At 68.1% G+C, this 55,744-nt stretch carries 53 protein-coding genes and 4 tRNA genes (1 of these 57 cut by a window edge); 12 read left to right on the plus strand and 45 right to left on the minus strand.

The genetic code is table 11. The features are described from left to right. Window positions 1-86 precede the first annotated feature (86 nt). The 16 genes from rplA to gdhA form a co-directional block, all read right to left on the minus strand. On the minus strand, window positions 87-782 hold the full coding sequence (gene rplA / locus NQ038_RS11050; RefSeq protein WP_257048301.1) for a 50S ribosomal protein L1: 696 nt from the start codon (window positions 780-782) through the stop codon (window positions 87-89). 64 nt (window positions 783-846) lie between these two features. Beyond that, window positions 847-1,284 carry a 50S ribosomal protein L11 gene (gene rplK / locus NQ038_RS11055; RefSeq protein ID WP_257048299.1) on the minus strand — a complete coding sequence of 146 codons (438 nt, stop codon included), beginning with the start codon at window positions 1,282-1,284 and terminating at the stop codon, window positions 847-849. Window positions 1,285-1,446: 162 nt separating this feature from the next. Beyond that, window positions 1,447-2,337, minus strand: coding sequence for a transcription termination/antitermination protein NusG (gene nusG, locus NQ038_RS11060; protein ID WP_257058311.1), 891 nt, complete (start codon window positions 2,335-2,337; stop codon window positions 1,447-1,449). 38 nt (window positions 2,338-2,375) lie between these two features. Then, window positions 2,376-2,609 (minus strand): preprotein translocase subunit SecE, encoded by a 234-nt coding sequence (gene secE / locus NQ038_RS11065; protein WP_257048297.1) that lies wholly within the window; start codon window positions 2,607-2,609, stop codon window positions 2,376-2,378. A 75-nt stretch (window positions 2,610-2,684) separates the two neighbouring features. Continuing rightward, window positions 2,685-2,757 (minus strand) — tRNA-Trp (locus tag NQ038_RS11070). Between the two features lie 181 nt (window positions 2,758-2,938). Continuing rightward, window positions 2,939-4,096, minus strand: a complete 1,158-nt coding sequence (locus tag NQ038_RS11075) for a UDP-N-acetylmuramate dehydrogenase (RefSeq protein ID WP_257062581.1) — start codon at window positions 4,094-4,096, stop codon at window positions 2,939-2,941. Then, on the minus strand, window positions 4,093-4,587 hold the full coding sequence (locus NQ038_RS11080) for a MaoC/PaaZ C-terminal domain-containing protein (RefSeq protein WP_257048294.1): 495 nt from the start codon (window positions 4,585-4,587) through the stop codon (window positions 4,093-4,095). The genes NQ038_RS11075 and NQ038_RS11080 overlap by 4 nt, the downstream gene beginning before the upstream one ends. Beyond that, complete coding sequence (locus tag NQ038_RS11085) at window positions 4,580-5,029, minus strand: MaoC family dehydratase N-terminal domain-containing protein (RefSeq protein WP_257048292.1); 450 nt, start codon at window positions 5,027-5,029, stop codon at window positions 4,580-4,582. The genes NQ038_RS11080 and NQ038_RS11085 overlap by 8 nt, the downstream gene beginning before the upstream one ends. Window positions 5,030-5,095: 66 nt before the next feature. Then, on the minus strand, window positions 5,096-5,920 hold the full coding sequence (locus tag NQ038_RS11090; protein WP_257048291.1) for a TetR family transcriptional regulator: 825 nt from the start codon (window positions 5,918-5,920) through the stop codon (window positions 5,096-5,098). Window positions 5,921-5,930: 10 nt separating this feature from the next. Next, the gene (locus NQ038_RS11095) at window positions 5,931-7,424 is read right to left on the minus strand and encodes a mycothione reductase (protein ID WP_257062582.1); all 1,494 of its coding nucleotides are present in this window, start codon (window positions 7,422-7,424) and stop codon (window positions 5,931-5,933) included. Between the two features lie 49 nt (window positions 7,425-7,473). Further along, window positions 7,474-8,727 carry a beta-ketoacyl synthase gene (locus NQ038_RS11100; protein WP_257048288.1) on the minus strand — a complete coding sequence of 418 codons (1,254 nt, stop codon included), beginning with the start codon at window positions 8,725-8,727 and terminating at the stop codon, window positions 7,474-7,476. Window positions 8,728-8,732: 5 nt separating this feature from the next. Then, window positions 8,733-10,427, minus strand: coding sequence for a class I adenylate-forming enzyme family protein (locus tag NQ038_RS11105; protein ID WP_257062583.1), 1,695 nt, complete (start codon window positions 10,425-10,427; stop codon window positions 8,733-8,735). A gap of 72 nt (window positions 10,428-10,499) precedes the next feature. Beyond that, window positions 10,500-10,573, minus strand: a tRNA-Met gene (locus NQ038_RS11110). 39 nt (window positions 10,574-10,612) lie between these two features. Next, window positions 10,613-10,685, minus strand: a tRNA-Thr gene (locus NQ038_RS11115). 104 nt (window positions 10,686-10,789) lie between these two features. Further along, on the minus strand, window positions 10,790-11,584 hold the full coding sequence (locus tag NQ038_RS11120; RefSeq protein ID WP_257048285.1) for a glycerophosphodiester phosphodiesterase family protein: 795 nt from the start codon (window positions 11,582-11,584) through the stop codon (window positions 10,790-10,792). Between the two features lie 154 nt (window positions 11,585-11,738). After that, the gene (gene gdhA, locus NQ038_RS11125) at window positions 11,739-13,079 is read right to left on the minus strand and encodes an NADP-specific glutamate dehydrogenase (RefSeq protein WP_257048284.1); all 1,341 of its coding nucleotides are present in this window, start codon (window positions 13,077-13,079) and stop codon (window positions 11,739-11,741) included. 272 nt (window positions 13,080-13,351) lie between these two features. Here gdhA and NQ038_RS11130 point away from each other — a divergent pair, with 272 nt between their 5' ends. After that, window positions 13,352-13,774, plus strand: a complete 423-nt coding sequence (locus NQ038_RS11130; RefSeq protein ID WP_257062584.1) for a hypothetical protein — start codon at window positions 13,352-13,354, stop codon at window positions 13,772-13,774. An 88-nt stretch (window positions 13,775-13,862) separates the two neighbouring features. Here NQ038_RS11130 and NQ038_RS11135 read toward each other — a convergent pair. Next, a tRNA-Tyr gene (locus NQ038_RS11135) sits at window positions 13,863-13,944 on the minus strand. Window positions 13,945-14,140: 196 nt separating this feature from the next. Here NQ038_RS11135 and NQ038_RS11140 point away from each other — a divergent pair. Further along, window positions 14,141-14,632, plus strand: coding sequence for a YajQ family cyclic di-GMP-binding protein (locus NQ038_RS11140; RefSeq protein ID WP_257062585.1), 492 nt, complete (start codon window positions 14,141-14,143; stop codon window positions 14,630-14,632). A gap of 145 nt (window positions 14,633-14,777) precedes the next feature. Here NQ038_RS11140 and NQ038_RS11145 read toward each other — a convergent pair whose 3' ends face one another. After that, window positions 14,778-16,208, minus strand: coding sequence for an FAD-dependent oxidoreductase (locus NQ038_RS11145; RefSeq protein WP_257048278.1), 1,431 nt, complete (start codon window positions 16,206-16,208; stop codon window positions 14,778-14,780). A gap of 194 nt (window positions 16,209-16,402) precedes the next feature. Here NQ038_RS11145 and rarD point away from each other — a divergent pair, with 194 nt between their 5' ends. Beyond that, on the plus strand, window positions 16,403-17,374 hold the full coding sequence (gene rarD / locus NQ038_RS11150) for an EamA family transporter RarD (protein WP_257062586.1): 972 nt from the start codon (window positions 16,403-16,405) through the stop codon (window positions 17,372-17,374). Window positions 17,375-17,427: 53 nt separating this feature from the next. Here the strand turns inward: rarD and NQ038_RS11155 are convergent, their stop codons facing one another. From NQ038_RS11155 to NQ038_RS11165, 3 genes are read right to left on the minus strand one after another with little or no spacing between them, the layout of a single operon-like run. Then, window positions 17,428-18,525, minus strand: a complete 1,098-nt coding sequence (locus tag NQ038_RS11155) for a polyprenyl synthetase family protein (protein ID WP_257058286.1) — start codon at window positions 18,523-18,525, stop codon at window positions 17,428-17,430. A 23-nt stretch (window positions 18,526-18,548) separates the two neighbouring features. Next, complete coding sequence (locus NQ038_RS11160; RefSeq protein WP_257062587.1) at window positions 18,549-19,874, minus strand: geranylgeranyl reductase family protein; 1,326 nt, start codon at window positions 19,872-19,874, stop codon at window positions 18,549-18,551. A gap of 1 nt (window position 19,875) precedes the next feature. Beyond that, window positions 19,876-20,652, minus strand: coding sequence for a demethylmenaquinone methyltransferase (locus NQ038_RS11165; protein WP_257058281.1), 777 nt, complete (start codon window positions 20,650-20,652; stop codon window positions 19,876-19,878). Window positions 20,653-20,814: 162 nt separating this feature from the next. Between NQ038_RS11165 and NQ038_RS11170 the strand changes: the two genes are divergently transcribed. Further along, window positions 20,815-22,257, plus strand: coding sequence for an isochorismate synthase MenF (locus NQ038_RS11170; RefSeq protein WP_257062588.1), 1,443 nt, complete (start codon window positions 20,815-20,817; stop codon window positions 22,255-22,257). An 11-nt stretch (window positions 22,258-22,268) separates the two neighbouring features. On the opposite strand, the gene NQ038_RS11175 is transcribed toward NQ038_RS11170, so the two are convergent. Further along, the gene (locus NQ038_RS11175; protein WP_257062589.1) at window positions 22,269-24,041 is read right to left on the minus strand and encodes a thiamine pyrophosphate-binding protein; all 1,773 of its coding nucleotides are present in this window, start codon (window positions 24,039-24,041) and stop codon (window positions 22,269-22,271) included. A gap of 34 nt (window positions 24,042-24,075) precedes the next feature. On the opposite strand from NQ038_RS11175, the gene NQ038_RS11180 reads away from it, so the two are divergent. Then, a complete protein-coding gene (locus NQ038_RS11180; protein WP_257062590.1) occupies window positions 24,076-25,089 on the plus strand; it encodes a CPBP family intramembrane glutamic endopeptidase in 1,014 nt (337 codons plus the stop codon). A 134-nt stretch (window positions 25,090-25,223) separates the two neighbouring features. Here the strand turns inward: NQ038_RS11180 and NQ038_RS11185 are convergent, their stop codons facing one another. After that, complete coding sequence (locus NQ038_RS11185; protein WP_257062591.1) at window positions 25,224-26,465, minus strand: o-succinylbenzoate synthase; 1,242 nt, start codon at window positions 26,463-26,465, stop codon at window positions 25,224-25,226. A 62-nt stretch (window positions 26,466-26,527) separates the two neighbouring features. On the opposite strand from NQ038_RS11185, the gene NQ038_RS11190 reads away from it, so the two are divergent. From NQ038_RS11190 to NQ038_RS11200, 3 genes are all read left to right on the plus strand, one after another. Continuing rightward, window positions 26,528-27,481, plus strand: a complete 954-nt coding sequence (locus NQ038_RS11190; protein WP_257048264.1) for a 1,4-dihydroxy-2-naphthoyl-CoA synthase — start codon at window positions 26,528-26,530, stop codon at window positions 27,479-27,481. A gap of 37 nt (window positions 27,482-27,518) precedes the next feature. Continuing rightward, complete coding sequence (locus tag NQ038_RS11195) at window positions 27,519-28,769, plus strand: AMP-binding protein (protein WP_257048263.1); 1,251 nt, start codon at window positions 27,519-27,521, stop codon at window positions 28,767-28,769. Between the two features lie 194 nt (window positions 28,770-28,963). Continuing rightward, window positions 28,964-29,899 (plus strand): 1,4-dihydroxy-2-naphthoate polyprenyltransferase, encoded by a 936-nt coding sequence (locus NQ038_RS11200; RefSeq protein ID WP_257048261.1) that lies wholly within the window; start codon window positions 28,964-28,966, stop codon window positions 29,897-29,899. Window positions 29,900-29,922: 23 nt separating this feature from the next. Here the strand turns inward: NQ038_RS11200 and NQ038_RS11205 are convergent, their stop codons facing one another. Then, complete coding sequence (locus tag NQ038_RS11205; protein WP_257048259.1) at window positions 29,923-30,222, minus strand: DUF4229 domain-containing protein; 300 nt, start codon at window positions 30,220-30,222, stop codon at window positions 29,923-29,925. A gap of 32 nt (window positions 30,223-30,254) precedes the next feature. Here NQ038_RS11205 and NQ038_RS11210 point away from each other — a divergent pair, with 32 nt between their 5' ends. Next, a complete protein-coding gene (locus NQ038_RS11210; RefSeq protein ID WP_257048258.1) occupies window positions 30,255-30,629 on the plus strand; it encodes a PLD nuclease N-terminal domain-containing protein in 375 nt (124 codons plus the stop codon). A 111-nt stretch (window positions 30,630-30,740) separates the two neighbouring features. Here the strand turns inward: NQ038_RS11210 and NQ038_RS11215 are convergent, their stop codons facing one another. The 14 genes from NQ038_RS11215 to NQ038_RS11280 form a co-directional block, all read right to left on the minus strand. Then, entirely contained in the window at window positions 30,741-31,571 is an 831-nt protein-coding gene (locus tag NQ038_RS11215) for an enoyl-CoA hydratase-related protein (RefSeq protein WP_257048257.1), read from the minus strand. Window positions 31,572-31,698: 127 nt separating this feature from the next. Next, window positions 31,699-32,988 carry a c-type cytochrome biogenesis protein CcsB gene (gene ccsB / locus NQ038_RS11220; RefSeq protein WP_257048255.1) on the minus strand — a complete coding sequence of 430 codons (1,290 nt, stop codon included), beginning with the start codon at window positions 32,986-32,988 and terminating at the stop codon, window positions 31,699-31,701. A 25-nt stretch (window positions 32,989-33,013) separates the two neighbouring features. Continuing rightward, the gene (locus tag NQ038_RS11225) at window positions 33,014-34,738 is read right to left on the minus strand and encodes a cytochrome c biogenesis protein ResB (protein ID WP_257062592.1); all 1,725 of its coding nucleotides are present in this window, start codon (window positions 34,736-34,738) and stop codon (window positions 33,014-33,016) included. Beyond that, window positions 34,738-35,466 (minus strand): cytochrome c biogenesis CcdA family protein, encoded by a 729-nt coding sequence (locus NQ038_RS11230; protein WP_257048309.1) that lies wholly within the window; start codon window positions 35,464-35,466, stop codon window positions 34,738-34,740. The genes NQ038_RS11225 and NQ038_RS11230 overlap by 1 nt, the downstream gene beginning before the upstream one ends. Before the next feature lie 30 nt (window positions 35,467-35,496). Further along, the gene (locus NQ038_RS11235) at window positions 35,497-36,096 is read right to left on the minus strand and encodes a TlpA disulfide reductase family protein (RefSeq protein ID WP_257048252.1); all 600 of its coding nucleotides are present in this window, start codon (window positions 36,094-36,096) and stop codon (window positions 35,497-35,499) included. After that, a complete protein-coding gene (locus NQ038_RS11240; protein ID WP_257048251.1) occupies window positions 36,093-36,755 on the minus strand; it encodes a histidine phosphatase family protein in 663 nt (220 codons plus the stop codon). The genes NQ038_RS11235 and NQ038_RS11240 overlap by 4 nt, the downstream gene beginning before the upstream one ends. Then, a complete protein-coding gene (hemL, locus tag NQ038_RS11245) occupies window positions 36,752-38,122 on the minus strand; it encodes a glutamate-1-semialdehyde 2,1-aminomutase (RefSeq protein ID WP_257062593.1) in 1,371 nt (456 codons plus the stop codon). Before hemL ends, NQ038_RS11240 begins: the two co-directional genes overlap by 4 nt. Beyond that, on the minus strand, window positions 38,119-38,634 hold the full coding sequence (locus NQ038_RS11250; protein WP_257048248.1) for a MarR family winged helix-turn-helix transcriptional regulator: 516 nt from the start codon (window positions 38,632-38,634) through the stop codon (window positions 38,119-38,121). The genes hemL and NQ038_RS11250 overlap by 4 nt, the downstream gene beginning before the upstream one ends. Then, on the minus strand, window positions 38,627-39,628 hold the full coding sequence (hemB, locus tag NQ038_RS11255) for a porphobilinogen synthase (RefSeq protein ID WP_257062594.1): 1,002 nt from the start codon (window positions 39,626-39,628) through the stop codon (window positions 38,627-38,629). Before hemB ends, NQ038_RS11250 begins: the two co-directional genes overlap by 8 nt. Further along, a complete protein-coding gene (locus NQ038_RS11260) occupies window positions 39,625-41,358 on the minus strand; it encodes a bifunctional uroporphyrinogen-III C-methyltransferase/uroporphyrinogen-III synthase (protein WP_257062595.1) in 1,734 nt (577 codons plus the stop codon). The genes hemB and NQ038_RS11260 overlap by 4 nt, the downstream gene beginning before the upstream one ends. Continuing rightward, window positions 41,355-43,811, minus strand: coding sequence for a hydroxymethylbilane synthase (hemC, locus tag NQ038_RS11265; protein ID WP_257062596.1), 2,457 nt, complete (start codon window positions 43,809-43,811; stop codon window positions 41,355-41,357). The genes NQ038_RS11260 and hemC overlap by 4 nt, the downstream gene beginning before the upstream one ends. 91 nt (window positions 43,812-43,902) lie before the next feature. Beyond that, window positions 43,903-44,154 carry a glutaredoxin family protein gene (locus tag NQ038_RS11270; RefSeq protein WP_257062597.1) on the minus strand — a complete coding sequence of 84 codons (252 nt, stop codon included), beginning with the start codon at window positions 44,152-44,154 and terminating at the stop codon, window positions 43,903-43,905. Between the two features lie 198 nt (window positions 44,155-44,352). Continuing rightward, a complete protein-coding gene (locus NQ038_RS11275; RefSeq protein ID WP_003792170.1) occupies window positions 44,353-44,451 on the minus strand; it encodes a 30S ribosomal protein bS22 in 99 nt (32 codons plus the stop codon). A gap of 232 nt (window positions 44,452-44,683) precedes the next feature. Continuing rightward, on the minus strand, window positions 44,684-45,901 hold the full coding sequence (locus NQ038_RS11280; RefSeq protein ID WP_257048240.1) for an acetoin utilization protein AcuC: 1,218 nt from the start codon (window positions 45,899-45,901) through the stop codon (window positions 44,684-44,686). A gap of 139 nt (window positions 45,902-46,040) precedes the next feature. On the opposite strand from NQ038_RS11280, the gene NQ038_RS11285 reads away from it, so the two are divergent. The 3 genes from NQ038_RS11285 (at window position 46,041) to map (ending at window position 49,164) form a co-directional block, all read left to right on the plus strand. Beyond that, complete coding sequence (locus tag NQ038_RS11285; RefSeq protein WP_257062598.1) at window positions 46,041-47,549, plus strand: potassium transporter TrkG; 1,509 nt, start codon at window positions 46,041-46,043, stop codon at window positions 47,547-47,549. Between the two features lie 94 nt (window positions 47,550-47,643). Beyond that, the gene (locus tag NQ038_RS11290; RefSeq protein WP_257048307.1) at window positions 47,644-48,282 is read left to right on the plus strand and encodes a TrkA family potassium uptake protein; all 639 of its coding nucleotides are present in this window, start codon (window positions 47,644-47,646) and stop codon (window positions 48,280-48,282) included. Window positions 48,283-48,396: 114 nt separating this feature from the next. Then, entirely contained in the window at window positions 48,397-49,164 is a 768-nt protein-coding gene (gene map / locus NQ038_RS11295) for a type I methionyl aminopeptidase (protein WP_257062599.1), read from the plus strand. 123 nt (window positions 49,165-49,287) lie between these two features. Here map and NQ038_RS11300 read toward each other — a convergent pair whose 3' ends face one another. From NQ038_RS11300 to NQ038_RS11330, 7 genes are all read right to left on the minus strand, one after another. Beyond that, a complete protein-coding gene (locus NQ038_RS11300) occupies window positions 49,288-50,823 on the minus strand; it encodes a DUF2079 domain-containing protein (RefSeq protein ID WP_257062600.1) in 1,536 nt (511 codons plus the stop codon). Continuing rightward, complete coding sequence (gene proC, locus NQ038_RS11305) at window positions 50,816-51,691, minus strand: pyrroline-5-carboxylate reductase (protein WP_257062601.1); 876 nt, start codon at window positions 51,689-51,691, stop codon at window positions 50,816-50,818. Before proC ends, NQ038_RS11300 begins: the two co-directional genes overlap by 8 nt. Before the next feature lie 127 nt (window positions 51,692-51,818). After that, on the minus strand, window positions 51,819-52,814 hold the full coding sequence (locus tag NQ038_RS11310; protein WP_257048234.1) for a sugar phosphate isomerase/epimerase: 996 nt from the start codon (window positions 52,812-52,814) through the stop codon (window positions 51,819-51,821). A gap of 105 nt (window positions 52,815-52,919) precedes the next feature. Beyond that, window positions 52,920-53,918, minus strand: coding sequence for a Ppx/GppA phosphatase family protein (locus NQ038_RS11315; RefSeq protein ID WP_257058254.1), 999 nt, complete (start codon window positions 53,916-53,918; stop codon window positions 52,920-52,922). A gap of 126 nt (window positions 53,919-54,044) precedes the next feature. After that, entirely contained in the window at window positions 54,045-54,518 is a 474-nt protein-coding gene (locus NQ038_RS11320; RefSeq protein ID WP_257048232.1) for a Dps family protein, read from the minus strand. A 353-nt stretch (window positions 54,519-54,871) separates the two neighbouring features. Further along, window positions 54,872-55,546 carry a hypothetical protein gene (locus NQ038_RS11325; protein ID WP_257062602.1) on the minus strand — a complete coding sequence of 225 codons (675 nt, stop codon included), beginning with the start codon at window positions 55,544-55,546 and terminating at the stop codon, window positions 54,872-54,874. Beyond that, a protein-coding gene (locus tag NQ038_RS11330) for an OmpA family protein (protein ID WP_257062603.1) crosses the window boundary here: on the minus strand, window positions 55,543-55,744 show its 3' portion. It continues 977 nt past the right edge of the window; only the last 202 of its 1,179 coding nucleotides appear in the window; its start codon lies beyond the right edge, outside the window; the stop codon is at window positions 55,543-55,545. Before NQ038_RS11330 ends, NQ038_RS11325 begins: the two co-directional genes overlap by 4 nt.

The following is a 55,744-nucleotide window of genomic DNA, read 5'->3' on the forward strand; positions in this document are numbered from 1 at the left end:
GGTGAGTAGTTCACTCACCCGCCGCGGCCCCGGCCCCCGGGGACTCCGATCCGCAGATCGGAGTTCACCCGGTCAGATCACGCGGATCACGCACGCAGCGATGCGATGTCCATCGGCACACCCGGGCCCATCGTCGTGGCGATGGTGGCCTTGGTGATGTAGCGGCCCTTCGAGGACGCCGGCTTCAGACGCAGCACCTCTTCCATCGCGGCCTTGAAGTTCTCCTCCAGCTGTTCGGCGGAGAAGGACGCCTTGCCCACGATGAAGTGCAGGTTCGAGTGCTTGTCGACGCGGAACTCGATCTTGCCGCCCTTGATGTCGGACACGGCCTTGGCCACGTCCATCGTCACGGTGCCGGTCTTGGGGTTCGGCATCAGGCCACGGGGACCCAGCACCTTGCCCAGACGGCCGACCTTGCCCATCAGGTCGGGAGTGGCGACGGCTGCATCGAATCCGGTCCAGCCACCGGCCACCTTTTCCAGCAGGTCATCGGAGCCGACGAAGTCGGCACCTGCTGCGCGGGCTGCCTCTGCACGGTCGCCGGCGGCGAACACCAGGACCGTGGCGGTCTTACCGGTGCCGTGCGGGAGGTTGACGGTGCCACGCACCATCTGATCCGCCTTGCGGGGATCGACACTCAGGCGCAGCGCAACTTCGACGGTGGCGTCGAACTTGGTCACGGTGGTGTCCTTGGCCAGGGCGATAGCCTGAGCCGGTTCGTAGAAAGTGTCTGCCGCGATCTTCTCGGCAGCGGCCTCATAGGCCTTTGAGCGCTTTGCCATCTGCTTATCTCCTTGCAGTTGTGGTGTGGGCCGCGCCGGCCCTACCACGGAAGTTGAGCCTGGATCAGGCGTCGATGTCGGTCGTGATGCCCATCTGGCGAGCGGTGCCGGCGACGATCTTCTTCGCAGCCTCGATGTCGTTCGCGTTCAGGTCGGGCATCTTGGTCTCGGCGATCTCGCGCACCTGGTCTTCGGTCAGGTGACCGACCTTGACGGTGTGCGGGGTGGCCGAACCGGACTTGACACCGGCGGCCTTCTTGATCAGCTCGGAGGCCGGCGGCGTCTTCGTGACGAAGGTGAACGAACGATCTTCGTACACCGTGATCTCGACGGGGACGATGTTCCCGCGCATGGATTCCGTGGCCGCATTGTAGGCCTTGCAGAATTCCATGATGTTGACACCGTGCTGACCCAGCGCCGGGCCGACCGGGGGCGCCGGGTTGGCGGCACCAGCCTGGATCTGGAGCTTGATCAGGCCGGTTACCTTTTTCTTCGGAGGCATGTTTCGGTCCTTAATCTCTAAAACGAGTCCCACTGCAGTGTGCCGGTGGGAGTTTCAACCCTGGGATTCCGATGGCCCAAGGCAGCAAACCACACCATTATTCCACGCGGGGCCGTGGGTTTTAAACCCCGGCCCCGCGTTTGTGTGGCAAGTCTCAAATGGTCAGATCTTGTCGACCTGGTTGAAGCCCAATTCGACGGGCACATCGCGTTCGAAGATCGACAGCAGCACGACCAGCTTCTGCTGCTCGGGGCGGATCTCCTGGATCGTGGCCGGATGCCCCTCGAAGGAGCCGTCCTTGACCATCACGGATTCGCCCACCTCGAAGTCGACCTCGATACCGGCGGGAGCCGCGGCCTTGGCCTGTTCACCCGCGGCCTTGGCGGCTTCGGCGACCTCTTCTTCGAACATCGGGGCCAGCATGGAGAAGACCTCGTCGAGGGTCAGCGGCGTGGGATCGTAGGCGTTGCCGACGAAGCCGGTGACACCCGGGGTGTTGCGCACAACGCCCCACGATTCATCGGTCAGTTCCATGCGCACCAGCACGTAACCGGGGATGCGAACGCGGCGGATCTTCTTGCGCTGGCCGTTCTTGATCTCGGTGACTTCCTCCATGGGGACCTGCACCTCGAAGATGTAGTCCTCCATGTTGAGGCTGACGGCGCGCGATTCAAGATTGACCTTCACGCGGTTCTCATAACCGGCGTAGGAATGGATGACGTACCAGTCGCCGTCCTTCATCCGCAGATCGGACTTGTAGGCCTCCATCGGATCCTCGGCGGGAGCCTCTTCGGCTGCGTCAGCCGCGACGTCATCGGCTGCTGCGGCGTCTGCGGGAGCCTCGGCGGCGTCAGCCGGCGCGGTTTCCCCGGCCTGTGCATCCTCGGCGGTGGGCTCCTCGGCCTCCGGCGCCTGCTCGGCAGGCTGCGCATCCTGAGCGGGAGTGGGGTCCGCGGGGACCTCCGGAGCGACGGCTTCAGCGACCGGGGTCGCTTCGACCGCGTCGTCCTGCGGCTGCGCGAGGTTGTCGAATTCCGAGCTGTCCTGGGACACCAAATCTCCTTGTTATGAGTTGAGTGGCCGCGCTCGGCTTAGAACAGCGGCCAGATCGGCTCGCCGCCGAACACTGTGCCCGCCAGCTTACCGAAGACGAAATCCAGCACGGTGACCAACAACATCATGAAGACGACGAATGCCAGTACCACGAGGAAGTAGTTGAGCAGCTGCTTGCGGGTCGGGGTAATGACCTTCTTCAGTTCGGCGAAAACCTCTTTGAAGAACTGGATGATCCGGCCGAAGAATCCGCGGCGCTTATCATCGGGCATACTGACTTCCGATGCATGTGCGGAATCGGCCACGGGACCTCACTAGATCGTTCGAACTGCATTGAGTCGGTTGAGCAGGGGCGACAGGACTCGAACCTGCAACCTACGGTTTTGGAGACCGTTGCGCTACCAATTGCGCCACGCCCCTTCACGCCATTCGACGTGTCGGTGACTGCTCACCGTCGGCCCCGACAATCCCCTTTCGGGCATCCCCGCAGCGGGCCAACGGTTTTCAAGCATACAGGCTTTTCGGCACGACGTCGAACCAGGGCCGAGGTGGCCCTGACCACAGCGCTGTGCGCACCGGCGGATCCCGGCCGGCTGCCCGGCTACTCCTCCGAGTCCAGGGAGCAGCCGACCAGATTCGGTTCGGGCACCAGCACGATCCCGAAGCGCTCGTGCACGCCGGCTTGGATCCGGCGCGCCAGCTCCAACAGGTCGGCGGTGCGCGCCGCGCCCCGGTTGGTCAGGGCCAGCGTGTGCTTGGTCGACAGGCTCGCGGCGGGGGGCCTGCCATCGGCGCGGGGCAGTCCATACCCCTTGGCGAAGCCCGCATGGTCGATCAGCCAGGCCGCCGAGGTCTTCTGCACCTGCGGATCCACCACCCCGGTCAGAGGGTCGTGGACGGGATAGGACGGGGCACCGTCGGGCAGGACGAAGTCGCGCGCGACGATCGGATTGGTGAAGAACGAGCCGGCCGACCAGGTGTCGTGATCGGCCGGATCCAGCACCATTCCCTTGGAGGCGCGCAGGTGCAGCACGGCGGTGCGCACCGCGGCCGGGTCCGCCGTCTGCCCGATCGCCACTTCGAGTTCGGCCGCCAGCTGCCCGTAGCGCACCGGCGCCGATTCCCGACCCCGCTCCAGAGCGAAGCACACCTCCAGCACGATGTAGCGGGGCTCGCCGAATTCCGCGGCGGCCCGTTTGAGCAGTGAGTTGCGGTAGGAGAACTGCAGGCGCTCCGCCGGCAGCCGCTGTGCCTGGCCGGCCACCCGGTCGAAGACGCGCACCGATTCGATCAGTTCGGCGACCTCGCACCCATAGGCTCCGATGTTCTGCACGGGTGCCGCGCCCACGGTACCGGGGATGCCGGACAGGGCCTCGAGACCGCTGAGACCGTGGTCCAGGGTCCAGGCGACGAACTCGTCCCAGACCTCGCCGGCCTGGGCGGTCACCAGTGTCCGGGTCCCGTGTGCGGACTCCTGGATGCCGCGGGTCGCGACCAGGCAGGCGGGGCCGGCGAAGCCGGAGTCTCCTGCCAGGATGTTCGATCCGCCGCCGATGAACAGCACGGCCGGATCACCGTGGGCAGAGGGGTCCAGCGGATGGGCCCGCCCGAAGTCCGCCAGGTCCTCCGCCGTGTGGGCCACCGTCAAGTCCGGCAGCGGTCCGCCCAGGTGGAAGGTGGTGAGTTCTGCCAGAGTCCCCGGGACCGCAGCCGTTCCCGCCGTCGAAGAGGTGCCCGGCGCCGGACGATCCCCGGTCATCGCAGGGCGACCTTGACCTGGGTCCGGCCCAGTACGGACACGGGCTTGGCCTCGCCATCCGCGGGCAGAGTGGCCGTCACGTCGATCCGTGCGGTTCCGGCCTCCGGGTCCAGGGCGCCGACCTTGGCGACGATGTTGACGAAGGCGGTGGGTTCCTCGGGCACCCCGGAGGCCGCGTCGGGCACGACGACCGGCGAGGTGAAGCGGGTACGGTAGTCCAGCACCGCGCCGGGATCGCCCAGCCATTGCACGATCGGGGAGACGACGGTGGCCATCGTCAGCATGCCGTGGGCGATCACATTGGGCAGGCCGACCTCGCGGGCGAAGCGTTCGTTCCAGTGGATGTAGTTGAAGTCCCCGGAGGCGCCGGCGTAGCGGACCAGGTCCGCCCGGGAGAAGCCGATGGTGCGTTCGAGCACGACTTCGCCCACGCTCAGGTCCGCGGCGGCGGGGCCGGCGGGCGCGTTGTTCGCAATGGTGGTTTCAGGCATTGTCGTCTCCCCTCACGACGATCATCGAGGTCACGGTGACCACGGGTTCGCCCTGGCTGCTCAGTTCGGTGCGGGTGGTGATCATCGCATTGCCACCGGCGACCCGGATGCCGTCGACGTGGCAGACCGCGTCGAGTTCGTCACCTGCGACGATCGGGCGTACGTAGGTGAACTGTTCCTGTCCGTGGACCACCCGGTCGAAGTCGATGCCGGATTCCGGGGAGGAGATGTAGAGTCCCTCCGCCCGTTGGGACGGGACCACCGCGAAGGTGGGCGGGGCGACGAGGTCCGGATACCCCAGTGCGCGGGCCGCCCCACGGTCCGTGTGGGCGGGATGCGTGGCCTTGGTGGCGGCGGCGAAGGCCGCGATCGCCTCAGCCGAAACACGGTAGGGCGCAGGTGCTGCGAAGCTGGCGCCCTCCAGGTCGGTATTGACTCCCATGAGTCCCTCCTGATCGGTTGGTCTACTACCGCAGAAGTCTACCGGGGAGCCCTGACGTCCTCTGAACTACCGCGGCCCGCGCATCACCTCGAGGGCGTAGTCGGCGACCTGCCCAGCGGCCTCGTCGGCGCTGAGACCCTGCCCCGGCTTGACCCACTGGGCCAGGGAGGTGCACATATTCGACACCACCCGACCCGCGAACTTCACGTGTGGTGTGCGGAACTCCCCGCGGGCGGCGGCCAGTCCGGCCTCCACGTCCAGCATGCTCTGCGCCCGCCTGCGCCGCTTGAGGCTCTGCGAGGCGGCTGGTTCCTCCAGGCTGCGCCGCTCACTGGCGCCGATGAACGCGATGTCGCGCTCCTCGATGTGGAACAGCGCCATGGTCTTGACCAGCGCATGGAACCTGATGACGGGGTCCTCCCCCGCGCACCGGGCAGATGTCACCTCCATTTGCCGCAGCAGCTTGACCATGGTGTACGAGCTGATCGCGGCCAGAATCGCCTGCTTCGAATCGAAGTAGTGGTAGACCCCGGCCACGCTGACCTCACCGGTCTGAGCGATCTGGCGCATGGACGTGCCGTGATAGCCCCACTGCACAATGCACTTCACCGCCGCCTGCATGACCAGCGAGCGGGTGCCCCCGTCGGCCTCCTCACCGGTTTCCGCGGCCTCGGCCCCGGATCCGGCCTCCAGTGCCGCCGGGGTCGTCCCGAGGACCTCGGCGATCGCGGCCAGCCGCTGGCTCGTCACGCCGACCCGGTCGCGTTCGACCAGGGACAGGGTCGCTGACGACAGGCCCAGGCGCCCTGACAGCTGATCCAGGGTCAGGCCCGAGGCCCTCCTGGCTCCACGGATGCGCGCGCCCAGGCTGGCGGGGGTTTCGGTGCTCATGCACCTAAGGCTAGTCGAGCAACTGCAGCAGTGCGTTCTCCACCAGTTCCGGCATCGCCGGATGGATCCAGTACTGGGTCCGCGCCACATCCTGGGCGCGCTGCCCTGTGCTCATGGCCTGGATCAGCGGTTGGATCAGGGTCGTGGCCTCGGGGCCGATGATGTGCGCGCCCAGGATGGTGCCCATCTCATCGGCCACGATCTTCGCGAAGCCGGCGGGGTCCCCCATCGCCCACCCATATGCGATGTCCTTGTAGTACTGCAGACCGACCCGCACATCCAGTCCGGTATCGCCGGCCCGATCCTGCGCCTGTGCCTCCGTCAACCCCACGCAGGCGATCTGTGGATCGGTGAACACACCCAGCGGCACCGGCATCGTGAAGGCGCTGCGCGGCTCATCGGGATGCAGCATATTGTGCTTGACACAGCGCAGTTGATGGTTGGCGACGTGTTTGAGCTGATTGCCGTCGGTCACATCTCCCAGGGCCCACAGGCCGGGAACCACGGACCCGCCCGAGGTCACCCGCAGGTACTCGTCGGTGGCCACCGTGCCGTCGGCGCGCACGTCGAGGCCGGCCTCGGCGGCACCCAGCAGATCCGCATTGGGCGTGCGCCCGGTGGCCACAAGCAGTTCGGCCGCCTGCAAGACGACTTCCCCGCCGGCGCGCTCACCCACCAGCCGAATCCCCGCACCGGTCCGCTCGACCCGTGTCGTGTGCAGGTTCGGTTCCACGTGAAACCTGTGCGCCAGAGCGTCCGTGGCAGTTGCCGAGACGTCCTCGTCCAGCTGCCGCAGCAGCCGGCCCGAGCGCGCCACCAGGGTCACCTCGACGCCCAGCGATCCGAAGATGTGCGCCATCTCCACGGCGATCACGCCCGAGCCCAGAATCAGCAGACTCTCCGGCAGTTCATCGATGCGCATGATCGTGTCCGAGGTCAACGGCCCGGCCGCGCGCAGCCCGGGGATGTCGGGAACGGCCGGCCGCGAGCCGGCGGCCAACACCACCTGCTCGGCACTCACCGTGCGAGAACCGCCGTCGTTCAGCGCCACCTGCAGGACAAAGGGCGCCGTGGCCGAAGCGGCCGGCGCGCCCACGGCGGCGCTCCCCACCAGGCGCGCGGCACCACGCAGCAGGGTCAGGTTCGCATTGTCCGGGTGGTTCTCCCGGTAGTCCAGGCCGCCGGCTGTGATCGGGTCGATGCGACCGAAGACGCGCTCGCGGATCGCCGGCCAGTCCACCGCGTCCAGCGTCTCCGCGAGGCCCAACCGCGCGGCGCCCGCCGGGGTCGCCGCGACGTCTGCGGTGTGGACGAACATCTTCGAGGGAATGCAGCCCAGGTTCAGGCAGGTCCCGCCGAACACCCGGTCGGGGCCGACCCCGCGGTCGATGTAGACGATCGTCTTGTCCGCGAACTCCGGTCCGGGCAGCGAATTGCCAGAGCCCGAACCGATGAGCGCGATGTCGAAGTGCTGGTCCGCTGTGAGCCGATCTTCGTAAGCCATGACACCACGGTACCGGCTCGGCCCGCCCACACGGCGTCAGCGGCCCCGCCTAAACCGCGCCGAAGGCGGTCACGCAGTTCTGTCCGCCGAACCCGAAGGCATTGGTCACGGCCGTGCGCACCGGCAGATTGCGCGCGGTATTGGGCACATAGTCCAGATCGCATTCCGGATCCGGGGTCCGGTAGTTGATCGTCGGGGGCACCAGGGACTCACGGATCGCCATGATGCACACCAGCGCGGCCAGGGCGCCGGCCGCTCCGATCAGGTGGCCGGTCATGGACTTCGGCGCACTGACCGGCACTCCGCCGGCCGCCTCGCCGAGGGCGGTGTGGAGCGCCGCCGTCTCCGTGCGGTCATTGGCCTTGGTCGAGGTCCCGTGCGCCACCACCAGGTCGACGTCGGCCGGTGCCAGACGGGATGCATCAAGGCACCGGGAGATCGCGGCGGCCGCGTACCGGCCACTCGGTTCGGGCGCCACGACGTGGAACCCGTCCGAGGTCAGGGCTCCGCCCAGCACGCGCGCATAGGGCCGTGCGCCCCGCGCCCTGGCATGGGAGGCACGTTCGAGCACGAAGAGAACCGCGCCCTCGCCGAAGACGAAGCCGGTCCGCTCGGCGTCGAAGGGCCGCGAGACCTCCGCGGGGTCGCCCACACCGGGGCTCAGTGCCCGCATAGCGCCCAAACCGGCGAACATCGGCTCCGTGATCGAGGCGTCGGTCCCGCCGGCCAGCATCACCTCGGCGGCGCCTGTGCGCAGGTGGTGGGCGGCTTCGAGCAACGCGTAGTTGCCCGAGGCACAGGCCAGTGCACTGGCGTTGACCGGACCGTGCAGGCCCAGGTCCATGGCGATCTGGCAGGCCGGCATATTCGTCAGCCCCGCGGGCACGAACATCGGGCTGACGGCCCTGGGCCCACCACTGTGCAGGTCCTCGGTGGCCCGCTGGATCTCCGGGAAGCCGGCGACGGCGCTGTTGACGATCGCCCCCGCGGCCATTCCGTCGCCCAAGTCGACACCTGCGTCCAGGCCGGCATCGGCCAGTGCCTGCCGTGCCGCGACAACCGCCAGCTGGGTGGCGCGCGAAGTCCGCTTGAGGTTCTTCACGCTCAGGTGCTCCGCGGGATCGAACCCCTTGACCTCGGCAGCGATCCGGGTGCCCAGCCGGGAGGCGTCGAAGTGCGTGATCGGCCCGACCCCGCTGGTTCCGGCCAGCAGGGCACTCCAGGTGTCCGCTGCGGTGTTTCCGACCGGGGTCAGCGCGCCGATCCCGGTGATGACGATGTCCTCGTCGTCCATTCGCTCCATCCCCCTCACTTCTTCCTGAACCCCAGCAGTTCGATATCCCCTGACGCCGCGGCCTCGGTCGCCAGGCGGGCGACCTCGTAGTGCACCTTCTTACCGGTGGCGGTCATCGGCAGGGAGTCGACGAACCGGTAACCGCGCGGCCGCTTGAAGTCGGCCAGATTGTCATCGGACAGCAGCATGGCGTCGAGGTCCTCTGCGGTGACGGGCTGTGCTGGGACCCCGGGGGCTCCGGCGGGCGCGCGGACCACGAAGGCCACGATCTTCTGTCCCCAGGTGGGATCGGGGATGCCCACGACGGCCGAATCGGCCACGCCGCGGTTGCGGGCCAGCGCCTCCTCGACCTGGACGGGATGGACGTTCTCCCCGCCGGAGATGATCATGTCGTCCTTGCGGCCCAGGATCGTGAGGAATCCGTCGGCGTCCCACACCGCGATGTCACCTGTGTAGAGCCAGCCGGAGTGGAACTTCTCCTCCTGCACCCCGGGCAGGTTGACATAGGCGAAGCCCGATTTGGGGCTGCGCATGATGACCTCGCCTGATTCGGTGTTGTCGCGGGCGACCAGCTCATCCGGTTCGGCCCGGTGATCCTCGTAGATGCGCACCACCGCCACATCGTCGTCCGTGCTCGCCCGGCCGGCGGTCCCGGCGTGTTCGGGCAGGTCCTCGGGGCGCAGGAAGGTGTTCCAGAACGTCTCGGTGGTCCCGTAGCCGTTGAAGATCCGCGGGGTCAGCAGCCGCTGATAGCGCAGTGCGGCGGCCCGGTCCAGCGGCGCCCCCATCGTCACGATCCCCTTGAGCGTGCGCAGGGGCCGCGGCCTGGCTTCCTGCTCATTGGCGATCGCCTCGAGCGTGGCAGGGGCTCCGATGAGGAATGTGATGTCGTATTCGTCGACCCAGTCCAGGGCCAGCGCCGGGTCGAAGTCCGGCATCGGGACGACGGACCCGCCGGCATAGTACACGGGATTGGGCCCGCCCGAGTACAGGCCACCGCGGTGGAACCAGGGCGTCATGTTCAGCGTCCGGTCGTAGGGCCCCAGCGGGAAGTGCATCATGACGTCGTGGGCGCTCATCACCTCGACCAGGCTGGGCAGCGCCACGCCCTTGGGCATGCCGGTGGTACCCGAGGTGTAGAGACGGGTGGTCTCCTCGTACGTGCTGAAGTCGGCCGGCAGGGCCGGGACCGCGAGGTCAGCGGCACAGGAGACGAACTGTTCGAACCCCACCGTCTGGCCCAGCCGCCCGTGGGTATCGGGCGTCCGGGTGCCGACGGCCACCAGGGCGGGCCGGCCGCCCCACCGGGCCAGGGCGTGTTCCGCGGTGGCGGCCAGGCGCTCATCGTAGAGGTAGACCAGGGGTGTGGAGTCCTGCAGGATGTACGCGGTCTCCCCCACCGACAGGCGGTGGTTGATGGGCACGTCGATCGCGCCGAGCCGTTGGGTCGCCAGGTAGACGAGGACGAATTCGGGCCCGTTGAACAGCTGGTAGAGCACCCGGTCGCCGCGGCCCACCCCGGCCGCGTGCAGCGCCGCGGCAAGGCGGTCGACGCGTTGGCCCAGTTGGGCATAAGTCCACTGCTCACCGGTTGCCGGATCGATCAGCGCGGGGCGATCGTGATAGCGGGCGACATTCCGGTCGAAACCCGCAATGTACGTGAAGTGATGGTCGATATACGACCTAAAGATACCAGGATTATATACCATAGTTTCACTGTAAACCCGGAGGGCAAACGAAAAAAGTCCCGCATCCTTAAGGATGCGGGACTTCACAATCTGTAGCGAGGGGGAGACTCGAACTCCCGACCTCACGATTATGAGTCGTGCGCTCTAACCGGCTGAGCTACCCCGCCACTAGCATGGAACCGGTTCTCACCTTTTTCCACACTGAGAGCCCCGAAAGGGAATCGAACCCTTGACCTTCTCCTTACCATGGAGACGCTCTGCCGACTGAGCTATCGGGGCAACAACAGATACATTACACGGGCGTTGAAGCACGATGCAAATCCAGAACGGCTCCATTTGTAGTGTTTTAGACCACACCCCTGGCCGGGGGTGTGGAACGAGGCTCAGGACAGGTGTTCGCGGGCCGCCAGGAAGCCCTGCAGCCGGCCCGGGTGATCGGTGATGATGCCGGTGACCCCGGCGTCCAGCAAGCGCGCCCATTCCTCAGCACGATTGGCCGTGAACACACAGCACGCCAAGTCGGATGCCAAGAACCCCTCGACCAGATCGCGGTGATTGGAGAACCCCTTGACCGAGACATTGACGGCGATGGCCTGCAAGTCCTGCGCCAGCTGTGCGTCCCCCGACTTGGGCGTCATCCGCAGCAGTCCGCGTGGGACCATCGGCATCATGTCGCGCGCCGTTTGCAGGGTCGGTACCGAAAAGCTCTGCACGATCGTCCGATCGGCCATCCCGAAGTCCATGATCTCCTGACTGATCCGGGCCACCGCCCCCGCCGACCACTCGCCCTTGAGCTCCAGGAGCAGATCGCCCCCATGCACGGACAGATCGCCGAGCAGCCCCTCGAGCGTGGGCACGCGTTGGCCGGCGAAGCCGCGCCCCATCCAGATCCCGGCATCGGCCAGGAAGATCCGCTCATCGCTCATATGCACCACATTGCCCTGCGAACCGGTGGTCCGGCCCAGGGTCCCGTCGTGGATGATGACGGGGGTGCCGTCCCCGGAGATCCACGCATCGACCTCGATCAGATCCGCGCCGGTGGCCCGTGCCGCATCCACCGCGGCCAGGGTGTTCTCCGGCGCGACCCCGGAGTATCCGCGGTGCGCGATCACCCACGGCGCGGCCCCGCGCCCGGGGGTCTGCAGGATCTGCTGTGTCTTCAGATACTCGGTGAACATGGCCCCACCCTATGCCAGCCACGTTGCCCGGACATGACAAAGGCCCCACCGCCCGCTGAATGCGGGCGGTGGGGCCTGGCCCGTGCGGCCTACCAGCATCCGCACGAGGTGCCGCCGGGCACCCGCGACGCGGGGCCTCGGCGCCGGTGGGCGATCAGACCACACCGAAGGCCAGCATCGCGTCCGCGACCTTCCGGAAGCCGGCGATGTTCGCGCCCATGACGTAGTTGCCCGGGTGGCCGTATTCCTCGGCCGTGGCCAGGCAGGTGTCGTGGATGGACGTCATGATGGTCGTCAGGCGGTCCTCCGTGTAGTCGAAGGTCCAGGAGTCGCGCTGGGCGTTCTGCTGCATTTCCAGCGCGCTGGTCGCCACGCCACCGGCGTTCGCGGCCTTGCCGGGAGCGTAGGCGGTGCCGGCCTCCCGGAACACGCCGATGGCGCCCTCGGTGCACGGCATGTTCGCACCCTCGGCCACGGCCTTGAGCCCGTTCTTGATGAGCGTGCGCGCTGCGGTCGAGTTCAACTCGTTCTGCGTGGCGCACGGCAGGGCGACGTCGACCGGCACGTCCCAGACGCTGCCGCCGGTGACGAACTTCGCCGAGGACCGGCGGGCCGCGTACTCGCTGATGCGGGCGCGCTCGACCTCCTTGACCTGCTTGAGCAGGGCCAGGTCGATGCCCATCTCGTCATACACATAGCCCGAGGAGTCCGAGGCGGTGTAAACGGTGCCGCCGAGCTGGTGGACCTTCTCGATAGCGTAGATCGCGACATTGCCCGAACCGGACACACTGACCTTGGCGCCGTCGAAGGTCGTGCCCTGGGTCTTGAGCATCTGCTGGGCGAAGATCGCGGCGCCGTAGCCGGTGGCCTCGGTCCGGACCAGGGAACCGCCCCAGGTCAGGCCCTTGCCGGTCAGCACGCCGGATTCGTAGCGATTCGTGATGCGCTTGTACTGGCCGAACAGGAAGCCGATCTCGCGGCCGCCCACGCCGATGTCACCGGCGGGGACGTCGGTGTATTCGCCGATGTAGCGGTAGAGCTCGGTCATGAATGACTGGCAGAAGCGCATGACCTCGTCATCGCTGCGGCCGTGCGGGTCGAAGTCCGAACCGCCCTTGCCGCCGCCGATCGGCAGGCCGGTCAGGGAGTTCTTGAAGATCTGCTCGAAGCCCAGGAACTTGATGATGCCCAGGTTCACCGAGGGGTGGAAACGCAGGCCGCCCTTGTACGGGCCCAGGGCGGAGTTGAACTCCACGCGGAACCCGCGGTTGATCTGCAGTTCGCCCTTGTCGTCGACCCAGGGGACGCGGAAGATGATCTGGCGCTCCGGTTCGCACAGCTGCTGCACGACGCGGGAGTCCTGGTATTCGGGATGACGGTTCCCCATCGCCTGGAGGGAGCCGAGGACCTCGCGGACGGCCTGGTGGAATTCGGGTTCACCGGGATTGCGTTTGAGTACCCGGTCGAGCAGGGATTCGATGGTGTCATGTGCCATTGAGGGCTCCTTTCTGCGCGACTGCCGATCCGGCGAGGGCGCCGGTGGGCGGGCCGGCGGGGCGCCGGCGATAGTGCCGACGGGTATGCCGACGAGTCGCGACCATCCTAGATTCTGCCATGTGAGACAAAACCGTGGACGAGGCGCCCGGGAAGTGAGAAAGGTCCCATGCTCGTCGATCTTCTTGCCACAGTGCTGCAGATCCGCCGGAAATCTTCCGGTTCGGCCCACATTCGCGTGATCCGGTCTTCGCCGACGTCTAGGATCGACCCATGCCCACCGACGCGCACAACCTCCCAGCTGGGAACCGAACCGTCCGCATCATCGGCATGATTGCAGCCCTGCTGTTCATCGCAACGGCCATCGGCGTCATGGCCGTACTCGCCCAGCCGTGGAGGGGGACCGCAGTGGATGCGGCAGTGGGGGCAGCAGTCCTGGGCTTTTTCATCATCCTGCCCTATCTGGTGCCGTTGATCATCCAGCTCCTGGTGAGGAGACCGGCCTGGGTCTCATGGCTCGCCCTGGCCTATACCGTGGTGGCCGGCGCCGCCGGGGTCTGGGTGTACATCGACGTGCTGATGGACGACAGTTCGACGGCGAGCATCGCACTGGCCCTGTTTCCGCCCATGCAATTGGCGGCTCTGGCCGTCGTCGCGCTCATCGCGCTGCCGATATGGGCGATACGGAGGCCGTGAGGGGCCCCATCGCCCCCAGCCGGCGGTGACGGTCCTGCAGACGACGAAACCCCCGGGATCTCATGATCCCGGGGGCTTCGGCCTTCGGTGGCAGGTGAAGGATTCGAACCTTCGAAGGCAATGCCGTCTGATTTACAGTCAGATTCCTTTGGCCGCTCGGACAACCTGCCATACACCTGTTGGGTTTCGACCCGTTTGGCGTACCTGTTAAACAGTACAGGATGATTTCTCGGATACGAAATCACAGGAGGCCCATTCCGCCACTTTGTGTCCAGTGTCATATTCGGACGCGGCGGACGGGCCTTCACTAGACTGGTGGGCGGGTATCCGGCCCGCTCGCGGGCATCCGACAGCTAAGGAGCAACCATGGCAAGCGATTCCAGCTTCGACATCGTCAGCAAGGTCGACCGGCAGGAGGCCGACAACGCACTCAACCAGGCCGCCAAGGAGGTCAACTCGCGCTACGACTTCCGCGGCACCGACGCCTCGATCGCCTGGTCAGGCGAATCCATCCTGATCAAGGCCAATGCCGAGGAACGCGTCAAGGCCGTGCTCGACGTCTTCCAGTCCAAGCTGGTCAAGCGCGGGATCTCGCTGAAGTCCCTGGACGCCGGCGACCCCTACCCCTCGGGCAAGGAATACCGGCTCGAGGCCAGCCTCAAAGAGGGCATCGACAAGGAGACCGCCAAGAAGATCACGAAGATCATCCGCGACGAGGGCCCCAAGGGCGTCAAGGCCCCGATCCAGGGTGACGAGGTCCGGGTCAGCTCGAAGAGCCGCGACGACCTGCAGTCCGTGATCGCCCTGCTCAAGGGCAAGGACCTCGACGTCGACCTGCAGTTCACGAACTACCGGTAAACCGTCACAGAATAGACGTGGAACCCGGAGGGCCCCACAGCATCAGACGATGCCGTGGGGCCCTTTTAGCACGCCGAGGCCGCACCCGGGTGCTGCGATCGCGGCACCCGGGCGCGGCCTCGGCCAGTGCTTCGGCAGTCCGCAATCAGTCCGCGGCGCCCTGCGGGACCTCGGAACCGGAACCCGCGTGGACGGCGGCGCGGGCGGCGTCCATCATGGCCTCGCGGGTGGCGAGCTTGATGCGCTCACGGCCCTCGGGCTCGCCTGCGGCGCGCTCTGCGGCGTCCAGCAGGTGGTAGCCCTCCCAGTTCGTGAAGTCCACGCCCTTGGCCTCGAGCAGCTTGACGATCTCGTCCTCGCCCGGATGCGTGGGCGCGGGCAGGGAACCGGCGTGGTAGTCCTCGATCAGGTGCGTGACGGTCTCCAGGGCATCGCCCTTGGTGTGCCCGATCAGGCCGACCGGCCCGCGCTTGATCCAACCCGTCGCGTACAGTCCGGGTTCCACCGGGGCCTGCGCGGCCTCTGCCTGGGAATCGCCCTGGACCACGCGGCCCTCGACGTTCGTCACCACGCCCTTGTGCCGGTCGAAGGGCAGCTGGTCCACAGCGGTGCCGAAGTAGCCGACCGCACGGTAGACCGCGTCCATGTCGTAGTCGATGAACTCCCCCGTGCCATTGACGCCGCCGGTGCCGTCGAGCTGCTGGCGCTCCACCCGCAGGCCGGTCACCCCGGTGGTCTCATCGCCGAGCACGGCCACCGGTGCCTGGAGGAAGTGCAGGTGCAGGCGGCGCTTGGCGCCGGTTTCCTCGCGCAGGGTGAAGTCCGTGAGCGTCTTCGTGACCTGCTTGGTCTGATTGTTCGAGCCGATGGCCTGCATCGAACCCTCGTCGAATTCGAAGTCCTCGGGGTAGACGACGATGTCGACGTCCTTGACATGGCCCAGTTCGCGCAGCTCCAGCGGCGTGAACTTCACCTGCGCCGGGCCACGGCGGCCGAACACGTGCACATCGGTCACGGCCGAGTCCTTCAGTCCCTCGTAGACGTGCGCGGGGATCTCCGTGCTCAGCAGGTCGTCTGCCTGTTTGGACAGGATCCGGGCGACGTCGAGGGCGACGTTGCCGTTGCCGATCACCGCGACGCGCTTGGCGTCCAGCGGCCAGGTCTGAGGGTAGTCCGGGTGCGAGTCGTACCAGTTGACGAAGCGGGCGGCGCCGTAGGAGCGCGGCAGGTCGATGCCGGGGATGTCCAGGGGCGCGTCCTCGATCGAGCCGGTGGAGAAGATGACGGCGTCGTAGAGGTGGCGGAAGTCCTCCAGCGTGATGTCCGTGCCGTAGTCCACATTCGAGAACAGCCGGATGTCACCGCGGTCCATCACCTTGATCAGCGCATTGATGATGCCCTTGATCCTGGGATGGTCGGGGGCGACGCCGTAGCGGACCAGGCCGAAGGGGGCAGGCAGGCGTTCGAACAGGTCGATGCTCAGATCGAAGTCGCGTTCCGCCTTCGTCAGGATGTCGGCGGCGTAGATCCCGGCGGGGCCGGCACCCACGATGGCCACGCGCAGCGGGCGATCCATAAAACCTCTTTCGTCGTCGTGTGGCACCGGTGTTCACGCCGGCAGCCCCCACCATTCTAGTTGGGTTCCCCTTAGTAGGCCATGTGACTTTGTCCCGCGGCTGCGGTCCGGTGGCAGTAGTCCGGCGGCCGAGGTCCGGGCCCAGTGGGTGGGCAGTTCCGTCCCGCCCAGCGGACGGTGGCTAGAATCCCCCTGTGTCGACTCCCGCTTCCAATGATCCAGTCCCCGCTGCAGCCACCCCCTCCCCCGCGCCCTCGCCGGCCGAGGTCCCCGCCGATGTCCGCGACAACCGGCGCCTTGGCCTGTTCCTGGGCTGTGGCGCGTACTTCCTCTGGGGCTTCATGCCCTTCGCGTTCAACGCGGCCAAACCCGCCAGTGGCCTGGAGGTGCTGGCCCACCGGGTCGTCTGGTCGATCGTCCTGTGCGTCATCCTGCTGGCGCTGACCCGCACCTTCCGCGAGGTCTGGGCCATCTGCCGCAACGGCAGGCTGTTCTCCACCCTGACCCTGGCCTCGCTGTTCGCCTGCGCGAACTGGACCATCATGATCTACGCCGTGCTCACCGGCCACGTCCTGGAGAGCTCACTGGGCTATTTCATCAACCCGCTGCTGTCGATCCTGTTGGGCGTGGTGTTCCTGCGCGAGCGCCTGCGCCCGGCGCAGTGGGTCGCCGTGGCCGTAGGGGTGGTAGCGGTCGTCGTCATCACGGTGGCCTACGGCCGCGTGCCCTGGTGGAGCCTGGGCCTTGCGGTGTCCTTCGGGCTCTACGGCCTGATCAAGAACCGGGTGGGCGGCAAGGTCGGGGCACTGCCCGGGTTCACGATCGAGACCATGGTCCTCACCCCGTTCGCCCTGGCCTATATCGGCTTCCTCCTGGCCACCAGCGGATCGCACTTCACCGCCGGCGGGCCCTGGCAGGTCGTGGCGATGGTGTTCCTGGGGCCCATCACCGCGGTCCCGCTCATCATGTTCTCCGGTGCGGCCAGCCGGGTGCCGCTGAGCTGGGTGGGGATGATGCAGTACATCGCCCCGACCATGCAGTTCATCTTCGCGCTGACCGTGTTCCACGAGCACATGGATCCCGCGCGCTGGGCGGGCTTCTTCATCGTCTGGGTGGCGATCGTCATCATCACCGTCGACATGCTCCGCGCCTCCCGCCGCCGGTAGGCCCGCGCCTTGCCGAGTGGCTCCACAGGTGCACTTGTGGAGCCACCGCCGGATCAGCCGACGCGGTTAACGACTTGATGGGCGAAGGCGATCAGATCGTCCTTGACCCCACCGGCCGGCAGCGGCGCCAGATCGTCCAGGGCCGCTGTGACCCAGCGACGGGCCTCGGCCCGGGCCCGTTCCATCGCGGGGTGGGCGACCAGCGCGACCCTGGCGGTTTCCAGGGCCTCGTCGCTGCTCAGGTCCCGGTCCATCAGCTCCACCACGCGCACCGCGTCCGCGTCCCCTGCGGCCGCCGCGGCCCGCACATAGAGCATCGGCAGGGTGGGCACGCCCTCGCGCAGATCGGTCCCCGGCGTCTTGCCGGACTGGTCCGGCGCGCTGTCCAGGTCGATGATGTCATCGGCCAGCTGGAAGGCCACGCCCACCCGCTCGCCGAAGGAGCGCAGCGGCGCAATGTACTCCTCGGGCGCACCCGAGGCCAGCAGCCCGAACTCCGTGGCCGCGGCGATCAGCGAACCGGTCTTGTCGGCCAGCACGCCGAGGTGGTGGCGCAGCGGGTCGGCCCCGTCGACCGGGCCGATGGTCTCGTGCAGCTGGCCGAGCACCAGGCGCTCGAAGGTCTCCGCCTGCAGCACCACCGCGCGCGGGCCGAGGTCCGCCGACAGCAGGGACGCCTTGGCGAACAACAGGTCGCCCGTCAGAATGGCAACGTTATTACCCCACACGTGCTGGGCTGCGGTCGCACCGCGGCGCACGGGGGCCTCGTCCATCACATCGTCGTGGTACAGCGTGGCCAGGTGGGTCAGTTCCACCGCGGCCGCCGCGGTGATGACCTGGGGCCGATCCCGGTCGCCCAGGCCCGCGGCCATCAACACCAGCATGGGCCGGGCCCGCTTGCCCCCGGCGTTCATCAGGTGGTGGGCTGCCGCATCGACCAGCGGATCGGTCTGCCGGGCGGCAGCGCCGAGCACGTCCTCGACCTGCTCCAGATAATCGGCCAGTTCCAGCGCGACTGCGCCCATCCCCATGCTGATCGCCTGGGTCGTGGTCGCAGGCGTGGGGGAAGCAGGCGCGGCCTCCGGAGGAGTCGTCCCAGCCTGTGCCGCCGTAGCAGGGGACTGCGTGCCGGTGTTGCCCGATTCGGTCATAGTCTGTTCCGTTGTACCCATCGTCAGTCGTTCGTCGTCGCCGGCACCAGCTGGTTCAGCGCATAGATCACATGGTCGTAGAGGTCGCGTTCACTGGCCCGCGAACTGTACAGGTTCGCCAGCAGCTTGACGACGAATCTCATCAAGACCCTGCTCCCCATACCGTACTTGATCCCCACATTCATCAGCTCCGGCTTACCGATTATCTCAGCAAAAATCCGGCCCAGGGTGAAATAGGAGCCCAATTCGCCGCGCACCGACTCCGCATACCCGTGCAGTGCCCGCCGGCGCGCGGGGGTGGGATAGTGCTGGTAGGTGGCCACGACCTCGGCGGCCAGGCGGCCGGATTCCATCGCATAGTCGATGCCCTCCCCGTTGAACGGGTTGACCATCCCGGCCGCATCACCGAGCAGCAGCACGCCGCGGTCGAAGTGCGGGGTGCGGTTGAAGGCCATGGGCAGGGCGGCGGACTTCACGGGCCCGGTGGTACAGGTCTCGTCGATCTGCCATTCGGCGCCCATCGCCTCGATCCAGTCGCGCAGCACCTTGCGGTAGTCGACTTTGCCGAACATCGGCGAGGTGTCGAGGATGCCCAGCCCCACGTTCGCCGTGCCATCGCCCATCGGGAACAGCCAGCCGTAGCCGGGCATCGGATCCCCCAGCCCGTCGCCGCGGCCGGCCTGGGCAGTGCCGGGTTCGGCCTTCGGGCGCAGTTCCAGCCAGCTCTCGATGAACTCGTCCTGCGACCGCGGCGTGCGGTAGTAGGTGCGCACGGCCACGCCCATCGGCCGGTCCTCGCGCTTCTCATTGCCCATCTGCACGGCGGTGCGCGCCGACACCCCGTCCGCGGCCAACACAACGGGCGCGCGGAAGTGGGTCTCTGGGCCGATCTTGCGACCCTTGTCATTGGTCGCCGTGGCCTGGATCCCGTCGACCCAGCCATCGGCGCCGAAGGTCGGGTGCAGGGCCATGGTGTTCTCGTACAGGGTTGCACCACTGGCCTGCGCGTGGCGGGCCAGGTCCTCGTCGAGCTTCATCCGCGGGCGCGTCAGCCCATAATCCGGCAGGCCGGCGACGCTGGGCCAGTCGATCTCCAGGCGGTGTCCGCCGCCGATCAGCCGCAGGCCCCGGTTGCGGTGCCAGCCGGGTTCGTCCGACTTGTCCAGGCCCAGCAGGCCCAGTTCGTGCACGGCCCGCGGGGTCAGCGCATCGCCGCAGATCTTATCGCGCGGGAACCGGGCCTTCTCCAGGACGACGACGTCCAGACCGGCCCGAGCCAGGTGTGCCGCGGCCGAGGCGCCCGCCGGTCCCGCGCCCACGACGATGACATCGGCGCTGACGGTCTGCACCTCAGGCGACCCCCGCCGAGGCGGCACCCGGGTTGCCCTCCGCACGGGCGGGGGCCTCGGGCGCTGCTGTCGCCGGTGCCGGGGCGGCCGGCTTGTAACCGCGGTGCAGGGCGACGATCCCGCCGGTGAGGTTGCGGTACTGCACGCGGTCGAACCCGGCGTCGCGGATCAGGTGGGCCAGCGGCACCTGGGCCGGCCAGGCGCGGATCGATTCGGCCAGGTAGACATAGGCGTCGGGACTGGAGCTGACGGCCTTGGCGACGGCCGGCAGGGCGCGCATGATGTAGCCCTTGTAGAACTTGGCGAAGGGCTTGAAGGTGGGGGTGGAGAACTCGGAGACGATGAGGCGCCCGCCCGGTTTGAGGACCCGGTACATCTCGGACAGGGCGGTGGCGGTGTCCTGGACATTGCGGAAGCCATAGGTGATGGTCACCGCGTCGAAGGTCTCGTCGTCGAAGGGCAGGTCGAGCGCATCGGCGTAGACGAACTCGATTTCGGGGTGGCGGCGCCGCCCCACCTCCAGCATCCCCTCGGAGATGTCACCTGCGATCACCTGCGCGCCCGCCCTGGCATAGGGCACCGAGGATGAGCCCGTGCCGGCGGCCAGGTCGAGGATCTTCTCGCCGGGCTGCGGGTCGACGGCCTTGGTGTTCTCCACGCGCCACCAGCGCGAGATCCCGAACGTCATGGCATCGTTGGTCAGGTCGTAGCGTTCGGCCACGGCGTCGAACATCGATGCGACGTCGGTCTTCTGCTTGTCCAGGTTCGCGCGAGTCATACGCCTAGTTTCTCAGCCCGCGCGCCCACCTGACCACCCGGGGCGGGGATCGTCTCTGTATCCTTGCTCACCCGGTCCGCGGACCGGTGTCCGACGGGGGCCGGAAACCGGTCCCCGGCCGCGGCCTCGAACCGGCATCCGGCCGCTTAGCATTGAAGGGTGATGCGTTTCGATCTTGAGGACACTTCGGCCCCCACAACCTCCGGCCTGCCGAGCCTGCGCGTGCGCTCGTGGTTCATCGACGGCGTCAACCCGGAGGCGCCCCGGCCCTTCTCCAGTGGCCTGCCCACCAGTCCCGAGGACTTCCTGACCAAACTTCCCACCGACACCCTGGCCTGCTGGGTCAGGGGCCATTCCGGCCTGGTGGGCTTCGGCCGGACCCTGCGCCTGAGCGCCACCGGGGCCGACCGCTTCACCCGACTGTCCGCGGCCTGGCGAGCGCTGGCGGGTACGGCGGAGGTCGACGATCCGGTCCAGTTGCCCGGCTCCGGCCTGCTGGGCTTCAGCTCTCTGGCCTTCGCCGACGATTCGCGGACCGCCAGTGTCATCGACGTGCCCACTTTCCTGATGGGCCGGCGCGATGGCCGGGTCTGGCTGACGCAGATCACCTATCCCGACCAGGACGTCAGCCCCCTTCGGCTGTCCGATGCCCGGTTGTCCCCGGTACGCGGGGCCAGGCTGTCGGCCGGGCGGGTCACCGCGGGGAAGTACCGGAGGATCGTCGGCGAGGTCTCCGCCCGGTTGCGCGCGGCCGCCGACGACCCCGCAGACGATTTGCTGAAGGTGGTCCTGGCCCGTGACACCGTGGTGCAGGCCGATGCCGACATCGATCTGCGCGCGGTATTGGGCCGGCTGAACCGGGCCTTCCCGTCGACGTGGACCTATGCGGTGGCGGGCCTGGTGGGGGCGACTCCCGAACTGCTCATCGGCGTGCAGGACGGGGTCGTGTCCTCCCGCGTGCTGGCCGGGACCTACCGGGTCCAGCACGATCCGGAGTCCGAGCTCGATGCAGCGCGCAAGCAGCTGGGCGCGCACAAGGACTCGCAGGAGCATCGCTATGCGATCCACTCCCTCGAACAGTCCCTGACACCCCTGAGCTCGGATCTGCGGGTGGATTCCGAACCGCACCTGCTGGCCCTGAGCAATGTCATCCACCTGGCCAGCGATGCCCGTGGCACGCTGGATACCCGGGTCCCGGCGGCGGGGAGCGCCGCTGCGGGCGGGGTGCGCGGTGGCGCCGGGGACCTCGGCCCTGGAGCCGGCCCCGGGACCGGCGGGGCGGCCGACCGGCCATGGGCGCTCGAGGTCGCGGCGGCCGTGCATCCGACCGCTGCGGTGGGCGGGGTGCCCACGGACCAGGCGACCAGGGTGATCCGGGAATCCGAGGCGGCCGACCGGGGCCGCTTCGCAGGTCCCATCGGCTGGATCGACGGCTACGGCAACGGCCAGTTGGGCATCGCCCTGCGCTGCGGACAGCTCGAGGCCCGCGACCGGATCCGGCTGTGGGCCGGCGCCGGGATCATGCCCGATTCCGATCCGGAGTCCGAACTGGCCGAGACCTGGGCCAAGATGAAGCCCATGCGCCAAGCCCTCGGCCTGGAGTAATCCCCGAGCCGTCAGGACAGGACGGGTGGGAGGGGGATCTCGTAGAGGCCGGGGCGGGCCTCGGCGACTACTCGGGACACTGCGGCGGGGCCGTCCAGGCTCTCGTAGTGCCAGTCGTATTCGGCCGCCAGATGGGCAAAGCCCCGACCGTGCGGGGTCGCGAAGTACGGACCGAAGTAGGGCGCCAGATAGTCCTGCCCGTGTTCGAGGCCCGCGAAGATCCGTCCGCCGTCGTCGTTGAGGACGAAGATCTGCAGACTCGCGCGCGCCTCGCCCGTCATCCGCAGCAGCCCGCCGGCGTCGTGGAGCAGCGCCAGATCCCCGATCAACAGCCTGACCGGGGCCGGGGCCGAGGCCGCACCCGGCTTCGGCCCGGCCAGCACCCTGGCCATGCCGACGGCGGTGGACACGAGTCCGTCGATGCCCGCCAGACCGCGGCTCGCACTGATCCGCGCGTGCCGATCCGTGATCCGGTCGGCATAGCGGACCACCGATGAGCTGGCCAGCAGCACATGGCCCTCGGCCCGCAGCACCGGGGCGATGAGGGCCGCTGGGCCGGAGGGCTGACCAGCGCCGCCCGCTCCGGCCGCAGTCGAACCAACGGCTACAGCCGAGTCGTGCCCGGCACCTTCGTCCTGTGCGGCGAGCGCGCGCCCGGCCTCCAGCCATTCGGCGAGCCAGGGTGCGGCGCCCGGCGCATCCGGGCTCGGCACATCCGGACCCCGCACATCCCCCAGACCCAGAGCCAACTCAGCCCAGGCCGCGTCGTCCACTCGGTCCAGATCGGCCTGCACGTGGACGAGGGTCACCGCGGGATCGGCGAGGAGCTTGGCATCGGGCCTGAACAGCGTGGGTTTGCCCGCGACCACCACCGTGGCGATCCGTGTTCGCAGGGTCGGCGCGCCCGCCAGCACCTCGGTATGGCGGGCCACGGCATGCTGGTGGACGAACAGGGGCGCAGTCGGTTCGGCCAGGACGGGCAGGCCCAGGCGGGTGGCCAGTTCGCCCACGCGCCGCTGGCCCAATCCGAAGTCGTCACCGGCGAGCACCACGGTGCTCGTGGGGTCCAGCCGGTGCAGGGCCTCGCCCAGCCGGGGATCCAACGGCGCCGGAGCCTGCACGGGCGCGGCCTCTGATTCCGCGGGCGTCCAGGGGAAGTCCACGCGTTCGGGCACCAGGGGGACGTCGAACTGGATGTTCAGCTGCACCGGACCGGGTGTGCCGGCCAGGGCGCCGGGGCCCAACGCGCCGCCGGCGGGCTCCCCCACCGAACCACCCGCCACGGTCCCGGCGAATCCGGAGCCCAGGGCCGCCTCGGCCGCCACCCGGGCCGCGTTCGGGGCGTCGCCACCGACCTCCACGTCAATGCCCGCCCGCACATCGGTCAGCACCCGCGACTGATCGTCGATCGTCTGGTTGGCCCCGGTGGCGCGCAGCCGGGCGGGCCGGTCGGCCGTCAGCAGGAGCAGGGGGACATGGGAGTAGGAGGCCTCGAGCACTGCCGGGTGCAGATTCGCGACGGCGGTGCCCGAGGTCGTCACCACCGCGACCAGCCCGTCGCCCGAGCCCTCGGCCCGCAGGCCCTTGGCCAGGCCCAATGCCAGGAAGCCGGCATCGCGCTCGTCGATCCGCACGCTCGTTTCCACCAGCCCCTGCCTGGCCAGTTCCGCGAAGGCGTAGGTCAGCGGAGCCGAGCGCGAGCCGGGGCAGATGACGACATGGCGTAGGCCCAGGCGGAGCAGTTCGACGGCGAGGGCGCGAGCGGAGGCGGTGGAAGCATTCATCGGCCCTATTTTTCCACCGAACTATGATGGAACTATGAGCTACCCGCCCAATCCCTATGCCGAGTCAGTGACCCCACGGACCCCTTCCGTCTTCCGGGGCGACGCGCACCGGGTCTGGCAGCTCGTCGTGGGGATCGTGGCCTTCTTCGCGGCCCAGTTGGTCGCCGGTGTCGTCACGTTCTTCTCCGCCCTGCTGCGCGGGAGCCTCACCATCGACGCCGCCACTGGCGCGGGCGCGTCCGTCCGGGTGGTCCGGCCCGATGGCTCCACCGCCGATGTGGCGGAATCCGGGATGTCGGTGTTCGGCGGGCTCGACATGCTCATCGGCATGGTCGTGGGCGCGGCCCTGTCCTTCGTGTTCTATCTGCTCATCATGCGCTTCATCGCGCGCAATCCGGGCCTGGGCCTTGGCAAGCACCAGCGCCTCATCGAATTCGTCACGGGCCTGGGCACCGGACTCGTGCTGATGGGGGTCTCCGTCGGTGTGATCGCCCTGTTCGGCGGCTACCGGATCACCGGCATCACCACCGGCCCTGCGCTGTGGGACGGCCTGTTCTACGCCGCAGCCATCGGGATCGGTGCGGGTTTCATGGAGGAAATCCTGTTCCGCGGGTTCCTGCTGCGCGTCCTCGACGCCTGGCTGGGCAGTTGGGCCGCACTGGCGATCACCTCCGTGCTGTTCGGGCTGGTGCATCTGAGCAACCCCGGCGCATCGGTCTTCGGCGCCGTGGCCATCATGCTGGAGGCCGGCGTCCTGCTGGGTGCGGCCTATCTGCTGACCCGCCGGCTGTGGCTGGCGATCGGCATCCACGTGGCGTGGAACTTCGTCCAGGGCGGGATCTTCTCCTCGAACGTCTCCGGCACCGGCGAGCGCACCGGCCTGTTCGAAGCACACTGGTCAGGGCCCGCCTGGCTGACCGGCGGATCGATGGGCATCGAGGCCTCGGTGGTCACGCTGGTCGTCGCCCTGGCCGCGGGCATCGTGCTGCTGGCCCTGGCCCGGCACCAGGGCATGTTGCTGGGCCCGGTGCGCCGCACGCGCGCTTAGACCCCGGCGAGCCGGATTCCGCTGCTACCGCGCCACCTCTGCGCCGAGGTGTCATACAAGGGTGTCACACAAGTAGGTCGGTGTCGGAAAAGGTCGCTCCCGGGGCCCCACGAGCGGAAGTTCATGACACCTTCCTACCTTTGTGACAGGTGGGCCCAGCAGCGGTCCAGCCGCTCAAGCCACCAGGCTGTGCGTGGGGCGGGGGCGGCCAGGGCGGCCAGGACCGCGGGGTCGGGGCTGATTCGACCCGGCGACAGGACTCCGGCGTGGGCGCGCAGCGGCGGGTCGACGACGTCGCGGGCGAACAGCGAGCTGGTGCCCAGGCCAGCGGCCCACACCTCCTGGGCCGAGGCCCCGCTCCCGGTGCAACCGCCCGCGCCGCCCGGCAGCCCCGCGCCGCACGCAGGCCCGGGGCCGCACGCAGGCCCGGGGCCGCACGCAGGCCCGGAGCCGGCGGCACCCGCGACCGAGCAGCCCGCTCCCCCGCGCAGCGCGGCGGCCAGGGCGACGCCGGCCGCCAGGCCGACCGAGGTGTCCAGCGCACTGGAGACCGTGGCGGGCAGGCCGGCGGCCGCGACGACCTCGCGCGCGGCCCGGATGCCGCCCAGCGGCTGGACCTTGACGATGATCTGGTCGGCCGCCCCCAACCGCGCGACTCGCAGTGGGTCGGAGGCCTTGCGGATGGATTCGTCGGCTGCCAGGCGCAGCGGCAGGCCGGCGGCGGCGACCCAGTCGTGCAGTCGGGCCAGGTCCTCGGTGTCCAGCACGGGCTGTTCGATGTATTCGAGCCGTTCGGTGAAGCCGGGCAGTGCGGCGAAGGCGCGCAGGGCATGCTGCGCCTCGGCCGGGGTGTAACGGCCGTTGGCGTCCAGGCGCAGGCGCAGCTGCGGCCCGGCGGCCATCACCGCGCGGATCCGCGCCAGGTCGTCGGCCAGAGTCGCGGCCCCGCGCTCTGCCACCTTGATCTTGACGGTGCGCACTCCGTCGTAACGGGCCAGGATGCCCGGCACGTCCGCCGCAGGGCAGGCGGGCACGGTGCCGTTGACGGGCACGGGGTCCAGCGCCGGGACCGCAGCCGATTCCGCAGCCGGACCGCCCACCAGCTCGGCGTAGTCACAGCTCGCGTACTCGACGGTGGCGGCCAGCCAGCGGGAGGCCTCGGCGGTGTCGTATTCGGTGAACGGCGAGAACTCCGCCCAACCGGCCGGACCGTGCACCAGCATCGCCTCACGCACCGTGATACCGCGGAACTTCGCAACCATCGGCAGGCAGACCACGCGGATATCGTCGAACAGCTCGCGCGGGTCCGCGGGCAGGTCAGGATGGACGGGAGCGGGTACGGAGGACGGCACTGGGGGTACGCGCGAATCGGTCATGACCCCACCCTAGTGCGCGCCGACCGAACTAGACGTAGGTCCACCGAACTAGACTTGAGTCCATGAGTGAGACGCAGACCGACCCCGCACAGAACCCGGCATCGGTATCCGAGATCTTCGATCCGACCAAGTGGCGGGAGGTCGCGGGCTTCGACTTCACCGACATCACCTACCATCGGGCGCTCAACCCCGACGGCTCCGACTTCGGCTGCGTGCGCATCGCCTTCGACCGGCCCGAGGTCCGCAACGCCTTCCGGCCCCACACCGTCGACGAACTGTACCGGGCGCTCGACCACGCCAGGCAGACCTCGGACGTGGGCTGCGTGCTGCTGACCGGCAACGGCCCCAGCCCCAAGGACGGCGGCTGGGCCTTCTGCTCCGGCGGGGACCAGCGGATCCGCGGGCGCTCGGGCTACCAGTACGCCTCCGGCGAGACCGCCGAATCGGTCGACCCGGCGCGCGCCGGCCGGCTGCACATCCTGGAGGTCCAGCGCCTCATCCGGATGATGCCCAAGGTCGTCATCGCGGTGGTACCGGGCTGGGCGGCCGGCGGCGGGCACAGCCTGCACGTGGTCTGCGATATGACCATCGCCAGCCGCGAACACGCGAAGTTCAAGCAGACAGACGCGGACGTGGGCAGCTACGACGCCGGCTACGGCAGCGCCTACCTGGCGAAGATGGTGGGCCAGAAGAAGGCCCGTGAGATCTTCTTCCTGGGCCGCACCTACTCCGCGCAGGACATGGCCGACATGGGCGCGGTCAACGAGGTCGTCGACCACGCCGATCTGGAGAACGCGGCCCTGACCATGGCCCACGAGATCCTGGGCAAGTCCCCCAACGCCCAGCGGATGCTCAAGTTCGCCTTCAACCTGGCCGACGATGGTCTGATGGGCCAGCAGGTCTTCGCCGGCGAGGCCACCCGCCTGGGCTATATGACCGACGAGGCGGTCGAGGGCCGCGACGCCTTCCTGGAAAAGCGCGACCCCGACTGGTCGCCCTACCCCTGGTACTACTGAGCGGGACCCCACCGGATTGTCCGAGCCACAGAGCAGCATGAACAGCACAGTGAACCCCGTCCGCACCCTGCGCCCAACCCCGGCCGAACTGAGCGAATTGCTGGCCGGCGCCATGGCCGGCCGGCACACCGTGGTCTTACCCGCATCCCGGTCCGGCGAGGTCCACGTGGTGGCACCTGAGGCCTTCCGCCCCGACCCGGCCAGGGGGGACCAGGCGCCGCCCGCCCTGGTCGTCTACACCTCCGGTTCCACGGGTGACCCCAAGGGCGTGGCCCTGTCCGCCAGGGCCCTCGAGGTATCGGGCCGCGCGACCGAGGCAGCACTGGGCGGGCCGGGCACCTGGTACCTGCCGCTGGCCCCGCACCACATCGCCGGCGCCCAGGTGCTGCTGCGCTCGCTCATGGCCGGCACCACTCCCCTGGTCTCACTGGGTCATTTCGACGCCGCGGGCTTCACCGCAGATGTGGACCGCCTGGTCTCCGAGGCCGGCCAGGCCGCACGCCTCTACGCCTCCCTGGTGCCCACACAATTGGTGCGGATCCTGCGCGATACGGCGGCGACCCGGGCCGCGGGGAGGTTCGATGCGATCCTGCTGGGCGGGGCCTCGGTCGCGCCCTCCGTGATGGCAGCCGCCGAGGCCGCGGGCCTGCGGATCGTGCGCACCTACGGCATGTCGGAGACCGGCGGCGGCTGCGTCTACAACGGCGTGCCCTTCGACGGCGTCCACATGTCGATCGACGCACAGTCGCGCGTGGTCTTGGCCGGGCCCGTGCTGGCGGATTCCTATGTGCGCTTGGAGGATGCTCCGGCACTGCTGCGCGCCCTGCCGGATACCGGCACGGGGTTCGCAGGCTCCGGTGCCACGCGCTCCTTCACCACCAGCGACCTCGGCCGCATCAGCGACGGGGTGCTCGACGTGTTGGGCCGTGCCGACGACGTCATCGTGGTCGGCGGGGAGAACATCGCGCCCCTGGCTGTGGAGAACGCACTGTTGGCAGCCCTGGAACCGCACGGCGTCGCCGAGGTCCTGCTCACCTGGCTGCCCGACCCCGAGTGGGGCGCGGCCCTGGTCGCGCTGCTACGCGCGGACTCCGGCCCCTTCGCGGCGACCGGCGAGGGGGCACGTGCAGCGGACCTGGCAGCCGAACTCAAAGAACTGCTGCCCGCCTCGTTCCCGGGGATCCACCGACCGCGCTTCGTGCTGCCCGTGACGACGATCCCGGCCAAGGGCATCGGCAAACCGGATCGGCGGGCTGCCCGCGAACTGGCCGTGCGGGCCCTGGGCTGAACCGCGCCGGCGCGCGGCGTGGTGCGCTGTGGCCCAGTCGCAAGCCGCCTGATCCCACGGAATCACCGCATGGGAATCACCACATGACTGTGTGATCCGGGGCTCTCTTCCACCGTTAACCTCGTCCCACCTGGCACGATATCGCCCGACCCGCATAAAATAGAACGGTCATTTTAGGAAAGAAGGCTTGGCACATGGCGACGTTCTCCCAGTGGATCGAAGGCGCTCGGCTGCGCACCCTACCGCTGGCGGTGGCCCCGGTGCTGGTGGGAACCGGCGCTGCGCTGGGTCAGATCGGCGGACTGCGCGAAATCGTCATCGGCGATGTCGGAAAATCGCAGATCCTCCAGGTTCCCGCCTGGCAGCTCATCATCACACCCCTGCTGGCCCTCCTCGTATCCCTGGCCCTGCAGATCGGGTCGAACTTCGCCAATGACTACTCCGATGGCGTCCGCGGCACCGACGACGAACGAGTGGGACCGCTGCGCCTGACCGGATCGGGGCTGGTCTCCCCGCCCCGGGTCAAACGCGCCGCGTTCTTAAGCTTCGGAGTGGCGGGTGTAGCGGGTGTCGCCATGACCCTGTTGACCCAATCGTGGTGGCTGATCCCCGTGGGCGTACTGGCCGTCCTGGCGGCCTGGTACTACACGGGTGGGAAGCACCCCTATGGCTACATCGCCTTGGGGGAACTGTTCGTCTTCATCTTCTTCGGCCTGGTCGCCGTACTGGGTACCACCTATGCGATGGTCCACCAGCTCTCCCCGACAGCGTGGGCCGGAGCGGTGGGCCAGGGCCTGTTCGCCTGTTCCGTGCTCATGGTCAACAATCTGCGCGACATCGATACGGATCCGTTGACGGGCAAGACCACGCTGGCCTCGCTGCTGGGGGATATCAGGGCGCGCATAGCCTACGCCGTCCTGGTCATCGCGCCCTTCATCCTGCTGTTGGTGCCGATCCTCACCGGCCACCCGGCCGCGCTCCTGGCGGTGCTGGCGGTCGTGCTGACCATTCCGCCGCTGCGGATCGTCCTGGGCAAGTCCACCGGGACCGCCCTGATCCCGCCGATCAAACAGACCGGGATCGCAGCCCTGCTCTGGGCGGCCCTCCTGGCCCTGGGCCTGGCACTCTAGCGGCCCCGAGCTCCACCGGGCGTTCAGTCCTCTTTGGTGCGGCGCTCTTCGAGCTGATCGACCTCGGCGTCTTCCGCCTGGGCGTCCGCCGACTTCTTCGCCGGTTGCGCCGCCTTGCGCTTGCGCCGATCCTCGACCCGGTCGACCATCGCATTCGTCGCCGAATCGCGCAGCCGGCCCAGCAGCAGATAGCTGAGCATGGTGGAGATGAGGATCGCCGCGATCCCGGTGATGAGCGACCACTTGAAGATGCCGATCATCACCGCCAGGACGAGGACGAACAGGCCGATCCGGGCCAGATTGTACAAGAGGAACTGACGCATGATCCACAATGTTAGTCCGTTAGACTGGGAGCGTGGCTAGAGGGTTAATTGCCGGTGTCGTCATTCTGGTGGCGATCACCCTGTACAGTCTGTTCGACTGCGCGATGCGAGATCGCACAGTCATCAGAATCATGCCTAAATGGGGCTGGTTCTTCATCATCCTCTTCATCCCGCTGATCGGGCTGCTCATGTGGTACATCTTCGGCCGGGGCACCGTGGCCGGGCCCGGCGGCTCCGCCGGAAAGCCCAGCCGCCGCGGCCCCATCGCACCGGATGATGATCCGGAATACCTGCGGCGGATCCAGGACGACCTCGAACAGCGCAGGCGCCGCGAGGCCCATGAGCGCGAGGAGCGTCCCGATGCGGACGCCGGAGACGTGACCAAACGCGACGACGAGGACCGCTGAATCGCAGGTCCCGAAATCATTGGGGCGTTTGTTCCAGATTGGGCCGTATGAACGGTCGAATCTGAGACAAACGCCCCAATGATTTTCAGGGGTGCGGATTTTCAGGGGCGCTCAGTCCTGTGGCACCCAGGGGGCGGGCTCGTGCCGCAGGAAGGCGCGCATCCCGGCCTGGGCCTCGGCCGCCATGAACAAACGCGCCGACAACACCGCCAGTTCCGGCGTCCGGCGGGCCACATTGTCCACGACCCTCCGGTTCGCCAGGCCCTTCGCCGCCTCCAGGCCCGATGGACCGGCCGCCTGCAGGTCTGCGGCGAAGGAGTCCAGCGCCTCGTCCACATCGGGGACGACCCGGGTGATCAGCCCGACCCGCTGGGCCTCTGCCGCATCGATGACATTGCCCCGCATCGACAGTTCGGCCAGGGCCCGCGGGGTCAGGCGCTCCTCGAGCACCGCGACGGTGACGGTGGGAGCCGCACCGATCCGGACCTCGGTCATGGCGAAACTCGCCTCGGGCCCGGCGAAGACCACATCGCAGGCCGCGACCAGTCCTGTGCCCCCGGCGCGCACGTGACCGTAGACCGCGCCCACCACCGGCTTGGGTCCGGCCAGCAGGAGAGAGAACAGGTCGCCCAGCTCCAGTCCACGGCGCACCTGTAGGTGTTCGGGAGTGGCGCCGAAACCCTTCTGTTCGCGCAGGTCCGCGCCCGCGCAGAAGGTGTTTCCGGTGTGGGTGAGGACGACGTAGCGGACGTCCTCGTCGTCGTAGGCCCGTTGGACGGCGGCCTTGACCTCGCCGATCATCGCCAGGCTGATCGCATTGCGGTCCGCGGTGGATGCCAGGGTGACGATGCCGGCCAGGCCGCGCCGCTCATAGGTCACCGGTCCGCTCATCTCGTCTTCGAGCGCGGCGTCCACACTCGGCTGGTCGGGGTTCGAACTCATGAGTACCACCTCTTCCACGTGCGTTCCGGCACCGGCGCCGGAAATCGACTCCCTTCGATTGTCACACGGCCAAGGCGCCCTGTGGGCTCGCCGAGCGACTGGTTCCCGCCGGTCACTCGGCGAAATGTTACAGCCCCGAGTAGGAGTGCAGACCGTTGAAGTAGGTGTTGACGATCGTGAAGTTGAAGACGATGCACAGGAAACCCACCAGGTTCAACACCGCAACCTTGTTCGCGCTCCAACCGCGGGTGGCCCGCGAGTGCAGATACGCCGCGTAGACGACCCAGACGACGAAGGTCCAGATCTCCTTGGAGTCCCAGCCCCAGTAGCGGCCCCAGGCGACCTCGGCCCAGATGGCTCCGGCGATCAGCGTGAACGTCCAGGTGATGAAGCCGACGGCCGCGATCCGGTAGCTGACCTGTTCGATCGACTTCGACGAGGGGATGCGGTCCTTGTCCAGCCAGCGCAGCCAGCCGGGTACGCCCTTGACGGAGGCGGATTCGCGCTGGGCCCGCTTCGCCTGCGAGCTCGCGACCGGAGCCGATTCCCCGCCCTCGGCCGCTGCCACCTTCTGGGCCCTGGCCTCGGCCTTCGCGGCCTTCTTCTTGGCCGACTCCACCGCTGCGTGACGGGTCTCCACGAAGGCCTTGAGCATCTGGAAGACGGCCAGGGCCGCGGAGATAGACAGCAGCGCCGTGGACAGGATCGCGATCGGCACGTGGATGTAGATCCAGTAGGACTGCAGGGCCGGGACCAGCTGGGCAGCCGGGGTGTAGAACACCGTGATGCACAGGCCCAGGCCCATCATGATGGCCCCGGAGACGAAGGTGCCCAGGTAGCGCACATCGCGCCATTTCATGACCACCAGGTAGACGATGCCGGCGATCGCCGTGGCGACCATGAGGTATTCCATCATATTGCCCCACGGCACCCGCATCACCGATAGGCAGCGGGTGACGATCGAGGCGATGTGCAGCAGCAGCCCGATGACGAACATGTTCGTGCCCAGGGCCGCGAGCTTGCGCCGCCCACCGGTTACCGCAGCATCGGATTCTCCGGCCGCGCCGGACTTCCCGGCCGCACCGCCGCCGGACTTCCCTGCACCCGTCGCCTGGTGTGAAACCGAGGCTTTCTCCGCGGTCTTCTCGGCCACGGCTGTGGCCCCGCTGCCGACCACGGATCGTTTCCGACCGGTCGTCCGGCTCTGCGCTCCAGCCGCATTCGCAGCCCTACCCGCAGCGCCGGCAGTGCCCGCACCCGCGGTCTTCTTCCCCTGTTCACGGGCGGCATCGGCCGCAGTGACGCGCTGCCGGCCGAACAGGTCGAACGCGTAGAACAGGAAGCTCAGCGCATAGACCGCCAGGGCCGAATACAAAAGCAGATTCGACCATGAGGCAAGGGTGATATTGACGTCCATCGGTATCCTCCGCCGGGGTCCCCGGCTAGTCTTCTCGGTCCTGCAAGTCTACGCTTAGGGCCCGCGCGGCCTGTTCGACCCGCGGATCGTCACCGCGGGCCAGGGCGGCGACCTCGACCGTGCCGTCCTTGACGCGCACCCACATGCGCCGTCTGGGCACGAACATCGATCCTGCCAGGCCCGCGAACAGCAGCACCGCGAACACCAGCATCAGGCCCTGCGTGGGGTCGTAGCGCACATCGAGGGAGACGAACTTGTCGATCCCGTCGAAGGTGATCGAACCCATGCCATCGGGCAGGTCCTCCGTCTGTCCCGGGCTCATCCGCAGGGTCATCGGCTGGCCCTCGGAGTTGCGCACCTGTTGCATCTTGTCGGTGTCGAGTTCGTAGACCGATTGCGGCACGCCCTCGCCCAGGCCCAGATCGCCCTTCCAGACGCTCAGGGCCAGCACGGGATTGCGCAGCTCGGCGAAGGTGGAGATGAGTTCTCCGTCGTCGTTGACTCCCGCGGTGGGCAGCAGCACCCCGCCGAAGCCCAGCTGATCGCTCGTGCTGCCGCTGGTCGTCACCCCGGAACCGGCTCCTCCGGTGTCGGGCACCTTGATGACCCCGCGCGAGGCGTAGTTGCCATCGGCGGGCAGGAACACCACGGGGCCGGCGAACACGACATCGCCCGCGTTATTGCGCACCGTGACCTTCGGCGCATAGCCGTTGCCGGTCAGGTAGGCGCGCGAGCCGTCCATCCGGATGGGCTCGTTGACCTGCAGTTCATGCCGGGATTCGACCCCGTCGCGGGTCTCCGTGACATCGGCGGCGAAGGTGCGCGGCTGGCCGAACTGCGGTCCGGAGCTGGTCGAGTCGAAGCTCGATTCGAAGTCGTTGAGTTTGAGCCGAAAGTCCGGCAACCGGTCGGGTGAGAAGAAGCGGCCAGGGGTGAACGAGTCATAGGACACCAGTGAGTTCGTGAAGGTCTCGCCCTGGACCAGGATCCGCTGGCCCGAATAGCCCAGGGTCGAACCGATCGCCATGGTCACGGTGACCGCCAGGATGCCCACGTGGAACAGCAGGTTGCCGGTCTCGCGCAGATAGCCGCGCTCGGCCGCGACGTGGTCGGCGTGCCGGTCGATCCGGTAGCCCGCCGACTTCAGCTTGGCCGCCGCCGCATCGAGCAGTTCATCGGCGCCGAGGTCCCCGCCGGCCTCCCGGGCGCCGGCACCGTCGGCGGCCGCCTCCTCGTCCGCACGGCCGACGGATGCCAGCGGGAAGGACTCATAACCGGGCATCCGGGTCAGCCGGCGCGGGGCCTTGGGCGGACGCGCCCGCATCGCCTTGAGGTGCTGGCTGGTGCGCGGGATGACACAGCCGATCAGCGAGATCATCAGCAGAATGTAGACGGCGGAGAACCAGAAGCTCGAATAGACGTCGAACAGCTGCAGTTTGTCGGCGATCTGCCCCCAGGCGCCATTGGCGTCGATGTAGTTCGTGACCCGCGCCGGGTCCTGGATCCGCTGGGGCAACAGGGAGCCGGGGATGGCGGCCAGGGCCAGGATGAGCAGCAGGATCAGCGCGGAGCGCATCGTGGTCAGCTGCCGCCATCCCCAGCGCAGCATGCCGATGAAGCCGATATCGGGCGCCGCCTTCTTGCCGGGGCCACCGGGCCCGCCGGCACGCGCGCCGGGTTCCGCGCCCGGCTGGGAGCCCGTCCCGGCCTCGGCCAGTTCGTCCTTGCGATCGGCTGGTCCGCCACTCATCAAATCACCGTCTCAAATCCGCCAACGCTCAGCTGCAGCCGAGCCATCCAGGCGTTCCACAATCCACTGACCAATACGATCCCCAAGAGGATCAACATGACGCCGCCGGCCACCACGATCGCCCGCTGGTGGCGGCGCAACCAGGCCAGCCGGCCCAACCCCTTGCTCAGCAGGAAGGCCACCACCAGGAACGGGATGCCCAGGCCCAGGCAGTAGCAGAACGTCAGCAGGGCCCCGCGCCAGGGCGAGCCCGTTCCACCGAAGCTGGTGGACAGGGTGAGCACGGCGGCCAGGGTCGGGCCGATGCACGGGGCCCAGCCCAGGGCGAAGGTCGCGCCCAGCAGCGGTGCGCCCCACAGTCCGGCGGCCGGGCGCACCCCCAGATGGCGGTCGCGCTGCAACCAGGTGAAGCCGCCCATGAACACCACCCCGGCCAGGATCACCACGATCCCCATGATCCGGGTGATGATGTCGAGGTACTGCGTGAGCAGGGCGCCCACCGCGGAGAACAACGTCCCGAAGGCCACGAAGACCGCGGCGAAGCCCAGCACGAACAGGCCCACGCCCGCCAAGACGGTGCGGGTCCGCTGCTCTTTGAGCGTCGTGCCGGTCAGGCCCGTGACATAGCCGACGTAGCCGGGCACCAGGGGCAGCACACACGGTGAGATGAAGGACACAAGGCCCGCCAGTACGGATACCCCGATGGCCAGCAGGAGCGGGCCGGACATGACCGTCTCGGCGAACTGATGGCCCACGCCTCAGCCCTTCAGCACGTCTTCGATGACACCGCGCAGGGTGGAGGACTCGGAGGCGCCCACGATGCGGGCGGCGGCCCGGCCCTGGGCGTCGAGCACCACGGTCGAGGGCGTGGCCTGCGGGGGCAGGATGCTCGAGAGCAGGGACACCATCGCGCCGTCCGTGTCGATCATATTGGTGTACGGCACCTTGAAGGTGTCGATGAAGGACTTGGCCGCCGGCGCCTGATCGCGCACGTTCACGCCCAGGAACACGACGTCCTTCTTGAACTTCTGGGACACCTCGACCAGGTCGGGCGCCTCCTTGCGGCACGGCGGGCAGGCGGCGTACCACAGGTTGATCACGACGGCCTTGGGCCGGTATTCGGCCAGCGAGTGCTTCTTGCCCGCCAGGTCCGTGAATTCCAGGTCCAGGGGCTTGCCGCGGTCGCCCTCGCCCAACTGGGTGACGACGCCGTCGCCGGAGATGTAGCCCTGATTTGAGCCGGCCTGCTGGGCCAGTTCGTCATTGCTCGATTTGCAGGCCGAAAGCGTCACCAGCGCCGCGCCCAGCGTGATACTCAGGGCCGCGCGGCGGGTGACCGGTCGCTGCGTGTATTTCATGCCCCGGCCACGTTCTTCGCCGGCTGCAGATCCGCGCTCACATCGTCATAGTGCACGCCCGCCAGTTTCCCACCCTCGTATGTGAAGGTCGTGACAGAGGCCAGTGCGCATTCGCGGCGCCGCGGGTCGTGGACCAGCGGGCGGCCCTGTGCTGCCAGGCGGGTCACCCAGATGGGCAGCTGGTGGCTCACGATGACCCCGTCGACGGTGTCCAGCGACTCATCGCGGGCGATCGCCTCGAGTTCGCGGCGCAGGGTGGCCATGGCCGCGCGCATCCGCACCACCTGGGCGGTGTAGGGCTCGCCCCAGGACGGGCGCAGCGGGTTGTAGACCAGCGGCAGGTTCTTCAGCTGCAGGAAGTTCGCGGCACCCGCGTGCTGGCCCTCGAAGCGGTTGGCCGCCTCGATCACACGCGGGTCCTCCCGCGGTTCCATCCCCAGGGCCGAGGCCAGGGGCGCGATGGTCTCGGCCGTGCGCAGCAGCGGCGAGCGGACCAGGGCACGGACCGTGAAGTCCCCGCCGGTGAAGTGCTCGCCGACCCGCTGGGCCATCCGGTGGCCCAGCTCGGACAGGCCGTAGCCGGGCAGGCGGCCGTAGAGGATGCCATCGGGATTGTGGACCTCGCCGTGGCGGGTCAGGTGGATGCGGACGGTGCTCATGCCAGACCTCCTCGATCAGCAGTGGCCGAGGCCGCGGAACCCTGTGCCGCGGCGGCGGCCCGTGCCGCCTTGGGCAGGGCCTCGACCACTCGGTCGAGGACCTCGGGGGTGTGGGCCAGGGACAGGAACCACACCTCGAAGGCGCTCGGCGGCAGGTGCACGCCCGATTCCAGCATCGAGGTGAAGAAGGCGGAGTAGGCGGCACTGTCCTGGCCGCGCGCATCCTCATAGTTGCGCACCCGGCCATCCGTGCCGCGGGTGAAGAAGACGGAGAACATGGAACCGGCCGACTGGATCGTATGCGCCACGCCCGCAGCCGACAGTGCCGCGGAGATCTCCGGGCGCAGCCGGTCGGCGGCCGCTTCCAGATGCGTGTAGACATCCGTTTCCCTCGTCAGGCGCAGGGTCTCGATACCGGCGGCGGTGGCCACCGGATTGCCCGACAGCGTGCCCGCCTGGTAGACGGGACCCGCGGGTGCCAGGTGGCCCATCACATCGGCGCGTCCCCCGAAGGCGGCTGCCGGGAAGCCCCCGCCCATCACCTTGCCGAAGGTGAACAGATCGGCGGGTCCGTCCGGGTAGCCGTCGCGGGCCGATTCGTAGCCGTACCAGCCGGTGTCAGAGACCCGGAAGCCGGTCATCACCTCGTCGGAGATCATCAGGGCGCCTGCCTCCCTGGTCAGCCGGCGGATCAGCTGGGTGAAGCCGTCCAGGGGCGGGACGATGCCCATATTGCCGGGGCAGGCCTCGGTGATGACAGCTGCGATCTGCGGGCCGTGTTCGGCGAAGACCGCGCGCAAGGCGTCCTGGTCGTTGTAGTCGACCACGATCGTGTCGCCGGATTCCGCGCCGGTCACCCCGGGGCTGTCGGGCAGGGCGAAGGTCGCGAGCCCCGAACCCGCCGCGGCCAGCAGCGCGTCCACGTGGCCGTGATAGCAGCCGGCGAACTTCACGATCTTCGACCTGCCGGTAAAGCCGCGGGCCAGGCGGATGGCGCTCATCGTCGCCTCGGTGCCGGAATTGACCAGGCGCACCTGCTCGACGGGCGCCACCCGGGCCACGATCTCTTCGGCCAGCACGACCTCGTTCTCACCGGGAGTGCCGAAGGAGAAGCCGCGGGCTGCTGCCCGCTGCACCGCATCGAGCACCTGTGGATGGGCGTGGCCCAGGATCATCGGGCCCCAGGAGCCGATCATGTCGACGTACTCGTTGCCGTCGACATCGGTCAAGATGGCGCCCTTGGCGCTGTGGATGAAGCGCGGGGTGCCGCCGACGGCCTGGAAGGCGCGCACCGGCGAGTTGACTCCGCCCGGGGTGACCCGTTGGGCGCGGGCGAAGAGGTCCTGCGATCGGGCGGTGGTGCTCATCCGTTTCCCTCCTGCTGGTGCAGATGTGCGTTGACCTTGGCGAACGCCGAGGCCAGGGTCGTCAGTTCGTCGTGGTCCAGTAGGTCGATCAGATTGTCCCGCACGCTTTCCACATGGCGCGGTGCGGCGGCGACCAGCTGCCGATACCCCTCCTGGGTCATCACGCAGATGATGCCGCGGCCGTCCTCGGAGGCCGAACAGCGTTCCAGCAGTCCGCGCTTCTCCATCCGCGACACCAAATGGGTCAGCCGTGAGCGGGAGATCCCGCTGAGGTCGGCCAGGGCGGCCATCCGGATCTTCCAGTCGGACTGTTCGGACAGCCGGACCAGCAGGCCGTACTCGCTCAGCGAGAGCCCGCAGTCGGTGCGCAGATCGCGGTCGAGCTGCGCGTCGAGCAGACCGTAGGCATTCCAGAGTTCGCGCCAGGCCAGCTGTTCGCAGTCGTCGAGCCAGCGTGGCTGGGACCCGGTTGCGGACTCGGCCGCAGCGGAGGACCCGGTCCGCTCAGTCATCGCCATCACGGAGTCTGCGAGCGAATTCGGTCGCATAGTAGGTCAGGACGGCGTCGGCGCCTGCGCGCTTGAAGGCCATGAGCGATTCCCAGACCGCCTTATCGCGATCGATCGCACCGGCCCGGGCCGCGAATTCGATCATCGCGTACTCGCCGGAGATCTGATAGCTCCAGACCGGCACGGGGCTGGCCGCAGCGACCTCGGAGAGCACGTCCAGGTAGGGCAGACCCGGCTTGACCATGACGATGTCGGCGCCCTCGGCCAGGTCCAGGTCCAGCTCCAGCAGGGCCTCGCGGCCATTGGCAGGGTCCTGCTGATAGGTCTTGCGGTCGCCGGTGAGCTGGGAGTCCACGGCCTCGCGGAACGGGCCGTAGAAGGCCGAGGCGTACTTGGCCGTGTAGCCCATCACGATCGTCTCCGACAGGCCGGCCTCGTCCAGGGCCACGCGCACGGCGCCCACCTGGCCGTCCATCATGCCAGACAGGCCCAGCACCGTCGCGCCGGCCCTGGCCTGGGCGATCGCCATCGCAGCGTAGCGGTCCAGGGTCGCGTCGTTGTCCACGCTGCCGTCGGCGGCCAGCACCCCGCAGTGACCGTGGTCGGTGAACTCGTCGAGGCACAGATCGGCCATCACCACCGTGCGGTCGCCCACGGCCTCGCTGACCGCGCGCAGGCCCCGGTTCAGGATGCCCTCGGGGTCATCGGCCTGGCTGCCGGTGGCGTCGCGGTGGGTGGGGATGCCGAAGAGCATCACCCCGCCCACGCCCGCGTCGGCGGCATCCCGCGCCGCCTCGACCAGGGATTCCAGCGTGTGCTGGAAGACCCCTGGCATGGATTCGAGTTCGCGCGGGGCGCTGAGGTCCTCGCGGACGAACAGCACCTCGATCAGATCGGACGGATGCAGACGATTCTCCCTGACCAGCCGGCGCACCGCCGCGGACTGCCGCAGGCGGCGCGGACGGACCGAGCCGGGTGCCAATTCGAATTCGCTCATTTCACACTTCTCTTCTTGTTCCGACGCCGGGTCTGCGAGGGCCGCACAGGCACCTGTCCCGCCGTCACCTGCTCATCGCGTTGGGTCCGGGCGAACTCGGCCAGATCGGCCACCAGCCGGTCCAGGTTCGCCTCGCCGGCGATGACGTCGACCCGCAGGCCCTGATCCATCGCGGTCTGTGCGGTGGCCTGCCCGATGCAGGCGACCACCGTGGTGGCCGGGGGCTTGCCGGCGATGCCCAGCAGATTGCGCACCGTCGAGGACGAGGTGAACAGCACCGCGTCGAAGTCCCCGCGCTTGATCGCCTCGCGCACCGGGGCGGCGGGGGGCGCGGCGCGCACGGTCCGGTAGGCGGTGACGTCGTCGACGTCCCAGCCCAGCTCCGTCAGTCCCGCGACCAGCACCTCGGTCGCGATGTCGGCGCGCGGCAGCAGCACCCGGTTGAAGGCATGGTCGTCCTTGTCGAACTCGGGCCAGTCGGCCACCAGGCCGCGGGCCGAGTGCTCGCCGCTGGGCACCAGGTCCGCCTCGATCCCCCAGGTGGCCAGGGCCTCGGCGGTGGGCCCGCCCACTGCGGCGACCCGCACACCGGCCAGGGCACGGGTGTCCAGGCCCAGGTCGTCGAGCCACATCTTCACTGCGCGCACCGCGTTGACGCTGGTGAAGCCGATCCACTGGTAGTCGCCGTCGACCAGGGCGTGCATGGCGCGCTCCATGTGCTTGGGGCTGCGCGGCGGGGCGATCGCGATGGTCGGCACGACGGTGCCCTCGGCACCGTACTCGCCCAGCAGATCCGCGGTCGAGGACCCCTGTTCCTTGGTGCGCGGGATCAGCACCTGCCAGCCGAACAGCGGGCGGGTCTCGAACCACGCCAGGTCACGGCGGACGCCCGCACCCTGGCCCAGTACGGCCTGCAGCAGACCACAGGTCGGCGCAGCGGGTGCCGGGTCCGCGGTGGCGGCTGCCGCGGAATCCGCGGCGCCGGAGGACGCGGGCAGGCCCAGCGCGGTGGTGTCCGCCGGGGCGGACAGGTGCGCGATCGCCGTGGTCAGCGTGAACTCATTGGTCGACTGGTGGATGGTCGACAGGCCCGAGGTCAGCAGCACCGGCAGTTCCGGGTCCCAGCCGTCGGCGGCCAGGGACTTCAGCCCCGCCAGCAGGTCGACGGCGGATCCGGTGAGCACATTGGCGGTGTTGCGGTGCTTCGAGGCGTCCGAATGGGTCATCTCCCCCGCCTCGATCAGGCGCAGGGAGCGGACCCGGTTGCCGGTGATCTCCGTGCCGGTGAAAGCGCCCAGCGAGGCGACCACTCCGACGCCCGGCACGATCTCCAACGGGACCTTGTTGCGGTTGACGGCCGAGGCCTCGTCCGCGGTGGAGGCGAAGAGCACGCCGTCGTCGGACACGATGCGCACCACCAGTCCGTGGTCCAGCGCCAGTTCCGCCAGACGGCGCCCGCGCGTGCTGGCCGCCTGTCCCAGGGTCGCGGCGTCAATGCGTTCGACCCCGGCCGCGACGAAGGTGGACAGGATGTCGTCGTGGGCCGGTGCGTCGTAGACCACGGCGGAGGCAGCACCCAGCAGTTCGGCGCCGCGGATCGTCAGCAGCTGCGGATCTCCGGGGCCCGCGCCCAGGAAGTACACGGCGGGCAGCTTGGCGTTCAGATGCGCCTTGTGCGCGCTGGGCTTGTGACCCAGGCTCTGCTGGGACAGGGACTGTTCTAGATTCATGAGCGTCCTCCGACCATGCCAGGCAGGTTCTCCGTCGGGGCGTTGGATCCGGCAAGGGTATCCGGGACCTCGCCCAGGATGTGCAAAAGTTCGTCCGCGGAATCGTAGCCGATCCGCAGGGCCGCATGGAGCGCCGCGGAACTCGACAGTTCAGGGGCGCCGTCCGCGCCGGCGGGCAGGGCCGTCAGGTGCGAGACCCGCTGCAGGTGCCCGTCGACCCCGGCCATCACCGAGGCCAGCCGCAGGGTCGAGCCCTCGATGGTCGCCAGCGCCCCGATCGGGGCGGAGCAGCCGGCCTCCGAGCGGCTGAGCACCGCGCGTTCGGCGGCCACCCGCAGGGCCGTTGACGGATCGTTGATGGTGTTCAGAGCGGCGCGGATCTCCGCGTCCGTGTCGCTTAGGTCCGCGTCCTCGGAACGGCATTCGATCGCCAGCGCGCCCTGCCCGGCCGCCGGCAGCATCACGGAGGTGTCCAGGGTGTCGGTCACCTCGGCCAGGCGGCCCAGGCGCCGGACGCCGGCGGCGGCGATGACCACGCCGTCCAGTCGGCCCTCGGTCACGTGCTTGATGCGGGTGTCGACATTGCCGCGCACCCCGCGCACGTCCAGGTCGGGACGGGCCGCGCGCAGCTGGGCGGCGCGGCGGGGCGAACCGGTGCCCACCACGGCGCCGGCCGGCAGTTCGTCCAGTGTCAGCCCGTCGCGCGTGATGAGCACGTCGGATGGATCCACGCGCGGGGGCACCGCAGCCAGGTCGATACCCGCGGCCGGAGCGGTTGGCAGGTCCTTGAGCGAGTGGACGACCATGTCGACCTTGCCGGTGAGCAGGGCACGGCGGACCGCGGAGACGAACACGCCCGAGCCGCCCAGTTTGGCCAGCGGGGTCATATTGACGTCGCCCTCGGTGACGACCTCGACGATCTCGATCCGCCAGCCGGTCAGGGCGGCCAGCTGCTGGGCCACGGCCGTGGACTGGGAGCGCGCCAGGCGGGACCGGCGGGTGCCCAGGCGCATGGTCCGGCCGGTGAAGAATTCGGGTTCGACCACATCGAGGGTGTGGTCGGCCACCGGGCGCAGGCCGTCGGCCGGCACATAGTGGTTGGCGCTGGCGGTGCGCTTGGGCATGCCCTCTGCGGAGAAGTCCACCCGGTTCCGGTCGAGTTCGCCCTGCTTGTCCGCCGGGGTCTTCGACAGGTCGAACAGGTTCGTCAGGGCTGCCGCGTAGTCGACGGATTCGTCCTCGGCGGACAACTCCTTGACCCGCACGGTGGGCGTGTGGATGATCTTCTCGGCGATCCGCTGGAGTGTCCGGCGGATCTCGGCCAGCTGGGACTGCGGCACATCGCCACCGAGCTTGCGCGCGAGCCTGTCGTATTCGCCGTCGACGATCTCCTGGGCCTGCTCGCGCAGGGCGGAGACCGTGGGGCTGACCTTCTTCGCCACCCGGTGGACGGCCTCCTCGTCCAGCGCGGCCTGGATGATCTCCTTGACCTCGCCGATCACGGCGACCACCGACGATGTCTCCTGGGAGGAGGTGTCCGCGAACTGGCGGGACAACTCACTCAGTCCCATCACGCGCACATGGGGCAGTTCGGCGACGTCATGGGCGATGTCGTGCGGCAGGGCCAGGTCGATGAAGAACTTGTTCTTCGAACCCACCTCGTCACGCTGCAGGGCCTCGATCGCGGTGTCCTTGTCCACCACGGTGCCGCGCGCTCCGGTGACGGACACGATGAGGTCGGCGGCGGCAAGTTCGCGCACCAGGGCTTCGTCCGTCCACTGGACCGCGCGTCCGCCCAGCGGAGCGACCAGGCGTTCGGCCTTCTCCAGGGTCCGGCCCAACACGGTGATGGACTTGATGGAGTGCCGGTGCAGGGTCGTGACGGCCAGACCCGACATGGCGCCGGCGCCGATCACCAGAGCGTTCGCCCTGGTCAGCGGCCCGATGTGAGCAACACCGGCGACCAGGGCCGATTCCAGCAGGGATTGGGCCACGGAGTCCAGGGCGGTCTCCGAATGGGCCCGTTTGCCGACCTCCAGCGCCTTGTCCAGGATGTGGATCATATCGGGGGTCAGGGTCTTCGCCTGCCGAGAGGCGCGTGCCGAGTCGCGCAGCTGACCCAGGATCTGGGATTCCCCCAGGGCCATGGAGTCCAGTCCGGCGGCCAGTGTGAAGAGGTGTTCCTCCGCCTTCTCCCCGAAGTGCGCGTAGAGGTGCTGCGACAGCTCCTGCCAGTCCAACCCGGTCACCGCGACCAGGGCGGTGCCGATATCGGCCAGACCACCGTGGAAGGCCGTGACGTCGGCCAGGACCTCCAGTCGGTTACAGGTGGAGAGCACGTTGACACCGGCTACGTACTCACCGGCCAGTGCCCGCGTGCGCAGATCAGTGACTTCCCCACCACCGAGCGAGAACGCCTCCAGGACCGACATCGGCGCGGTCCGATGGTTCACGCCTATTACGAGGAGAGTCAATGTGTGCCCCCTTCAAGAGACGAACACCCACGGGCCCCGGTGGGGACTTCGCGTGGGTGTTCAAGGAATTTCATGCGGACTCCGCACGGTCGAGCGCGCGGGCAAGACGGTCCGGATCGACACGGTGGAAACTGTGCTGGCGTCCGTTGATCAGAACGACGGGAACATCCCAGTCGTATTTGGCCCGCAGGTCATCATCGGAGTCGATGTCGACTTCCGTGAGGTCCACATCGCGACCGGCGATTCCGGCCAGCACGACCCGGCGCGCGGCATCGCACAGATGGCAGTCGGCGCGGGTCAGAAAGGTCAGTGCGACACTCATGTTCGCGGATTCCTCATTGCTGATGAGCCCGGGCGGGCACAGGGTCCGTAGCGCAGGTACAGGCGCTCCCGGCGAATGCGGGAGCGCCTGTCGCGAACACGGACCGACTCTGGGACGGTTCTGCGGATCCCCTGCCGCCGATCGGGCGGGAGTATGGATCATCTCCCGAACCGGGGTCCGGGAGCCACCAAGAACGTCTTACTTCTTGTTGCGGCGCTGATGACGCGTCTTGCGAAGCAGCTTGCGGTGCTTCTTCTTGGCCATACGCTTGCGGCGCTTCTTGATGACTGAACCCACAGTAAGTCCTTTGCTTAAGACACTAATGACGAAGAACGCCCGGATCGCGCGTCCCCTAGTGGAGCCGACGATAGAACGTAACACCCAATTCTATCGCCCAGTCCCCACGAAACCCAAACTTCACAGAAATTCCGGCTGTTCGTTACCTCACCCCACCCGCCGATCCGTCATAAACGTGCGGCTGGACCGGCGCACAGCGCACATCTGTGACGGCTCGGCGAACTCACGTGAATCAGTCGTAGTAGGCGTCCAGACCGTAGAACGGGAAGATGTTCTTGCGCGTGCTCATCACCGTGCGGTCCAGATCCGACTCCGGATCGTAGCCGGTGGCCCAGGGCTGGAACTGCCCGTCGTGGCCGTCGGTCATGGCCAGTGGGGCGCGGTCCCTGCCCGTCATGTTCGCCACATAGTTGCGCCACCGTTCCGGGGTCGGGGTCAGCGGGTCCAGATCCAACCCGGCCGCGATCGCCACCAGATTGGTCCACGCCCTCGGCACGACCTCGGCGATGGCGTATCCGCCGCCGCCGGTGGCCAGCCAGCGGCCCTCGCACAGGTCATCGGCCAGATCCCGGATCCACATGGCGGCAACCCGCATGGCGTCGACCGACAATCGCAGGTGAGTCAGCGGATCCACGTCGTGGCCGTCGCAGCCGTGCTGGGACACGATGATCTGCGGATCGAACTCGCGCAGTACGGCGGGGACCACCGCATCGAAGGAGCGCAGCCAATCGGCGTCCGCGGTGCGCGGGGGCAGCGCGACGTTGACCGCACTGGCTGCCGCCTTGAGCCCGCCGATGTCATTGGCGAAGCCGGTACCGGGATAGAGGAACCGGCCGTTCTCGTGCAGCGAGACGGTCAGCACCCGCGGATCGTCCCAGAAGAAGTTCTCCGTGCCGTCGCCGTGGTGGGCGTCCAGGTCGATATAGGCGATGCGTTCGTATCCCGCGTCCAGGAACTGCTGGATCGAGGCCGCCACGTCGTTGTAGACACAGAATCCCCCGGCCTTGCCCGGCATCGCGTGGTGCATGCCCCCGCAGAAGTTCACGGCGCGTTCGTACCCGCCGGAGGTGATCGCCCTGGCGGCCTCGATGCCGCCCTGGAAGATCCGCCCGGATGCCTCGTGGATCTGCCCGAAGGCCGGCACGTCCTCGGTCCCGATGCCGAATGCCTGCTGCACCTCATCTGGGATGTCGGACCCGTGTTCGGACATCCGCCCGGCGTCGTTGACCGCGGCGATGAACTCGGGACTGTGCAGTCTGGACAGTTCGGCCTCGTCGACCTCGGGCACCGATCTGATGTGGATGCGCGCGCTGTCGAAGAGCCCGAAGTCCTGGGCCAACTTCGCCGTCAGGTCCAGGCGCAGGGGATGCATCGGGTGACCTGTGCCGAAGTTGTATTCGGTGAACACCTCGTCCCAGATGACCAGGACGTCGGTCTGGCGTTTGCTCATGGTTCATACTCTAACCGCCTGATGACGCGGATCACGCACAGGCCACGATCCGGACACTCGGCAGACGTCCGGGCCGGGAACCGGGCGCCCCGGGATCGTCGGCCGGGCCCGCCGCCCCGATGCCGACTACGATGTCCGTGTGAACGTCCAACCGCCGCCCGAACAGGGCCAGCACCGGCAGCCGGGGCCCCAGGGCCCACGTGCCCGAGGCGCCGGAGCGGCCGGCAGGCTCAGGGACCTCGTCGACCGGCTGGCCAGCGGTTCGCCGGCGCGCCTGGCGATCTTCTCCTTCCTGGCCGTCGTAGTCGTCTTCGCCGTGCTGCTGTGCCTGCCGATCTCCCATCAGGGGCCCGCACTGGACGCCGGCACCGGGGACGGCAGCGCTCTGGGCGACACCGCCGGACGGACCGCGGGTTGGGACCCGGACCTGGGCCACTATCTGGCCCGCAGCATCTTCGTGGCGGTCTCGGCCGTGTGCGTCACCGGCCTGTCCCCCGTGGTCACAGAGGACTACTGGTCGCCCTTCGGCCTGGGTGTCATCACCGCGGCCATCCAGGTGGGCGGCCTGGGCATCCTGACCCTGGCCAGCGTGCTGGGCATGGCGGTGTCCAAACGGCTGGGCCTGCGCCAGCGGCTGATCGCCGCGCAGGCGACGAACACCCTGCAGCTGGGCCAGGTCGGCACCCTGCTGCGCACCGTGGTCACCACGATCATCTCCGCCGAGGCCGTGGTCTTCCTGTTGTTGTTCCCCCGCTTCCTGATCCGCGGGGACTCCTTCGGGATGTCCGTGCTACATGCCCTGTTCTATTCGATCTCGTCGTTCAACAACGCGGGCTTCACCGTCCACCGCGGCGGAATGGAGTACTTCGCGGACGACCCCTGGATCCTCAGCGTCATCATGGCCTCCGTGTTCGTCGGCTCCTTGGGCTTCCCCGTTGTGCTCATCATGGCCGTCTGGTGGCGCCGCCCGCGGTCCTGGGACCTGCACACCAAGCTGACCCTGGCCACTTCCGGTCTGCTGGTGGTCTTCGGGGTGGCCTTCCTCTACCTGTTCGAGTACTCCAATTCGCAGACCCTGGGCCACAAGGGCGTGGGCCAGACGTTCATGGAGACCCTGTTCATGTCCGTGATGCCGCGCTCCGGGGGCTTCTCCACCTTCGACGTCAACGCGATGAACCCTTCCTCGCATCTGATCCTCGACGTGCTCATGTTCATCGGCGGCGGATCCTCGTCGACCGCCGGCGGCATCAAGGTCACAACCCTGGCCGTACTGCTGCTGGCCGCTTGGTCCGAGGCCAGGGGCCTGGGCGATGTCGTGGCCTTCCGGCGGCGGATCGACAGGGCTGCGATTCGCCTGGCGATCAGCGTGACCCTGGCCGGCTTCGTGATCGTCATCGGCGGGACACTGGCCCTGCTACAGGTCACCGGGCAGCAGTTGGACCAGGTGCTGTTCGAGGTGATCTCCGCCTTCGGCACCTGCGGCCTGTCGACCGGGGTGACCGCCGCCAGCCCGCCCGCCGGGCTCTACGTCCTTTCCGTGCTGATGCTGGTGGGGCGGCTGGGTACGATAACCCTGGCGGCAGCGATGTCCGTCCGGGACACCCAGCGCATGTTCCGCTACCCAGAGGAAAGGCCCATCATTGGCTAACAGGTCCACCGGCGCGCCGGAGCACGGCCGGGCCCGCGCGCCGTTCCCCTTCGGCGCCTTCAAGCGGGAGCCCAAGGCGACCGCGTCCTCGGTCCTGGTCGTCGGGCTGGGCCGGTTCGGTGCCGCGACGGCCGAACAGCTGATCCGGCTGGGCTACGAGGTGATGGCCGTCGAGCGCAATCCGAACCTGGTGCAGGACTGGTCGGGCCGGCTGACCCACGTGGTCGAGGCGGATTCGACGAATATCGACGCGCTGCGCCAGATCGGCGCGCAGGAGTTCTCATCCGCAGTTGTGGGCATCGGGACATCGATCGAGGCCAGCGTGCTGACCACGGCGAACCTGGTCGATCTGGGCGTGGACCAGGTGTGGGCCAAGGCGATTTCGGCCTCGCACGGGAAGATCCTGCGGCGCATCGGAGCCGAACACGTGCTGTTCCCCGAGTCCGAGGCCGGGGCCAGGGTCGCGCACCTGGTGTCGAGTCGGATGCTGGACTACATCGAGTTCGACGACGGGCACTTCGCGGTCGTCAAGATGCGCCCGCCCAAGGAGATCCAGGGCTTCACGCTGGCCGAATCGAAGATCCGCTCGACCTACGGCGTGACCGTGGTGGGCATCAAGAGCCCCGGGCGCGACTTCACCTATGCAGAGCCCGAATCGCGCGTGGGCAAGCAGGATGTGCTCATCGTCGCGGGCCACGTCGAACTGTTGGGGCGCTTCGCCGGCCGACCCTAGGCGTACTTCCCCGTGGGGCTGCGGCCCCCACGGTCCGGGGTTGTGGCCCGTCACAGTCCGGGGTTGTGGCCCGTCACTCCCCCGCCCCCGGGCCCCGCGTGGGACAATGGAACCATGATCGAAGTCTTGAGCCCTGCCGAATTGGAACGTGCCGAAGTCAGTGGAAAGTTCATCGGCGACACCCTGCGAACGCTGAGGGAACGCACCCGGGTGGGCACGAACCTCATGGAGATCGACGCCTGGACACACGAGCTGATCGACGCCGCCGGCGCGGAGTCCTGCTATGTGGACTACGCCCCGTCCTTCGGCTCGGGCCCGTTCGGCCACTACATCTGCACCTCGGTCAACGATGCTGTGCTGCACGGGATGCCGCGGAAGTACAAGCTCAAGGACGGGGATCTGCTCAGCCTGGACCTGGCCTGCTCGCTGCACGGGATCGTCGCCGACGCCGCGATCAGCTTCGTAGTCGGCACGCCGAAGTCGGATGAGGACCTGCGGATGATCGAGGCGACCGAGGCCGCGCGCGCCGCCGGAATCGCCGAGGCCCGGGTGGGCAATAAGATCGGCGATATCTCGCACGCCATCGGCGAGGTCCTGCGCGGTTACGGCTACCCGGTCAACACCGACTTCGGTGGGCACGGCGTGGGCTCGACCATGCACCAGGACCCGCACATTCCCAATGACGGTCGACCCGGCCGCGGCTACAAACTGCGCGAGGGCCTGCTGCTGGCGATCGAGCCCTGGGTGATGGCCGGCACGGATCAGCTGGTGACCGATAAAAAGGACGGCTGGACACTGCGCTCGAAGACCGGCAGCCGCACGGCGCACAGCGAGCACACCGTGGCGATCACGGCCGACGGCCCCAAGATCCTCACTGCCTGAACGATCCGGGCCCAATCCCGGAGTGGCTCCACACTTGCTTGTGTGGCTTGATAAATCTGCTTCTATCGAGCCACCCAAGCTTGTGTGGAGCCACTTTCGGGTCCAGGCACGGTACGGTTCGGTTCAGCCCTGCCCCTGAGCCGCGGGGACCGCCAGTTCGTAGCCGCCGTCGCTGAGCACCGTGGTCCAGTCCCCGCCCAGGCGCTCCTCGGCCCATTCCTCGGTGGTCTGGCCCGTCTCCGAGGGCCGCAGCAGCACCGCATCCGGCTTCACCTGGTCCAGCCTGCCATACCAGTAGGTGTGCGTCTTGGGCGCCAGATACGCCAGCAAGCGGATATCGGTGGCCACGGTGCCGTACTGCTCGGCGGCCTGCACGGCAGGGCCCGCGTCGATGGCATAGCGCTCGGATTCCCACAGCAGGTTGATGTTCGTGCTGCCCGCCAGGGCGATGACGCCCGCGGCCGCTGCGGCCGGCGCCCAGGTGCCCAGGGTCCGTTCCCGCACCGTCTGCGCGGCCTCGGTCCGGGCGGCAGAAGACTGCGCGGCATAAGCCCGCGCGACAGGTTCCGGGGCCGAGGCCGCGGCGTCTTCGCGCTCGACTGCGGCCGCCGCTTCCGTGCCGGCACTGGCCGGCCCGGCGGCACCCGACTTGGCCGCACCGGCCCGTTTCCAGCCCGTCCAGCCCGGCCCGGCGATCCCATCGATCAGCGCGAGCGCCGCAATCGGCACCAGGCCCGCCGTGTAGTGAAAGCTCAGACCCCAATAACCTTCGACGTTTCCCACGAAACGCCAGGCCAGAGTCGGCAGCACCATGAGCATGAGTGGGCTGCGCAACCCCACCGCCCCCGCCGCCAGGACCAATGCACCCAGGGTCGCGAGTTTGGTCTGTGCGCCTGCACCCAGGGCATCGAGGGCCGAGACATTGTCCGTGTAGTCGTACTGACCGGAGTTGTTGAATGCCGGCAGGATCAGCAGGACCGTCACCGCGAACCACAGCACGCCCCAGACGAACAGTCCCAGTTGGTACTTGGTGGCCCGCTGGCGCAACCATACGGCGATCCCGAAGGCCGCGACGGTCAGCCCCATGTCCTCCTTGACGAAGACCAACAGAGCGATTGCGATGGCGCCCGCCAGATGGCGGCCACGTAGCCACCACACCAGGCCGAAGGCCAACAGCGGCACGGCGAAGGCGATCTCATGGAACTGCGAGGTCACCGAGTTCAGCAGCCCATAGGACCCCACGTAGGACAGGGACAGGGCCCAGGCCCCGGCCGCCGGCAGCTTCTGCGCGGCATAGGACGCCACGGGCCAGGCCGAGGCCGCGAACAGCACCGCCTGCGACAGCATCAGAGTCAGGCCCGAGGGCCAGATCTTGAACACGGGCATCAGCAGCCACAGGATCGGGTGGAAGTGATCGCCCCACAGGTTGTAGCCGGGGCCCTTGATGTCGACGATCGGCGCCTGCAGGTGCGCATAGTCGTTCAGCAGCTGGGTGAAGATCCCCAAGTCCCAGGACGGCGAATAGTAGATCCGCCACATGATGATGGACAGCGCCCCGTAGAGCACCAGGGACACCGCTGCCGAGGCTCCGGGCAGGATCCGCTTCGTCATGCCGCCGGCCGCGGCCTCAGTCCCTGCCCGCGCCTTACCTTCAGGCATTCTCTTCTTCCATAGCCTGGGCGCGGTTGTAGGCGGCTTGGGCGGCGGCCTTGACCGTGGCCTCGAGGTCGTGGGCGCGGAAGGTCTCGATCGCCGCATGGGTGGTGCCGCCTTTGCTGGTGACGGCCTGGCGCAGTGCTGCGGGATCCTGTTTCAAAGCCAGCAGGGATCCCGCGCCCCGGGCCGTCGCGACGACCATTTCCCGAGCCGCGTCCTCGCTCAGACCCAGATCCACGCCCGCCTTGACCATCTCCTCGGCCAGCAGGAAGAAGTAGGCGACCCCGGAGCCGGAGATGCCGATCATCGCGCCGATCTGCTCCTCGCTCATGGCGAAGACCCGTCCGGCGCCGGACAGCAGTCCCGACAGTTCCTCCACCCGTCGGGCGGGCACCCGCGAGGCCGGGGCCAGAGCAATGACACCCTGCCCGATCTCGGACGGGGTGTTGGGCATGATGCGCACGATCGGGTTATCGGGGACCAGCTGAGCCAGGGTCTCGATTGAGACCCCCGCTGCCATGGACACGATGACCTGTTCGGGTTCCAGGCTGGGCGCCAGGTCGGTCAGGGTGTCGGCGATCATCCAGGGCTTGACGCCCAGGAAGACGAAGTCCGCCCCGGCCGCCGCGTCCCGGTTGGCCGCCGGGTCGGCGTCCAAGGCCGTGGTCGACACGCCGGTACGCTGGGCCAGGGCCTCGGCGCTGGCCTGCGACTTGGTCGTGGCGCGGGCGTTCTCCAGTGGCACCCCGGCTGCATCGACTGCACCCCCGGTGGAGGCATTCGGGGAGGCCGGGTCCGCAGAGGACAGCATGCCCGATAGCAGCGCCCCTCCCATCGAGCCGGTTCCGATCATCGCGATGCGCAGGGACATGGAGGGTTCCTCACTGTGTTGATTGCAGTCCGCATTCCACTCTAGCTGGCCACGGCCGAACGCTCCTCAACCACTGACCGGGCCCCTGCGATCGGCCGGTCTCAGTGGCCTGCCCCGGTCGTCCGCCTCAGTCCCCCGCGGAACGGCGCCCGGTTTTGGTGTGTGTGCCGGCAGCCCGCGCGTCCTGGCCCAGGTGGGTGCGGGCGAAGGCCAGGGAATCGGCCAGCATCTTCTCGCGGGCGGAGCGCTTCGCGGTGAAACGCGTATTGACCTCGACGACCACGGTGCCATTCCAGTCGGTCTTGGCCAGGTGCTGCATCGTCTCTGCCACCGGCATCTTCCCGGTGCCGGGCACCAGGTGCTCGTCCTTGAGGGAACCGGCGCCGTCGGTCAGGTGGACGATCGCCAGACGGTCCTGAATCTCCTTGACAGTCTCCAGGGCGTTCATCCCCGCGGTCGAGGCGTGGGAGAAGTCGAAGGTGAAGGCGTCATAGTCCTCGTCCAGCGGGTTCCAGTCAGGGGCGTAGACCATGACTTCGCGCAGGCCGGCGCGCCACGGGTACATATTCTCCACGGCCAGGGTCACACCGGTTTCCTGGCTCATCGCGCGGACGCCGGGCACGAAGTTCTTCGCGTATTCGCCCTGCCAGCGAAACGGCGGGTGCAGCACGACCGTGCTCGCTCCGGCCCTGGCCGCGATCTGACAGGTCTTGCGAAGCTTCTCCCAGTGGTCCTTGTGCATCACCCGCGGCATCAGCAGCAGGGTGGGGGCGTGCAGGCTGAGCACTGGCAGTCCGGTCCGATCGACCTCGCGCAGCATGAAGTCAGGGTCTTGGGTCTGAGCGTTGTTCGTCACCATGATCTCCACGCCGTCGTAGCCCAGCCGCACGGCGGTGTCGAAGGTCTCCGAGACCTCCATCGGGTAGACGGATGAGGAGGACAGGCCGACCGGGATGTCGAAGGCCGAGGAGTGTTTGACCCCGTGCTCGTAGACGGGGTTCGATTCGAAGTAGGCACGGTGCTTGCGCCCGTTCCTCTTCGCAGCGTTCTTCTTGGTGTAGGCCTTGTGGCCACGCACCTTGGCTACTTCCGCGTGCTTCTTGGACTTCCCTTTTCCGCTCACACTCGTGAGTGTAGACCGCGGACCCTAGGAATTGCGGGGACGGCCGCTGGCCGGTCCTTGCACGACCATTCTCCCCGCGCGACTTGTCCTTGTACTACCGATTCCTTAGAAACCCGCGGGCGTTCGGAGTCCCACATGGCTGATGTGCACACCGGCGGTACCAGTGGATTCCTCGGCGGAATCCAACAGGTCCAACTTGCGCATGATGATGCCCTCGCGCAGGGCCCAGGGCGAGATCCGCATGGACTTGATGTCGAAGATCGTGAAGGCGGCCTCGGCGACGATCGCGCCGGCCAGGATCTGCCCTGCGCGCGATTCCGAGACTCCGGGCAGCAGAGTGCGTTCCGATGGAGTCCGCGCTGCCAGGGTGTCGACGATCGTGCTCAGATCCTTGCGCGCCAGTTTGCGGGGGACGTAGATGCCCTCGCCGCTGGGGGCGGCGCCTGCCAGGCGGGCCAGGGTCCGGAAGGTCTTGGAGGAACCGACGACCTTGTCGAAGGGGCCGACCCGGTTGATATCGCCGGCGATCCGGCCGATCAGGTGGCGGGCATGGCGACGCAGGGCGTGAACCTGGTCGACACTGGGCAGATCGTCGGGCAGGAAGTCGGAGTGCATCCGGCCCGCGCCCAATGGCACCGATACCGCCGCATCGGGATATTCGTCGCGTCCGGCGGCGATCTCCAGGGAACCCCCGCCGATGTCGAGCAGCAGGATGTTGCCGGCCGACCAGCCGAGCCACCGGCGCACGGCCAAGAACGTCACCCTGGCCTCGTCCTGGCCGGTGAGCACATTGAGTTTCAGGCCCGTCTCATCGTGGATCCGATCGATCGTCGCATCGCCGTTGGGCGCCTCGCGAATCGCCGAGGTGGCGAAGGCCAGGATCTGTTCGGCGCCCTGGTCCTCGGCGATCTCCATCGCATCGTGGCAGAACTGGACCAGCCGTTCGACTCCGTAGGACGAGATGGAGCCATCCTCCTGCAGGTATTCGGCCAGCTTCAGGATCTCCTTGTGGCTGCTGGCGGGCAGGGGTGGGGCGCCGACGTGGGCATCGACGACCAGGAGGTGAATGCTGTTGGACCCGATGTCCAGGACGGCTAGACGCATGGGAAAAGTCTAAGCGTGCGGCGAGGCCAGTCCAAAGACTGTGCCAATACCGCGACGCCAAAGGGCCCGGTCCCCGCGGTAAGCGGGGGGCCGGGCCCTTATGGGAGATGCGTCGCTACAGGAGCGTCAGTTCTTCGGCTTGCGGTTGTCCGCGCCGATGAACCAGGCCTGCTGCTCAAGCTTCTCGATGTAGTTGTGCAGGATGTCCGAGGTCGTCGGATCCTCGGCGTCGACCTGATCGTGGACCTCGCGCATCGTGTTGGTCGTCGCGTAGATGGAGTCGACGATCGCGTCGATCGCGTCGTGGGTCGAGATCTCGCCCTCCGGGAACTCCGGCAGGCTGGATTCCTTGGCGACGGTGGCGGTGCGGCCGTCGGGGGTCGCGTACAGCTCACGCATGCGCTCTGCGAAGTTATCCGAAGCCTCACGGGCGATCTCGACCATTTCGTCGAGGTTCAGGTGCAGGTCGCGGAAGTTCTCACCGAGGATGTTCCAGTGGGCCTGCTTGCCCACGGTGCTCAGGTCGATGAGGTCGACCAGAACGCGCTGGATGTTGGCGGACAGTTCTGCTGAAGCGGTGAACGGCTTGACGCTGGCCATTGTGATCTCCTTTTTCGGTTTCCCTTGATCGTTACATTGAGCATAGCAAAGAATTGAGCGATTCAATTCCCGATTCACTGATCTTCTCCGGTGATCTCCCACTCGCAAGGCAAGGCTGAACGAGGAGAGTCCGACCTTGCCAAGGCCCGCCAAACCTAGGGACGGGGCACCTATAAGGAGGTTCGGTAGTCCTTGCCTGTCGATGGTTCGGACATTGCCGAAAGACACTATACGCAGAGCGTCTACCCTCTATTCAATATGCGTATGAAACCTTTGTTCAACAATGCAACAATACCCTTATATTCAACTCGGTAACGCCGGATAATCGCTTTTCATTCATTCGTCCGGCCGTCTCAGCGATGCACCGGCACATTCTTGACAGAGGCAAAGCCCGGCAGTGTGAGCGTGACCGTGTGCACGGATTCGGGCAGCGGCGGCAGTTCTGCGTAGAGCAGTTGCCCCGAGTCGTTTGTCCGTTCGGGCAGTTCGCTGCACACACAGGCGGTGTCTTCCCCGCCGATCGAATTCACCGGCACATATGTGTACGGGTGGTAGACCCGTCCGCCGCCGACATCGGCCAGGCCCAGGGCCCGGGTGTCCATCAGAGGCGGTCTGGCCAGCTGGAAGGACCCGGTGTCCACCGTGCCGTGGGCCAGGTTCTTCAAGCGCCAGGTCACGCGGGTCTCCTGCGCATCCGTCTGTACACTCACCGCCTCGGCTCCCACCTTGACCGTGCCTCTCGCAGCATCCAGGGTGCCCGCGCCCAGACCTGCCGAATCGGTTTCCTCCTGCGAACCCATGATCTGCTGTGCGGCCTGCTCTGCGGGCAGGGTCCCCGCGGCGCCCGGTGCCCCTGGCGAAGTCGCACCGGACCCGGCACCGCCGGGTGCGCCGTGGGACCCGGCGCCATCACCGCCCGGCGTCGCGCCACCACTGCAAGCGCCGAGCACCGCCGCGGCCCCCAGCGCGATCAGCACCGGGACCACCCGCCCGAGCCGGGACCTCGGCCTGCCGGATTCGAACATCACGATCCTCCTTCCGAGGAGAACTCGACGGCAACCCGTCGGTTCTGCTGCCGGCCCTGCTCCGTGTCATTGGAGGCCACGGGGTGTTTCTCCCCCGACCCCGCGGTCTCGAACGTCAGACCGGCCTTGTGCACCTGGGCCCGCAGCGCTTTGACGACGGAGTCCGCCCTATCCTTGGACAGTTTCAGGTTGTGCGAGTCA

The organism is Brevibacterium sp. 50QC2O2, assembly GCF_024580675.1.
In the GTDB taxonomy this organism is placed as follows: domain Bacteria; phylum Actinomycetota; class Actinomycetes; order Actinomycetales; family Brevibacteriaceae; genus Brevibacterium; species Brevibacterium moorei.

Excerpts from the sequence above, each read along its gene's own strand:
- rplA (WP_257048301.1), bottom strand. The coding sequence starts at position 782 with ATGGCAAAGCGCTCAAAGGCCTATGAGGCCGCTGCCGAGAAGATCGCG.
- rplK (WP_257048299.1), bottom strand. The coding sequence starts at position 1,284 with ATGCCTCCGAAGAAAAAGGTAACCGGCCTGATCAAGCTCCAGATCCAG.
- secE (WP_257048297.1), bottom strand. The coding sequence starts at position 2,609 with ATGCCCGATGATAAGCGCCGCGGATTCTTCGGCCGGATCATCCAGTTC.
- NQ038_RS11075 (WP_257062581.1), bottom strand. The coding sequence starts at position 4,096 with ATGACCGGGGATCGTCCGGCGCCGGGCACCTCTTCGACGGCGGGAACG.
- NQ038_RS11080 (WP_257048294.1), bottom strand. The coding sequence starts at position 4,587 with ATGCCTGAAACCACCATTGCGAACAACGCGCCCGCCGGCCCCGCCGCC.
- NQ038_RS11085 (WP_257048292.1), bottom strand. The coding sequence starts at position 5,029 with ATGGGAGTCAATACCGACCTGGAGGGCGCCAGCTTCGCAGCACCTGCG.
- NQ038_RS11090 (WP_257048291.1), bottom strand. The coding sequence starts at position 5,920 with ATGAGCACCGAAACCCCCGCCAGCCTGGGCGCGCGCATCCGTGGAGCC.
- NQ038_RS11095 (WP_257062582.1), bottom strand. The coding sequence starts at position 7,424 with ATGGCTTACGAAGATCGGCTCACAGCGGACCAGCACTTCGACATCGCG.
- NQ038_RS11100 (WP_257048288.1), bottom strand. The coding sequence starts at position 8,727 with ATGGAGCGAATGGACGACGAGGACATCGTCATCACCGGGATCGGCGCG.
- NQ038_RS11105 (WP_257062583.1), bottom strand. The coding sequence starts at position 10,427 with ATGGTATATAATCCTGGTATCTTTAGGTCGTATATCGACCATCACTTC.
- NQ038_RS11120 (WP_257048285.1), bottom strand. The coding sequence starts at position 11,584 with ATGTTCACCGAGTATCTGAAGACACAGCAGATCCTGCAGACCCCCGGG.
- gdhA (WP_257048284.1), bottom strand. The coding sequence starts at position 13,079 with ATGGCACATGACACCATCGAATCCCTGCTCGACCGGGTACTCAAACGC.
- NQ038_RS11130 (WP_257062584.1), top strand. The coding sequence starts at position 13,352 with ATGCCCACCGACGCGCACAACCTCCCAGCTGGGAACCGAACCGTCCGC.
- NQ038_RS11140 (WP_257062585.1), top strand. The coding sequence starts at position 14,141 with ATGGCAAGCGATTCCAGCTTCGACATCGTCAGCAAGGTCGACCGGCAG.
- NQ038_RS11145 (WP_257048278.1), bottom strand. The coding sequence starts at position 16,208 with ATGGATCGCCCGCTGCGCGTGGCCATCGTGGGTGCCGGCCCCGCCGGG.
- NQ038_RS11155 (WP_257058286.1), bottom strand. The coding sequence starts at position 18,525 with ATGACCGAATCGGGCAACACCGGCACGCAGTCCCCTGCTACGGCGGCA.
- NQ038_RS11165 (WP_257058281.1), bottom strand. The coding sequence starts at position 20,652 with ATGACTCGCGCGAACCTGGACAAGCAGAAGACCGACGTCGCATCGATG.
- NQ038_RS11170 (WP_257062588.1), top strand. The coding sequence starts at position 20,815 with ATGCGTTTCGATCTTGAGGACACTTCGGCCCCCACAACCTCCGGCCTG.
- NQ038_RS11175 (WP_257062589.1), bottom strand. The coding sequence starts at position 24,041 with ATGAATGCTTCCACCGCCTCCGCTCGCGCCCTCGCCGTCGAACTGCTC.
- NQ038_RS11180 (WP_257062590.1), top strand. The coding sequence starts at position 24,076 with ATGAGCTACCCGCCCAATCCCTATGCCGAGTCAGTGACCCCACGGACC.
- NQ038_RS11185 (WP_257062591.1), bottom strand. The coding sequence starts at position 26,465 with ATGACCGATTCGCGCGTACCCCCAGTGCCGTCCTCCGTACCCGCTCCC.
- NQ038_RS11190 (WP_257048264.1), top strand. The coding sequence starts at position 26,528 with ATGAGTGAGACGCAGACCGACCCCGCACAGAACCCGGCATCGGTATCC.
- NQ038_RS11195 (WP_257048263.1), top strand. The coding sequence starts at position 27,519 with ATGAACAGCACAGTGAACCCCGTCCGCACCCTGCGCCCAACCCCGGCC.
- NQ038_RS11200 (WP_257048261.1), top strand. The coding sequence starts at position 28,964 with ATGGCGACGTTCTCCCAGTGGATCGAAGGCGCTCGGCTGCGCACCCTA.
- NQ038_RS11205 (WP_257048259.1), bottom strand. The coding sequence starts at position 30,222 with ATGCGTCAGTTCCTCTTGTACAATCTGGCCCGGATCGGCCTGTTCGTC.
- NQ038_RS11215 (WP_257048257.1), bottom strand. The coding sequence starts at position 31,571 with ATGAGTTCGAACCCCGACCAGCCGAGTGTGGACGCCGCGCTCGAAGAC.
- ccsB (WP_257048255.1), bottom strand. The coding sequence starts at position 32,988 with ATGGACGTCAATATCACCCTTGCCTCATGGTCGAATCTGCTTTTGTAT.
- NQ038_RS11225 (WP_257062592.1), bottom strand. The coding sequence starts at position 34,738 with ATGAGTGGCGGACCAGCCGATCGCAAGGACGAACTGGCCGAGGCCGGG.
- NQ038_RS11230 (WP_257048309.1), bottom strand. The coding sequence starts at position 35,466 with ATGTCCGGCCCGCTCCTGCTGGCCATCGGGGTATCCGTACTGGCGGGC.
- NQ038_RS11235 (WP_257048252.1), bottom strand. The coding sequence starts at position 36,096 with ATGAAATACACGCAGCGACCGGTCACCCGCCGCGCGGCCCTGAGTATC.
- NQ038_RS11240 (WP_257048251.1), bottom strand. The coding sequence starts at position 36,755 with ATGAGCACCGTCCGCATCCACCTGACCCGCCACGGCGAGGTCCACAAT.
- hemL (WP_257062593.1), bottom strand. The coding sequence starts at position 38,122 with ATGAGCACCACCGCCCGATCGCAGGACCTCTTCGCCCGCGCCCAACGG.
- NQ038_RS11250 (WP_257048248.1), bottom strand. The coding sequence starts at position 38,634 with ATGACTGAGCGGACCGGGTCCTCCGCTGCGGCCGAGTCCGCAACCGGG.
- hemB (WP_257062594.1), bottom strand. The coding sequence starts at position 39,628 with ATGAGCGAATTCGAATTGGCACCCGGCTCGGTCCGTCCGCGCCGCCTG.
- NQ038_RS11260 (WP_257062595.1), bottom strand. The coding sequence starts at position 41,358 with ATGAATCTAGAACAGTCCCTGTCCCAGCAGAGCCTGGGTCACAAGCCC.
- NQ038_RS11270 (WP_257062597.1), bottom strand. The coding sequence starts at position 44,154 with ATGAGTGTCGCACTGACCTTTCTGACCCGCGCCGACTGCCATCTGTGC.
- NQ038_RS11280 (WP_257048240.1), bottom strand. The coding sequence starts at position 45,901 with ATGAGCAAACGCCAGACCGACGTCCTGGTCATCTGGGACGAGGTGTTC.
- map (WP_257062599.1), top strand. The coding sequence starts at position 48,397 with ATGATCGAAGTCTTGAGCCCTGCCGAATTGGAACGTGCCGAAGTCAGT.
- NQ038_RS11300 (WP_257062600.1), bottom strand. The coding sequence starts at position 50,823 with ATGCCTGAAGGTAAGGCGCGGGCAGGGACTGAGGCCGCGGCCGGCGGC.
- proC (WP_257062601.1), bottom strand. The coding sequence starts at position 51,691 with ATGTCCCTGCGCATCGCGATGATCGGAACCGGCTCGATGGGAGGGGCG.
- NQ038_RS11315 (WP_257058254.1), bottom strand. The coding sequence starts at position 53,918 with ATGCGTCTAGCCGTCCTGGACATCGGGTCCAACAGCATTCACCTCCTG.
- NQ038_RS11320 (WP_257048232.1), bottom strand. The coding sequence starts at position 54,518 with ATGGCCAGCGTCAAGCCGTTCACCGCTTCAGCAGAACTGTCCGCCAAC.